The 57,671-nt window shown below is 37.8% G+C and carries 50 protein-coding genes and 1 pseudogene (2 of these 51 running past the window's edge); 25 read left to right on the forward strand and 26 right to left on the reverse strand.

Annotated elements, in window-relative coordinates:
- Positions 1–372, reverse strand: the beginning of a protein-coding gene (locus tag JGE69_RS00545) for an aldose epimerase family protein (protein WP_130625646.1). Its footprint begins 774 nt before the window's first position; 372 of the gene's 1,146 nt are visible here — the first part of the coding sequence; it begins with the start codon at positions 370–372; its stop codon lies beyond the left edge, outside the window.
- 192 nt (positions 373–564) lie between these two features.
- Between JGE69_RS00545 and JGE69_RS00550 the strand changes: the two genes are divergently transcribed.
- Positions 565–1,011, forward strand: coding sequence for a hypothetical protein (locus JGE69_RS00550; RefSeq protein WP_199111806.1), 447 nt, complete (start codon positions 565–567; stop codon positions 1,009–1,011).
- An 11-nt stretch (positions 1,012–1,022) separates the two neighbouring features.
- Here the strand turns inward: JGE69_RS00550 and JGE69_RS00555 are convergent, their stop codons facing one another.
- Positions 1,023–1,898 carry a LysR substrate-binding domain-containing protein gene (locus tag JGE69_RS00555; protein ID WP_199113193.1) on the reverse strand — a complete coding sequence of 292 codons (876 nt, stop codon included), beginning with the start codon at positions 1,896–1,898 and terminating at the stop codon, positions 1,023–1,025.
- A gap of 184 nt (positions 1,899–2,082) precedes the next feature.
- On the opposite strand from JGE69_RS00555, the gene JGE69_RS00560 reads away from it, so the two are divergent.
- The 5 genes and pseudogenes from JGE69_RS00560 to JGE69_RS17975 form a co-directional block, all read left to right on the forward strand.
- Positions 2,083–2,832 carry an SDR family NAD(P)-dependent oxidoreductase gene (locus JGE69_RS00560; protein ID WP_017399062.1) on the forward strand — a complete coding sequence of 250 codons (750 nt, stop codon included), beginning with the start codon at positions 2,083–2,085 and terminating at the stop codon, positions 2,830–2,832.
- A 78-nt stretch (positions 2,833–2,910) separates the two neighbouring features.
- Positions 2,911–4,212: an MFS transporter gene (locus tag JGE69_RS00565; RefSeq protein WP_057068489.1), complete on the forward strand. Its 1,302-nt coding sequence runs from the start codon at positions 2,911–2,913 to the stop codon at positions 4,210–4,212.
- A 19-nt stretch (positions 4,213–4,231) separates the two neighbouring features.
- Positions 4,232–5,077, forward strand: coding sequence for a transketolase (locus JGE69_RS00570; RefSeq protein WP_199113196.1), 846 nt, complete (start codon positions 4,232–4,234; stop codon positions 5,075–5,077).
- 10 nt (positions 5,078–5,087) lie between these two features.
- Positions 5,088–6,092, forward strand: a complete 1,005-nt coding sequence (locus JGE69_RS00575) for a transketolase family protein (protein WP_086400172.1) — start codon at positions 5,088–5,090, stop codon at positions 6,090–6,092.
- Between the two features lie 104 nt (positions 6,093–6,196).
- Positions 6,197–6,328, forward strand: a pseudogene (locus JGE69_RS17975) (hypothetical protein); the annotation flags it as partial.
- A gap of 314 nt (positions 6,329–6,642) precedes the next feature.
- Here JGE69_RS17975 and JGE69_RS00580 read toward each other — a convergent pair.
- The 3 genes from JGE69_RS00580 to metH form a co-directional block, all read right to left on the reverse strand.
- Positions 6,643–6,897 carry a hypothetical protein gene (locus JGE69_RS00580; protein WP_199111808.1) on the reverse strand — a complete coding sequence of 85 codons (255 nt, stop codon included), beginning with the start codon at positions 6,895–6,897 and terminating at the stop codon, positions 6,643–6,645.
- Positions 6,898–7,217: 320 nt separating this feature from the next.
- Complete coding sequence (locus tag JGE69_RS00585) at positions 7,218–9,188, reverse strand: hypothetical protein (RefSeq protein WP_199111810.1); 1,971 nt, start codon at positions 9,186–9,188, stop codon at positions 7,218–7,220.
- A 56-nt stretch (positions 9,189–9,244) separates the two neighbouring features.
- Entirely contained in the window at positions 9,245–12,931 is a 3,687-nt protein-coding gene (gene metH / locus JGE69_RS00590; RefSeq protein WP_199111812.1) for a methionine synthase, read from the reverse strand.
- A gap of 464 nt (positions 12,932–13,395) precedes the next feature.
- On the opposite strand from metH, the gene JGE69_RS00595 reads away from it, so the two are divergent.
- Together JGE69_RS00595 and JGE69_RS00600 are read left to right on the forward strand one after the other, a co-directional pair.
- Entirely contained in the window at positions 13,396–15,027 is a 1,632-nt protein-coding gene (locus JGE69_RS00595; RefSeq protein WP_005070664.1) for an inorganic phosphate transporter, read from the forward strand.
- Positions 15,028–15,192: 165 nt separating this feature from the next.
- Positions 15,193–16,527: a D-serine ammonia-lyase gene (locus JGE69_RS00600; protein ID WP_199111814.1), complete on the forward strand. Its 1,335-nt coding sequence runs from the start codon at positions 15,193–15,195 to the stop codon at positions 16,525–16,527.
- Positions 16,528–16,574: 47 nt separating this feature from the next.
- Here JGE69_RS00600 and JGE69_RS00605 read toward each other — a convergent pair whose 3' ends face one another.
- From JGE69_RS00605 to JGE69_RS00625, 5 genes are all read right to left on the reverse strand, one after another.
- Complete coding sequence (locus tag JGE69_RS00605) at positions 16,575–18,122, reverse strand: hypothetical protein (RefSeq protein WP_199111816.1); 1,548 nt, start codon at positions 18,120–18,122, stop codon at positions 16,575–16,577.
- A gap of 554 nt (positions 18,123–18,676) precedes the next feature.
- The gene (locus JGE69_RS00610) at positions 18,677–18,841 is read right to left on the reverse strand and encodes a hypothetical protein (RefSeq protein WP_000854552.1); all 165 of its coding nucleotides are present in this window, start codon (positions 18,839–18,841) and stop codon (positions 18,677–18,679) included.
- Positions 18,842–18,950: 109 nt separating this feature from the next.
- Complete coding sequence (locus tag JGE69_RS00615; RefSeq protein ID WP_005070657.1) at positions 18,951–19,955, reverse strand: formylglycine-generating enzyme family protein; 1,005 nt, start codon at positions 19,953–19,955, stop codon at positions 18,951–18,953.
- Positions 19,952–21,628 carry an arylsulfatase gene (locus JGE69_RS00620; RefSeq protein ID WP_199111818.1) on the reverse strand — a complete coding sequence of 559 codons (1,677 nt, stop codon included), beginning with the start codon at positions 21,626–21,628 and terminating at the stop codon, positions 19,952–19,954. The genes JGE69_RS00615 and JGE69_RS00620 overlap by 4 nt, the downstream gene beginning before the upstream one ends.
- A gap of 170 nt (positions 21,629–21,798) precedes the next feature.
- Positions 21,799–22,416 carry a rhomboid family intramembrane serine protease gene (locus tag JGE69_RS00625; protein WP_002117778.1) on the reverse strand — a complete coding sequence of 206 codons (618 nt, stop codon included), beginning with the start codon at positions 22,414–22,416 and terminating at the stop codon, positions 21,799–21,801.
- Between the two features lie 158 nt (positions 22,417–22,574).
- Here JGE69_RS00625 and nfuA point away from each other — a divergent pair, with 158 nt between their 5' ends.
- Positions 22,575–23,213, forward strand: a complete 639-nt coding sequence (nfuA, locus tag JGE69_RS00630) for a Fe-S biogenesis protein NfuA (protein WP_002117617.1) — start codon at positions 22,575–22,577, stop codon at positions 23,211–23,213.
- Between the two features lie 165 nt (positions 23,214–23,378).
- A complete protein-coding gene (locus tag JGE69_RS00635) occupies positions 23,379–25,418 on the forward strand; it encodes a ligand-gated channel protein (RefSeq protein WP_199111820.1) in 2,040 nt (679 codons plus the stop codon).
- Between the two features lie 22 nt (positions 25,419–25,440).
- Here the strand turns inward: JGE69_RS00635 and JGE69_RS00640 are convergent, their stop codons facing one another.
- Positions 25,441–26,448, reverse strand: coding sequence for a hypothetical protein (locus JGE69_RS00640; protein WP_199111822.1), 1,008 nt, complete (start codon positions 26,446–26,448; stop codon positions 25,441–25,443).
- 25 nt (positions 26,449–26,473) lie between these two features.
- Positions 26,474–27,499 carry an alpha/beta fold hydrolase gene (locus tag JGE69_RS00645; RefSeq protein WP_199111824.1) on the reverse strand — a complete coding sequence of 342 codons (1,026 nt, stop codon included), beginning with the start codon at positions 27,497–27,499 and terminating at the stop codon, positions 26,474–26,476.
- A gap of 284 nt (positions 27,500–27,783) precedes the next feature.
- On the opposite strand from JGE69_RS00645, the gene JGE69_RS00650 reads away from it, so the two are divergent.
- Positions 27,784–28,398 (forward strand): carbonic anhydrase, encoded by a 615-nt coding sequence (locus JGE69_RS00650; RefSeq protein WP_199111826.1) that lies wholly within the window; start codon positions 27,784–27,786, stop codon positions 28,396–28,398.
- Between the two features lie 35 nt (positions 28,399–28,433).
- Here JGE69_RS00650 and JGE69_RS00655 read toward each other — a convergent pair whose 3' ends face one another.
- Positions 28,434–29,057 (reverse strand): arylesterase, encoded by a 624-nt coding sequence (locus JGE69_RS00655; protein WP_005129345.1) that lies wholly within the window; start codon positions 29,055–29,057, stop codon positions 28,434–28,436.
- Positions 29,058–29,101: 44 nt separating this feature from the next.
- On the opposite strand from JGE69_RS00655, the gene JGE69_RS00660 reads away from it, so the two are divergent.
- Positions 29,102–29,794 (forward strand): ABC transporter ATP-binding protein, encoded by a 693-nt coding sequence (locus JGE69_RS00660; protein WP_005802976.1) that lies wholly within the window; start codon positions 29,102–29,104, stop codon positions 29,792–29,794.
- 3 nt (positions 29,795–29,797) lie between these two features.
- On the forward strand, positions 29,798–32,257 hold the full coding sequence (locus JGE69_RS00665) for an ABC transporter permease (protein WP_125518780.1): 2,460 nt from the start codon (positions 29,798–29,800) through the stop codon (positions 32,255–32,257).
- Between the two features lies 1 nt (position 32,258).
- Here the strand turns inward: JGE69_RS00665 and JGE69_RS00670 are convergent, their stop codons facing one another.
- A complete protein-coding gene (locus JGE69_RS00670) occupies positions 32,259–33,068 on the reverse strand; it encodes a rhomboid family intramembrane serine protease (protein WP_005802972.1) in 810 nt (269 codons plus the stop codon).
- A gap of 76 nt (positions 33,069–33,144) precedes the next feature.
- On the opposite strand from JGE69_RS00670, the gene mtgA reads away from it, so the two are divergent.
- Positions 33,145–33,822: a monofunctional biosynthetic peptidoglycan transglycosylase gene (mtgA, locus tag JGE69_RS00675; RefSeq protein WP_002117784.1), complete on the forward strand. Its 678-nt coding sequence runs from the start codon at positions 33,145–33,147 to the stop codon at positions 33,820–33,822.
- Positions 33,823–33,927: 105 nt separating this feature from the next.
- Positions 33,928–36,006, forward strand: coding sequence for a polyphosphate kinase 1 (gene ppk1 / locus JGE69_RS00680; RefSeq protein WP_005802970.1), 2,079 nt, complete (start codon positions 33,928–33,930; stop codon positions 36,004–36,006).
- Between the two features lie 60 nt (positions 36,007–36,066).
- On the opposite strand, the gene JGE69_RS00685 is transcribed toward ppk1, so the two are convergent.
- Positions 36,067–36,195, reverse strand: coding sequence for a hypothetical protein (locus JGE69_RS00685; RefSeq protein ID WP_078210343.1), 129 nt, complete (start codon positions 36,193–36,195; stop codon positions 36,067–36,069).
- A gap of 57 nt (positions 36,196–36,252) precedes the next feature.
- Between JGE69_RS00685 and JGE69_RS00690 the strand changes: the two genes are divergently transcribed.
- Positions 36,253–36,843 carry an SPOR domain-containing protein gene (locus JGE69_RS00690; protein WP_199113198.1) on the forward strand — a complete coding sequence of 197 codons (591 nt, stop codon included), beginning with the start codon at positions 36,253–36,255 and terminating at the stop codon, positions 36,841–36,843.
- A 30-nt stretch (positions 36,844–36,873) separates the two neighbouring features.
- Here the strand turns inward: JGE69_RS00690 and oxyR are convergent, their stop codons facing one another.
- The 4 genes from oxyR to rubA all read right to left on the reverse strand — a co-directional run bounded on the left by oxyR (position 36,874) and on the right by rubA (position 40,226).
- Positions 36,874–37,782 (reverse strand): LysR family transcriptional regulator OxyR, encoded by a 909-nt coding sequence (gene oxyR / locus JGE69_RS00695; RefSeq protein ID WP_068566306.1) that lies wholly within the window; start codon positions 37,780–37,782, stop codon positions 36,874–36,876.
- A gap of 6 nt (positions 37,783–37,788) precedes the next feature.
- On the reverse strand, positions 37,789–38,733 hold the full coding sequence (estB, locus tag JGE69_RS00700) for an esterase EstB (RefSeq protein WP_199111828.1): 945 nt from the start codon (positions 38,731–38,733) through the stop codon (positions 37,789–37,791).
- 52 nt (positions 38,734–38,785) lie between these two features.
- Positions 38,786–39,967, reverse strand: a complete 1,182-nt coding sequence (gene rubB / locus JGE69_RS00705) for a rubredoxin reductase RubB (RefSeq protein WP_005070610.1) — start codon at positions 39,965–39,967, stop codon at positions 38,786–38,788.
- 94 nt (positions 39,968–40,061) lie between these two features.
- On the reverse strand, positions 40,062–40,226 hold the full coding sequence (gene rubA, locus JGE69_RS00710; protein WP_000760495.1) for a rubredoxin RubA: 165 nt from the start codon (positions 40,224–40,226) through the stop codon (positions 40,062–40,064).
- Between the two features lie 446 nt (positions 40,227–40,672).
- Between rubA and JGE69_RS00715 the strand changes: the two genes are divergently transcribed.
- Positions 40,673–41,113: an SRPBCC family protein gene (locus JGE69_RS00715; protein ID WP_005070606.1), complete on the forward strand. Its 441-nt coding sequence runs from the start codon at positions 40,673–40,675 to the stop codon at positions 41,111–41,113.
- Positions 41,114–41,128: 15 nt separating this feature from the next.
- Here the strand turns inward: JGE69_RS00715 and JGE69_RS00720 are convergent, their stop codons facing one another.
- Positions 41,129–41,617 carry a YqiA/YcfP family alpha/beta fold hydrolase gene (locus JGE69_RS00720; RefSeq protein WP_199111830.1) on the reverse strand — a complete coding sequence of 163 codons (489 nt, stop codon included), beginning with the start codon at positions 41,615–41,617 and terminating at the stop codon, positions 41,129–41,131.
- A gap of 256 nt (positions 41,618–41,873) precedes the next feature.
- On the opposite strand from JGE69_RS00720, the gene lysS reads away from it, so the two are divergent.
- The 5 genes from lysS to cysN all read left to right on the forward strand — a co-directional run bounded on the left by lysS (position 41,874) and on the right by cysN (position 47,964).
- Positions 41,874–43,403 (forward strand): lysine--tRNA ligase, encoded by a 1,530-nt coding sequence (gene lysS, locus JGE69_RS00725; protein ID WP_199111832.1) that lies wholly within the window; start codon positions 41,874–41,876, stop codon positions 43,401–43,403.
- A gap of 185 nt (positions 43,404–43,588) precedes the next feature.
- A complete protein-coding gene (locus JGE69_RS00730) occupies positions 43,589–45,034 on the forward strand; it encodes a capsule assembly Wzi family protein (protein ID WP_199111834.1) in 1,446 nt (481 codons plus the stop codon).
- A 253-nt stretch (positions 45,035–45,287) separates the two neighbouring features.
- Entirely contained in the window at positions 45,288–45,419 is a 132-nt protein-coding gene (locus JGE69_RS00735; RefSeq protein ID WP_002117520.1) for a hypothetical protein, read from the forward strand.
- Positions 45,412–46,320, forward strand: coding sequence for a sulfate adenylyltransferase subunit CysD (gene cysD, locus JGE69_RS00740; RefSeq protein ID WP_000140408.1), 909 nt, complete (start codon positions 45,412–45,414; stop codon positions 46,318–46,320). Before JGE69_RS00735 ends, cysD begins: the two co-directional genes overlap by 8 nt.
- 30 nt (positions 46,321–46,350) lie before the next feature.
- Positions 46,351–47,964, forward strand: a complete 1,614-nt coding sequence (gene cysN, locus JGE69_RS00745; RefSeq protein ID WP_032056838.1) for a sulfate adenylyltransferase subunit CysN — start codon at positions 46,351–46,353, stop codon at positions 47,962–47,964.
- Between the two features lie 52 nt (positions 47,965–48,016).
- Here cysN and JGE69_RS00750 read toward each other — a convergent pair whose 3' ends face one another.
- The gene (locus tag JGE69_RS00750) at positions 48,017–48,574 is read right to left on the reverse strand and encodes a DUF2239 family protein (RefSeq protein WP_199111836.1); all 558 of its coding nucleotides are present in this window, start codon (positions 48,572–48,574) and stop codon (positions 48,017–48,019) included.
- 213 nt (positions 48,575–48,787) lie between these two features.
- Here JGE69_RS00750 and JGE69_RS00755 point away from each other — a divergent pair, with 213 nt between their 5' ends.
- Positions 48,788–49,300 carry a hypothetical protein gene (locus JGE69_RS00755; protein WP_002117749.1) on the forward strand — a complete coding sequence of 171 codons (513 nt, stop codon included), beginning with the start codon at positions 48,788–48,790 and terminating at the stop codon, positions 49,298–49,300.
- A gap of 41 nt (positions 49,301–49,341) precedes the next feature.
- Here JGE69_RS00755 and JGE69_RS00760 read toward each other — a convergent pair whose 3' ends face one another.
- The 3 genes from JGE69_RS00760 to JGE69_RS00770 form a co-directional block, all read right to left on the reverse strand.
- Positions 49,342–50,679 (reverse strand): CitMHS family transporter, encoded by a 1,338-nt coding sequence (locus tag JGE69_RS00760; protein WP_002117607.1) that lies wholly within the window; start codon positions 50,677–50,679, stop codon positions 49,342–49,344.
- Positions 50,680–51,247: 568 nt separating this feature from the next.
- Positions 51,248–52,573, reverse strand: a complete 1,326-nt coding sequence (locus JGE69_RS00765; protein ID WP_002117726.1) for a hemolysin family protein — start codon at positions 52,571–52,573, stop codon at positions 51,248–51,250.
- A gap of 123 nt (positions 52,574–52,696) precedes the next feature.
- Positions 52,697–53,686: a LysR family transcriptional regulator gene (locus tag JGE69_RS00770; protein ID WP_004703082.1), complete on the reverse strand. Its 990-nt coding sequence runs from the start codon at positions 53,684–53,686 to the stop codon at positions 52,697–52,699.
- A 588-nt stretch (positions 53,687–54,274) separates the two neighbouring features.
- Here JGE69_RS00770 and JGE69_RS00775 point away from each other — a divergent pair.
- Positions 54,275–55,879 carry an isocitrate lyase gene (locus JGE69_RS00775; protein ID WP_002117581.1) on the forward strand — a complete coding sequence of 535 codons (1,605 nt, stop codon included), beginning with the start codon at positions 54,275–54,277 and terminating at the stop codon, positions 55,877–55,879.
- A 57-nt stretch (positions 55,880–55,936) separates the two neighbouring features.
- Here JGE69_RS00775 and JGE69_RS00780 read toward each other — a convergent pair whose 3' ends face one another.
- Both JGE69_RS00780 and JGE69_RS00785 read right to left on the reverse strand, forming a co-directional pair.
- The gene (locus tag JGE69_RS00780) at positions 55,937–56,407 is read right to left on the reverse strand and encodes a copper resistance protein NlpE (protein WP_002117559.1); all 471 of its coding nucleotides are present in this window, start codon (positions 56,405–56,407) and stop codon (positions 55,937–55,939) included.
- Between the two features lie 186 nt (positions 56,408–56,593).
- Positions 56,594–56,917, reverse strand: coding sequence for a hypothetical protein (locus JGE69_RS00785; RefSeq protein WP_005070594.1), 324 nt, complete (start codon positions 56,915–56,917; stop codon positions 56,594–56,596).
- A 201-nt stretch (positions 56,918–57,118) separates the two neighbouring features.
- Between JGE69_RS00785 and JGE69_RS00790 the strand changes: the two genes are divergently transcribed.
- Positions 57,119–57,671 carry the 5' portion of an urease accessory protein UreD gene (locus JGE69_RS00790; RefSeq protein ID WP_199111838.1) on the forward strand. The gene runs 323 nt beyond the window's last position, so 553 of the gene's 876 nt are visible here — the first part of the coding sequence; its start codon is at positions 57,119–57,121; its stop codon lies beyond the right edge, outside the window.

Consider the following 57,671-nt stretch of genomic DNA (forward strand, 5'->3'; position numbering starts at 1 on the left):
ATTATTTTTTTCAAGGTTATACGTTTTTCCATCTAAGTTAAATTTAGCATTGCCAATACGGTTCGCATAACGACCAATTAATCCGCCAAAATGAATGCCTTCCTTGGTATCAGTGACTTCATAACCTTTTAGATCATCAAAGCCCAAAACAATATTATTTTGTTTGCCTTGTGCATCGGGAGTCAAAATCTGTGTAATTACACCACCGAAGCTAATAAAAGATATCGAGACTCCTTTGTTATTGCTCATGGTGTATAAATCAACTTTTTGCCCGTCTTGAGTCGTACCATATGGTTTTACATTTAATGTGGCTGCATTCGTAAGTTGTGCAAAGCTATAAATCGTAATACCTAAAATTACTAATTTTTTCATGTTTATACTCTATTTTTTAATCGTAGGATTGGATGAATATAAGATTGATTTTTCATCTTTTTAAAGAGGTTTTTATTATATGTAGTGTTAATAATAATCGAGTAGTTAATGTTAAATATTGGAAAAATTGGTTCAATTTAGGCTTATAAAGAAATTAATCTTATGAGCAAAATTCAACGGTAAGCTATTTTTATGAATCATCCCGACTCGGTTTTAAAATTTTCACTTGGTCTTAATAGCTTGTCATTTGACTTAGACAACCAACATATTCAACTTGAGCAGGGCTTAGGTTTTGTTGGTTCAAAAAGTATCGGCCATGGGGTTGTTAATGAACTCGCTATCGAAAAGATGATTTATTTTATTGAAGAAATCATCGAGTCAAGGCCCCTCAGAAACCTGAATATAAGTGGTGTAGCTGTTACATCTGATGCTGCTATGACCCACCTCAGTCAGTTATTTTTTAGTGCTAAAAAGCAAATCAGCCGTATTGAGCTTGAGCATGGTTTTAATAGTTTTATTGAGCGTTTGGGCTATTACACAAACCAAGTGTCTCCAGATCAGCTTTATATTTTTACCTATTTTGTATTTGTTCGAGAGATGATGCATCACTTAAGAGTTGAGCAAATTCAAATCATTTAACAATTACTTTCTCAATCCGCCAACTCATCATGAATCCAGTTTAAAAACAGCTCAATTTTAGGAATAAATTGGTGGGTTCGTGGATACACCAAATGATGAGCCGAGATAGGAATCGATAGTTCATCTGCAAAAACTCTAACTAATTTCCCAGATTCTAAATAATTTTGAGTAAGTAAATTACTTTCCAAAACAAAACCTAGCCCGTGTGTAGCTGCTTCAAGTGACATATAAGAGCGGTCAAAACTCAAAGTGTAGGGAAACTCAGGAATGCTTAAACCCTGATGGGCAAACCATTGGGGCCAAGTAACTAAGGTTGAGCGCGATAAAATCAGTTCTTTCTTTAATAAATCTTGAGGTTTATTTACTGGACTACGTTCAAGTAGATTAGGGGATGCAAGCACTTCAAGCTTTTCATTACGAATCGTTCTGATTTCTACCCCTGTCCAGTTGGGCAAACCGTGACGAATATCAATGTCGATCTTGTCGCGGGTAAAGTGTAAATTTTCATAAGAACATGACAAGTTGACTTGAATCATGGGGAACTTTTCTTTAAATGACTCGAGGCGAGGGAGCAACCAAAGCAAACCAAAACTTGGGGATGAATGAATATATAAACTGTCTTTAGGGCTTTTATCGGCAGCTTTTTCAGTCGCTAACATGAGGTTATGCAAAATGGTGGTGACATCTTGAAAATAGCGTTCGCCAGAAGGGGTCAGCGTCACACCACGCGCACCACGAATAAATAAACTCTGCCCAATCATTTCTTCAAGCTTAGCAATTTGATGACTCACTGCTGAAGGCGTGAGATTCAAATGCTCGGCTGCCTTGGCAACATTGCCGAAACGGGCGGTTTGTTCAAAAGCCTGTAATGTTTTAATTGAGGGTATTTGGTTGAAATTGTTTTCACTACTATCCATGAAATGATCCGTTTTTATCCCTAAAACTTATTTGAAAATAGCATAGGCATGAATTTTTTTCATGTCTTGTTGAATTCGAGATGATTGCTGGGCTTTGTGAAAAAAGAGATTCTAAGTCAGAACTCAGGAAATAAGGCGTAAAAGAGGATTGAATATGTTACTACAAGGAAAAGTGGCATTAATTACCGGTGCAGCATCAGAACGTGGAATTGGGCGAGCAACCGCAGAAATCTTTGCACAACAGGGTGCCAAAGTCATTATTGTTGATTTAGATCTTGCTCAAAGCCAAAACGCTGCAAAAGCGCTTGGTGAAGGACATTTAGGCCTTGCTGCAAACGTTGCAAACGAAGAACAGGTCAAAGTAGCTGTTGAACAAGCACTACAGCACTATGGCAAGATTGATATTTTAATTAACAATGCTGGTATTACTCAGCCAGTTAAAACCCTTGATATTCAACGTAATGACTATGACCGTATTTTAGATGTCAGCCTCCGCGGAACATTGATTATGTCGCAAGCGGTTATTCCATCTATGAAAGCAAACGGTGGTGGAAGTATTGTCTGTCTATCTTCAGTTTCAGCACAACGTGGTGGTGGTATTTTTGGCGGGCCACACTATAGCGCTGCCAAAGCAGGCGTGTTAGGTCTGGCAAAAGCGATGGCTCGTGAGTTTGGTGCTGATCAGATTCGTGTAAATTCTCTTACTCCAGGTCTAATCCAGACTGATATTACTGGCGGTTTAATGAATGATGACCGTCGTCACGACATTTTGGCAGGTATTCCACTCGGCCGCTTAGGTAAAGCGCAAGATGTTGCAAATGCAGCATTATTTTTGGCAAGTGATCTGTCAGCTTACTTAACTGGTGTCACACTCGATGTAAATGGTGGCATGCTGATTCATTAATCGCTCACTATTTCAAAACTAAAAATAGAATGATGGTCACAAGAGGATACTGTGGCCAAATGTAAAGGGATTCGCATGATGGATACAGTATTTTCATCTGAAGTAGATACGGCGGTTCGTAAATCTGCCTATCGAAAAATTGCATTTCGGCTCATGCCATTTTTAATGCTTTGTTATTTTTGTGCCTATTTAGATCGAGTAAACGTGGGTTTTGCCAAGCTCCAAATGATGAGCGATTTACAGTTTAGTGAAGCTGTATATGGTCTAGGCGCAGGGATTTTCTTTATTGGTTATTTCCTCTGTGAAGTACCAAGTAACATTGTACTTCACAAGGTAGGCGCAAGACGTTGGATTGCCCGAATCATGATTACATGGGGCATTTTGTCAGGTTGTTTTGCTTTTGTTCAAACCGAATGGCAATTTTACACCTTACGTTTTTTGCTTGGTGTTGCTGAAGCTGGACTAGCTCCGGGTTTGTTGCTCTACCTCACTTATTGGTTTCCATCTTACCGCCGTGCACGCATGACCGTACTTTGGTTTATCGCGATTCCAATTTCAGGAATGATTGGTGGACCACTTTCAGGCTTAATCATGGACCGAATGAGCGGCGTACATGGCTGGTTTGGATGGCAGTGGATGTTTGTAATTGAAGCCATTCCTACTGTACTTGTTGGCCTGCTTGTACTTGCTGTTTTAAAAGATTCAGTTCAAGACGCCAACTGGTTAACCCAAGATGAAAAGAACTTGGTGAAGCAAGAACTTGCTCAGGATAACCAGCACAAAGAAGGTCATGCTAGCGTCAAAGAATTCATTGCAGATAAACGCTTATGGCTACTGGCAGGTATTTACTTTTGTGTCGTGATGGGGCAATACGCCATTACATTTTGGCTACCAACTCTCATTCGTAACTCGGGCATTAGTGATAACTGGCATATCGGTTTGCTCACCAGTCTGCCTTATATGTGTGCCATTGTGGTCATGATTTTGGCAGGGCGTAGTGGTGACCATTTCCAAGAACGCCGCTGGCACTTAATTATTCCGATGTGTGCAGGCGCTATAGCACTCACATTTGCAACTTTATTCGCTTCAAATCTAACGCTCTCTTTAATTTGCCTTTGCATCGCAGCCTCAGGTGTGCTGACGGCATCCTCTTTATTCTGGATGTTACCAACCAACTTTTTGGGTGGTGTTTCCGCAGCGGCAGGTATTGCCGCAGTGAATAGCTTCGCCAATCTTGCAGGATTTTGCTCACCTTATTTAATCGGTTGGGTCACCACCAACACAGGTTCAAATGCAATCGGCATGTTCTTAATCACAGCAGTATTAATTTTCGGTGCCAGTCTGGTTCTGCGTGTTCCGGCAAAACTGGTCAATCGTTAATAAGGAATAGTAAATGACAATGTTAAATGTTGATAAAGCAGACCAAATTGCCGAGTTGCAACAACGTGCCTACCACATTCGCCAACATGCTTTACGCATGGGGCAAGTACAAGGCCAAGGCTATGTTGGACAAGCTTTAGGTGCAGCAGATTTGCTCGCCGTGTCTTATTTTCATGCGATGAAATATCAGCCAGAAAACCCTGAATGGGAAGGCCGTGACCGTTTTTATCTTTCTATTGGGCACTATGCAATTGCACTTTATGCGGCCTTAATTGAAGCAAAAATTATTCCGCTTGAAGAGCTTGAAACCTACGGAGCCGATGACAGTCGGTTACCAATGTCGGGCATGGCTTCCTATACACCCGGTATGGAAATTACAGGTGGTTCATTGGGTCACGGTCTTGGAATTGCAGTCGGCGCATGTTTAGGGCTGAAACAGAAAAAGTCGGATGCTTTTGTATATAACTTACTTTCTGATGGAGAGCTAAATGAGGGCTCAACATGGGAAGCCGTGATGTCTGCTTCGCATTGGAAACTAGATAACTTAATTGCCATTATTGATGTGAATAATCAGCAGGCAGATGGGCACTCCAGTGAAATTTTAGCATTTGAGCCAATTGTTGATCGTTGGCAGTCATTTGGTTGGTACACCCAACGTGTGGATGGCAACAACATGGAAGCTTTGCTTGAAGCATTCGAACAAGCGCGAAACCATGAGGGAAAATGCCCACGCGTCATTATTTGTGACACCAAAATGGGTAAAGGCGTATCGTTCTTGGAAAGCCGCGAAAAAACACACTTTATTCGTGTTGATGAACATGAATGGGATGATGCTTTAAATATTTTGACCCACTACGGACAGTAAGGAGTACACCATGAGCCAGTTAGCTAATCCTCCTAAGAAAAAACTAACCACTTCGGCAATGATTGCTTCTATTGCTGCCGAGGGCCAACCGACCAAACCAGCACCATTTGGACATGCACTGAATGCCTTGGCAAAAGAGCGTGACAATATCGTAGGTTTATCAGCAGATTTATCAAAATACACTGATCTACATATTTTTGCTAAAGAAAACCCAGACAAGTTTTTCCAAATGGGTATGGCAGAACAACTTTTGATGAGTGCAGCAGCAGGACTTGCTCGTGAAGGATTTGTTCCTTTTGCAACAACTTATGCCGTATTTGCATCACGCCGTGCCTACGATTTTATTTGTATGGCAATTGCGGAAGATAACCTGAATGTCAAAATTGTAGCAGCTCTTCCGGGATTAACCACAGGCTACGGCCCAAGTCATCAGGCAACGGATGATATTGCAATTTTCCGTGCTATGCCGAACTTGATGATTATCGATCCATGTGATGCCTTAGAAATAGAACAGGCAATTCCTCAGATTGCCGCTCATAATGGTCCGGTATATATGCGTTTATTGCGTGGTCAGGTTCCATTAGTGCTCGATAAATACAACTACCAGTTTAAATTGGGTAAGGCACAGGTGATTAAACCCGGTAAAGACTTACTCATTATTTCGACTGGTTTATTGACCATGCGTGCGCTTGAGGCAGCCGAAGAGCTTGAAAAAGAGGGCATTGAGGTTTCAGTGCTACATGTACCGACCATTAAGCCTCTAGATGAACAAACTATTTTAGATGAAGTCACAAAAGGTGGCCGACCTGTTTTAACTGCCGAAAATCATTCAGTCATTGGTGGGTTAGGAGAAGCTGTTGGCTCACTACTTCTAAGAAATGGTCAACATCCTCGTTTTGACATGATTGGTTTGCCAGATGCATTTTTAGATGCAGGCGCATTACCCACTTTGCATGATCGATATGGTATTTCAACTGAAGCAGTTAAAGAGAAGATTAAGGCACATTTGAAGTAAAAGTAATGTGTACTTGGTATAAATAGTATCGAAAAGAAATCTCTTAATCTTAAAGATTGGGGGATCTTTTTATTTACGGATTGTTTAATCTAATTGCTAGATTAAATGATTTTATTGAGCATTTAAGCTATTACACAAGCCAAGTGTCTCCAGATCAGCTTTATGTTTTTACCTACTTTGTGTTTATTCGAGAGATGATGCATCACTTAAGAATTGAGGAAATTCATGTAATGTGACCATATAAAAGCTTAAAAGTTCCTCAAATTGACAAATGGAACTTAGTAGGATTTAAGCAAGAGAATCTTATTCCAGCAGGTTTATTAACCATGCATGCGCTTGAAGTAGCCGAAGAGCTTGAAAAAGTGGGCATTGAGGTCGTAGCAGAGTTACATATGTCTACCATTAACTTTTTAACGCATAACTTATTAATGAATAAGGAGGAATTCAGTAGGATAAAATAAATGTATTTATTAAATATAAATACATTTATAGATTTGTGAGAAATTATATTTTGTAATTTAAATAAATTTTAATACTGATTGTAAATAATTTAATATGATTTTTTTAGGATAATCTCAATTGGTAAACTATTTTTTTCTAAATGTATTTCACAAGGAAAATCTACTTTGACTAAAGCTTTTTGATGGTTTTTAGGGTCTAAGTTAATATCTACTTTTGATAGGGAATTATTATTTGTTTTAGATAAGTAGATATTTTTTAAAATATTATTTGGGAGAATGTAAACTGAATTTTTAGGAAACTTAAATTCATACTTAAAAATTGTTTTTCCAATTTTATAACCCATATTATATTCTAGTTTTTTTATGATGTAAGTGAGAGGAGAGTTTTTAGTGGAATAGTGTGAGAGAAATTCTAATATTTCATTATTGTTATAAATTACAATGGGTAAAGAAAATATACAGCTCTTTAAGTAAATTTTCTGTAAAGTTTGAAATATGTTATCGCTTAAAAGGTATTCTATTCTTTTTATTTTTTGAATTTCTTCAAAAAATAAATTTTCTATTATTGATGCATAGTATTCAGGCTTGAATATATTGTCTAAATGTATGCTATATTCGGTTGTTAAATATTTTGAATCGTATGTTTCATAGTATGAGGATGAAACTATATTCTGATTGTAGTTAACTTGATTGAAAAAAATGAAAAAAAAGTTTCTTGCAACATGTTTATTAAGTCTTCTGTATGTAAAGTATTTTTTGAAACTAAATCTTCAACTTTATTTTGATCTAATTCTATAAATTCAAACTTAGATTGCAGGCATTTTGTGGTGTGAGAAATTAAATTTTCAATATAATCACTTAATCTTTTTTTGGTAATTTCAAGCTTTTTACTGTCCCATTCTAAGCTATCATAATTATTGAAATTAATAATTTCTTTCTGAATTTTTAATAGTAAGTTTAATATTTTATCATTTTTTGCTATTGAAGAATTTTCAAATGCTGATTCCCACAGATAACCTGACGTGGATTTGTTTTTCGTAGTGTTTAATAATAATAACTTAATTATATAATTGGTAATCCTATTTTCTAAAAATGGAATCCATCCTCCATGTATTAAGCCTGAAATTTCAATTATACGGTCTAACTCTTCAAGAAAATTGTTGAAATAATGTTCATATGGATGATTAGATAGAAGTCTAAAATAGCTAAATAAAATTTCATCGATGCTCTGGAATGAGTAAGAGTTAACCATTAAATCAGTTGTTTTAATTAACTTTTTTCCCTTAATTAAAACTTCATAATATTTATAGCAAACTTTATTGTCATCTAGATTTTTACTAATTAGATAAAAAGATAATATTTTTGTTTCTAAAACAAGATTAGCAAATGTATCTAAATTTTCAAAATCAAATATTGTTTGTAGTTTATTTTCATACTCTACATAATTTGGCATCTTAGCAGCTACATCCTCCCATCGACTTAAGCAATCGCAAATAAAATCAAGTCCCCTTATATTTTTGTCTTTGCTAAATGTATTAATTATTAAAGTTGTAAAATTAAGATGATTTTTAAAAATATAGAATGTTAAATTGTCATCTAATTTTATATATGAATTTAACCATTTGTACCAAGATGATATAAAATCGTTGATAATTTTAGGCTTCATCTCAACTGTTTCTTTAGTTATAAAGAAGGTATGTTGATAATGAGCTTGTAAAAGTAATAATATAGATTCATTTTCTAGTATTTTATAATTTCTACAAAAAATATAAAAATAGACACTATGAAGACTTTGATAATACTCAGGATTTGGACTATTTATTGCTAATTCTATATTTTTTTGAATTAAAAAAATAATTTTTGAAAATTTGGTGCTAAATAAATCATTTTTAAATGTTTTATTTAAGTTGGATGAAATTTTATTGTCCTTAATTTCTGTTGATATAATTATAACTTTGTCTAAGAAATAAAGAAGAAATTCTATATTTTTTTCAAAAGAATTTAGATCAGAATTTTGGATGTTTTCATTTATTCTGTTAGTAATAATGCTAATAATGTTAACAGACTCATCATTTTTTTCTGAGTTAATAAAATGTTTGGTTAATATTTTATTAACTCCATTTGTTGTAGTAAAGGAAATAGTTTGTTCAAGGAAAAAAAGAGTTACTATGATTGCATCTATAAACATGATTCCTAAGGTAACATTTAAAGATCTCCTAATTTGTTCTGAAAGGGAGGAGTCATATAAATAAAAAAAACTGATAACATAAAAAAGTAGTAGAATAAATGATCCACGATAAAGTGTTTTAGCATTTGTATTAGCAATATAAATTTTGAAGATCGAATCAAAATCATTATTTTTACTATATAAAATTCCAATTAAGGTTAAAATTATTGGAAAAATTAAGGCAATGATAGTAACTTGTGCTGCAAAAATATAGAGAGATTCATTTTCTAATTTAGGTAAAGTAAATTTATATGAAATTAAAAAAAAGAATAAAAATGTGAAAATAATGAGACTAATTCGTTTAAATGGAAAGTATTTTTGATTGGTACTAATTTCAAAATAATTCTTATACGCTTTTGAATAAGAATATTTTTTAAGTATTTTCTCTTTTTCGTCTTTTAAATTCATAAACTTATTTAAAATAAAAGGTAGTATATATTATATGTACTACCTTTAAATTTCAATTAAACAATCGAATCATCTAAATTCGGCGCTAACCAACGTTTCGCTTCATCCAGTGTCCAACCTTTACGTTTTGCATAATCTTCAAGTTGGTCTTGAGATATTTTACCTACGTTAAAGTATTCACTTTGTGGATGAGAATAATAGAAACCACTCACCGAAGATGGTGGCATCATTGCAAAGTGTTCAGTCAGTTTAGTACCAATTTTGTCGGTAGATCCTAACCAGTCAAATAACACTGCCTTTTCAGAGTGCTCAGGGCAAGCAGGGTAACCCGGTGCAGGGCGAATACCGACATATTTCTCTTTAATCAGCTCTTCATTGCTAAGCTGTTCATCCGCTTTATAGCCCCAGAACTCTTTACGAATGCGTTCATGTAAGTGTTCTGCAAAGGCCTCAGCAAAACGGTCAGCCAGTGATTGAACTAAAATTGCAGAGTAGTCATCACCTTTGGCTTTGTACTCATTTGCCAGTTCTTCTGCACCAAAAATCGATACAGTGAATCCGCCTAGGTAGTCCTGTTGTTCACGGTCATTACGAATGTAATCTGCCAAAGACAAGTTCGGTTTACCTGTCACTTTGTCAGATTGTTGACGTAAGTGCTCAAAAGTATGCGTAATATTTTGACCTGCTTCATCAAATACACTTACTGTGTCGGCGTCAGTGCGCTGTGCAGGGAACATACCGAATACGGCACGAGCATCAAAACGGTTGTTGTCGATAATATCTTTCAACATCGCTTGAGCTTGGTTATACAAATCTGTTGCAGCTTCGCCGACCACTTCATCTTCTAAAATTTTCGGGAATTTACCTGCCAAGCTCCAAGAAATGAAGAATGGTGTCCAGTCAAAATACTCTACAAGGGTTGCAAGAGGGTAGTTAGTGAGAACTTGTGTTCCTAAAAGATTTGGTTTTGGTGGTACATAGCTTTCGTCAATTTTAAAACCGTTTTCAACTGACTCAGCATAGGTCAATTTTGCAGCTTTTGGCTGTTTGTTGGCTAAGCGCTCGCGAATCTTGGCATATTCAGCACGGTGCTCTGCAATAAAGTTTCCACGCATTTCTTTCGAAAGCAGGGTGGTTGCAACACCCACAGCACGTGAAGCATCGGCAACATAAATCACTGCGTCATTTTGGTACTGAGGATCAATTTTTACTGCTGTGTGTGCTTTAGAAGTAGTCGCGCCACCAATTAATAAAGGAATGTTAAAGCCTTTGCGTTGCATTTCTTTCGCAACAAAGACCATCTCATCTAAAGATGGAGTAATTAGACCTGACAAGCCGATGATGTCACATTTTTCATCAATTGCGGTTTGTAAGATTTTCTCGCAAGGTACCATTACGCCAAGATCAACAATGTCATAACCATTACAGCCAAGTACAACACCTACAATATTTTTACCAATATCGTGTACGTCGCCTTTAACAGTTGCCATCAAGACTTTACCTTTAGATTGGCTACCTGTTTTTTCAGCTTCAATGTACGGGTTGAGCCAAGCCACAGCTTGCTTCATAACACGTGCAGATTTTACAACTTGCGGTAAGAACATTTTGCCCGAACCGAACAAGTCACCAACCACGTTCATACCGTCCATCAAAGCGCCTTCGATTACATCTAAAGGACGTTTGGCTTTGAGGCGAGCTTCTTCGGTATCTTCATCAATGTAAGTTGTAATACCTTTGACTAACGCATATTCAAGACGTTTTTCTACAGATTCATTACGCCATTCAAGGTTCTCGGCTTCTTTTGTAGCACCGCCTTGGCCACGGTATTTTTCAGCCACTTCAAGCAATTTTTCAGTCGCAGCTTGACCAGATTCACCTTGGTTTTGGTTTAAGATGACATCTTCAACAGCTTCTTTTAGCTCGGCTGGAATATCATCATAAATTGCCATTTGGCCAGCATTCACAATACCCATGGTCATGCCTTGTTTGATGGCATGGTACAAGAACACAGAGTGAATGGCTTCACGAACAGGCTCGTTACCACGGAACGAGAACGAAACATTCGACACACCACCAGAAATCATAGCGTGAGGTAAGTTCTGTTTAATCCAACCTGTGGCTTCAATAAAGTCGACGCCATAGTTATTGTGTTCTTCAATCCCTGTTGCAACTGCAAACACGTTCGGGTCAAAAATAATATCTTCAGCAGGGAAGCCAACATCATTAACCAAAATGTCATATGAGCGTTTACAGATTTCACGCTTACGTGCAGCAGTGTCGGCCTGACCTGTTTCGTCAAATGCCATAACAATAATTGCAGCACCATATTGACGGCACAGACGAGCTTTTTCTACAAACTCTTCATAACCTTCTTTTAAAGAAATCGAGTTAACAACGGGTTTACCTTGTACGCATTTTAAGCCAGCTTCAATGATTTCCCATTTTGATGAGTCAATCATGATTGGCACACGTGAAATATCTGGCTCAGAAGCTACAAGATTTAAGAAATGCACCATCGCATTTTGCGAATCAAGCATCCCTTCATCCATGTTAATGTCAATAATCTGCGCACCAGCTTCAACCTGTTGCTGTGCAACTTCTAAAGCTTCAGCAAAGTTTTCTTCACGAATTAAACGTAAGAATTTTTTCGAACCTGTAACGTTAGTACGTTCACCCACGTTCACAAAAAGTGAGTCATCATAAATATTAAATGGTTCTAAACCACTCAAACGACACGCAGGTACAGTTTCAGGAACTTGACGAGGCGCAATATCTTTTACCGCATTGGCAATCGCGCGGATATGGTCAGGTGTTGTACCACAGCAACCACCAGTAATATTAATTAAGCCGCTTTCTGCAAATTCTTTTAAGAATGCTGCCGTTTGTTCTGGCGTTTCGTCATATTCACCAAAAGCGTTTGGTAAGCCCGCATTTGGGTGCGCTGAAACAAACGTATCTGCGACATCGGAAATAGTTTTTACGTGAGGACGCATGGCATCTGCACCAAGCGCACAGTTAAAACCAATCGATAGCAAGTCGCCATGACGTACAGAGTTCCAGAACGCTTCGGCAGTTTGACCTGTTAATGTACGACCCGATGCATCGGTAATGGTCCCTGAAATCATGATTGGTAATTCACGACCAATTTGTTTAAAGACTTCTTTAACCGCAAAAATCGCAGCTTTACAGTTTAATGTGTCAAATACGGTTTCAATCAAAATGATATCTGCACCGCCTTCGATCAGCGCATGAGTCGCTTCAATATAGTTTTCTTTTAGCTCATCAAAGGTGATGTTACGAAAGGCAGGGTCATTTACATTCGGTGAAATTGAACAAGTACGCGATGTTGGCCCAAGCACACCTGCTACAAAACGCGGTTTCTCTGGAGTCGAATACTTCTCACAAGCTGCTTTGGCCAAACGTGCTGCTTCACGGTTAATCTCTGGAACAAGATCTTCCATGTGGTAATCAGACATAGAAACACGTGTGCCGTTAAAACTGTTGGTTTCAATAATATCTGCACCAGCATCAAGATAAGCTTCATGAATACCTTGAATGATTTGAGGCTGGGTCAGAACCAAAAGGTCATTGTTACCTTTTAAGTCATGTGCCCAATCGGCAAAACGCTCACCACGGTAGTCGGCTTCTTCTAATTTATGGCGCTGGATCATAGTTCCCATAGCACCATCAATAATCAGAATGCGTTTAGCAAGAAGCGCTTTTAGGGTGGCAAGCGTAGACATAGAAAACCCCGATCTTTTATATGAATTTAAAAATGCGGCGCTATTGTAACAGAATAGTTGCGCAATTGATGACCTATAACGACCCATCATTCACAGTAATAGATTCATTAAAAAACGGCTTTTATAACAAATGAAGACTGTTTTTTCATCAAATATTCATAAAATGATCATGATATTGAAATATTTCATCTCCAATATTCGGTTTTATGACAGTTGTTGTGTTTAAAAAGTAGACGTTTAGGTAATTTTTTAGATATTTTTGCTTCAAAAATAGTCATAAAATAGATGGGTGGGGATTTATGTAAATTATTGTATTTAAATAAAAAAATAAAAAGCGTAGAGGAAAGGTGCATCAAATGAGGTCAAAATGTGAAAAATTGACTTCATCAGGCGCCGCTTTGTCATATAATTGTCATAATTTAATTTAAGAATACAGAGGATTTTTTTATCCTCTTACCGTCTGCATGAATTCTAATCTACCCCCTGTTTCGGATTCAAAACTTGCGGCAAACCTGCAAGTCAAATCGACGAATGTACATGTCCCGACACCTAAATTTTTTATGCCGGTGTTTCTGACGATTATTGTTGCAACACTTATTTATATTGGATTTCAGGTGAGTGCTGATTTAGCACATGTACCACCTTTGAGTCTTTATTCAGTTATTCTTTTATCAACTGCCCTCTTGATTGCTTTAGGCTTTGAGTTTGTAAATGGCTTCCACGATACTGCAAATGCAGTGGCAACAGTGATTTACACCAATGCTTTACCAGCACCGGTAGCAGTCATGTGGGCTGGTTTTTGTAATTTTCTTGGGGTAATGGTTGCAAGCGGCGCAGTCGCTTACGGCATTATTGCATTGTTGCCTGTTGAACTGATTATGAATATGGGCAGTGGTGCAGGTTTCGCAATGGTTTTTGCGCTTCTTATTGCTGCGATTCTCTGGAACTTGGGTACTTGGTTCTTGGGTATTCCTGCTTCTAGCTCACATACCTTGATTGGTTCAATTTTGGGTGTGGGCATTATGAACCATCTATTGAGTGCATCGACTGGGGTAACGACCAGTGGTGTTGATATGGATCAGGTGATTAAAGTCGGTAAGGCATTATTATTTTCACCTTTAATTGGTTTCGCTTTTGCAGCGATTGTATTCTTGTTGGTTAAAACTATTTTTAAACGCCAATTAGAATTATTCCAGCCACCTGAAGGGAATAAACCACCACCAGCAATCATTCGTGCAATTTTGATCTTTACCTGTACAGGTGTGAGTTTTGCACATGGTTCTAATGACGGTCAAAAGGGTATGGGACTCATCATGCTGATTTTGGTTGGTTTGGTGCCGTTGGCTTATTCATTAAATAAAAATCTTGATACTCAGCAAGTTCAATCATTCCATCAGCTTTCTTCTCAAACTGCCGTATTTTTGAATCAAAATCAGCCAGAATTAACCGATGAAAAAGCACGTGTTATTTTGACTAAATATATTCAAACTAAACAGCAAACTCCGGAAGTTGTGCCTGCATTGGCAAGTATGACTGATCACTTGGGTGAACGAGTTTCTAGCTATAGCAACTTAAAAGATATTCCTGAAGCTGCAATTAGCGAAATTCGTAATGACATGTATTTGAGTACAACGACGTTTAAGCGTTTGGATAAAGCAGATGCTTTACCAAAAATGGATGACTCACAGAAAAAGCTTGTGAAAGAATACCGTAGTAGCTTAGATTCATTCTTACAATACATTCCGACTTGGGTAAAAGTGGCTGTTGCTTTAGCACTTGGTCTAGGCACAATGGTGGGTTGGAAACGTATTGTTGTGACTGTAGGTGAGCGTATTGGTAAGCACCACATGACTTATGGTCAAGGGATGTCTGCTGAGCTTGTTGCAATGAGTACAATTGCAGCTGCCGATGGTTTAGGTATGCCAGTTTCAACAACACACGTTTTAAACAGTGCTGTTGCGGGGACTATGGTCGCGAATAAATCAGGTTTAAACTTTAATACCGTGAAGACAATTCTCTCTGCATGGGTATTTACTCTTCCTGCAACAATCTGCTTGTCAGGTGGTTTGTACTGGTTATTCTTACAGTTTGTATAAAAGCATTTAAAAAATTAAAGCCACTGTTCACAGTGGCTTTTTTATTTATTTAGTTTTTAAAGTTGAGACTATTTTTCATGTACATTCATCTATAAATTAATAAGTTGTTATAGGTCATCAAACAGCTTTATAGGCTGGGCTTAAAATTTTATATCAGGATATATTATGAATGCGGTTCAAATACATCAGCTAAAACAAAAATTTCCACTTATTGAAACACTTCAAGCCTATCAAGAAACATTTTGGTTTACACCTCATCGTTATCCTTTAAAAGAAGCTTTAGAAAAAGTTGGACTAACCGCTAAGGATGTAAGTGAAGCAGAAGCAAGACTAGCGCGTTTCGCACCTTATTTGGCAAAAGTATTTCCTGAAACTCAAGCACAACATGGAAAAATTGAATCAGATATTGTTGAAATTGCTCATATGCAGCAAGTGCTTTCGTCAGCGAAACAAGTACAGCTTAATGGAACATTCTGGCTGAAAAAGGATAGTCATCTACCTATTTCAGGCTCCATCAAAGCACGTGGTGGCATTTATGAAGTGCTCACACATGCTGAAAAACTTGCCATGCAGGCAGGGTTACTTAAACCAGAAGATGATTATAGTAAATTAGATCAAGATTCATTTAGGGCATTCTTTTCTAAGTATCAAATTGCAGTAGGTTCTACAGGCAACCTTGGGCTTTCTATTGGCATCATGAGCGCCAAACTCGGCTTTAGAGTCACTGTTCATATGTCGGCTGATGCTAGACAGTGGAAAAAAGACAAACTACGTTCAATCGGCGTTAACGTTGTAGAATATGCCAGTGATTACGGCGTAGCTGTTGAAGAAGGACGAAAAGCCGCAGAGCAAGATCCACACTGCTTTTTCATTGATGATGAAAACTCAACAACATTATTTTTAGGTTATGCCGTTGCAGGAATACGCTTAAAACAGCAATTTGAGCAAAAACAAATTAAAGTCGATGCTGAACACCCATTATTTGTTTATTTGCCGTGTGGCGTCGGTGGTGGGCCTGGTGGGGTGAGTTTTGGACTAAAACTGGCTTTTGGTGAGCATGTACACTGTATCTTTGCAGAACCAACACATTCGCCGTGTATGTTACTTGGTGTCCACACAGGTTTGCATGATCAGATTTCAGTCAATGATATTGGTATTGATAACGTTACTGCGGCAGACGGACTTGCGGTAGGGCGTGCTTCAGGTTTTGTCGGGCGTGCTATGCAACAATTAATCGATGGCTACTACACCATTCATGATGAACGTTTATATGAGCTCATTGCGCTTTTAAATCAAACTGAGAATATTCAGCTTGAGCCTTCTGCAGTAGCAGGCATGATGGGGCCGTATTATGTTCAGACGAGTCCTGATTACTTGGCTTTACACCAGTTTACAGCTGAGCAGTTGCAACAGGCAAATCATGTAATATGGGCTACCGGGGGTGGCATGGTGCCGCCTGATGAAATGCAAAAATATCTATCGCACTTTCAAGGTAAATAAAGACACTTTAGAAAAAAGCCCAATTCTAAGATTGGGCTTTAATCAAATTATTTTTTAGATGATTTTCTAAAAGGAAGTTTTTCGGTAGCAAAACCATAAATTGCCGCAAAAGGCAGGGCAGTTCGTGCTAAATAAGCGACACGCCATAGACCACCATGATTGGCACCTTCCATCATAAGTTCAAGCGGATGGTCTAATACAGTTTCAGGATTCGCGACAGAAGACTCATTTCTTAAGTCATGAATCCAGAGCGCCGCCATAATGGCATTGGTGGTTTCAGGGCTAAATGCTTCTACATCGAAAAGTTCTGCGCCATTAAAAGCTGCTTTCAATAATGGATTTTTAGTCACTGAATGAGTTGTTGTCGATGGTGCAATATTAATGCTGACACGTTGTCCTTGATGGCGGGCCAAAATAGCACGCCATTGTTGAATACGCTTTGCCAAAGCATAGTTTGGACCTTGTTCAACCACTAAGCAGTCGGCAATACCATAAGTTTTTCCATTTTCACATGTAACCAAGTCTTGGTATGGCGCTTGAAAAAAACGATTGAGCGAAAGAGCAGAAACACCTTTTACTGCCAATTTTTGCATTTTTCTGCGGGATTTAAATTTCTCTTGAGCAGCCTCTGCAACTTCTTTTGGTACTGCATAAACATCGGTTGGAGTACACATAAACATAAGGCTTGTATCAGGCTTATGCTCGCTCACAAATTGCATAATACTATCCATTGCCATGGAAACGCGGACATGCTTTTCACCATCTAAATAGGCGATTGCTGCCAAATCTAACTTTTGTGGAAACTGCACCAGCCACTGCGCTATTTCTGGTAATTGAGTCAGTAAATTTGCACCCAGCTTATCTTTTAACTCCGAAGCTTTTGCTGACGAATCAACGGCTTCAACACATGGTGCAATGAGTGTTGCATTCCCTTGTTGAATTGTATTTAGGATTTTGCCCCAGACTCGTGAGTTTGGTAAATCTACAGCAACAATATTCGCTTTCCATTTGGCTAACCAAGGCAGTGGTCCTGCTTCTGAGGCTGCACCAAACAGCACCATCGTACGGTCAGACAAATCGAACCATTCTGGATGAGCAATAGCTTCACGAAGTGCTTTTGCATGACTTGGCTCAATAATACCAGTCTCTTCCCAGCGTTGAATTTGGTCCAGTAAGCTTTGTCCACTCAGCTTTTGTCCTTTATAAGGAACATACCACTCTGGTGCTGCCTCACTTTCACCTTTAAGTTTTACTGTATAAAGAGGAGTAGATGAAGCAATATGAACGGCATCTTTTAAAAGGTAGTGTTTACCATCACGATAATAATCAAAAATATGGTGAGCTTTATGCAACCCTTGCTTCGCAATAGTAATTGGGTTGTTGATATTAGAAATCCCTTGTTTAACAAGAGCTTTAAAATATAAAGGATAGTTTTTTCGCCAGTTTTTTTCATTCAACACTTGTTGTGCGGTTTTATTATCTACAATAGATAAAGCCTCTGACAAAATCTCTTGGCCTGTAAGAGATGTACTTTGTTTTTTTGTTGAGGCGTGTACCGGAAATTGTAGACCTTCGACTTGACTTGTGCTGGACATAAAATATCTCGTTTATACGACTGGGTTAATATACATGTGTATACATTATCTATGCCAATGAAAGGAAACGAGTGGCAATAACTGACAAAATAATATTGATTATTTATGTGATGAAACGTGAAAGAGAAAGTTATTATGATAAATTCATCTCATTTTTACCTTAATTTTTTTCACATTTTTAGAACATTTTTATAGACTTACGTTACATAAATGTTTATTTTGTATTAAGCAAATACATCAGTATTAACCTGAAGGTAAAATGTTCAAAATGTATCAATAATAGAGATACAGAAATGATTAAAAACTAGACTTTTTTCTTAAGCGGTAAGAAAAGTCAAACGGAATAAGAAAGAATTGGGGTGAAACTAGATAGAAGACAACGTAAGATTGTCTTTTAAAAATCTTGGGGATATGGTGATTTTTTTACACCATAATTTTCTAGTTTCATCCCATCTATTTTTGGGCTGGAACCCTCCATTTAGTATTCAATTCCTCACTTGATTGAAGCCTATTTCTTTAGAGTAACTTCAAAATTACTTTCAAAGAGGGTATTTCTAACAACGTCCTTTTTTAGCTTGTCCTGGTGGGCAAAAGCCTCCTGGATGTCCGTAATATGGTGAATCAGGGTCAATCACAATACTACCTTCAGGTGTATGGACTGCACAGGCTGATAGTGACATTGTGAAAATTGCTGCGGCACAAAGAAGTAAAGTTTTCATCTTGTTCTCACTTTTTTATCATTCTCACTTGTACTATAAAAACATTTTGATTATTTTTCGACCTGATTTTGGTTAAAAAATATCTTTAATAAGTCGAATTAAGTAGAAATTAAGGAGACCGTAAAATAGTCCGAAATCCAACATGTGTTGCAGCTAAATCAAAATCTTGTGGATAACGGCTACTGCTACGATAACGTGAACAATAATTTTGTGCACAAAGAAAAGATCCACCTTTAATTACATATTGAGTGCTGGTGATTTCTTGTTGACGTAAATCAGAATAATTTCCCATATGCTGGTCATGAGCACCTTGATAAGGAGAAGATGTCCATTCCCATACATTTCCAATCATATCAAATAGTTTGAATTTATTTGCCGCAAAACATCCAACGGGTGCAACACCTTTAAAGTGATCTTGATTTAGGTTTTGAAAAGGGAATTCGCCTTGCCAGTAATTGGCTTGCGGATGTTGATGTTCATCAGTAGGGGCCTGATGTAAAGGGGTATCAGTTTTTGAATTGGCTTTAGCTGCATATTCCCATTCTAGTTCTGTTGGTAAATCACGTCCTAGCCACACTGCATAATGTTCAGCATCATTTTTACTTACATACCTTACAGGCTCATTAGGATTTGCTATAGCTCCAGTACCGCCGTTTGGCGTTTTCCATGTATACCCTGATTTTAGCTGCCACCATTGCTGTGGGTGATGAGGGTCTGGTGAGAAAACAGCAGCCTGTTTTTGTTTTTCGGCATCGGTAATATAGCCAGTTGCTTTTACAAAACTTGCAAACTGAGCGACCGTAACTTCAGTTTGGTCAATCCAAAATCCTTTGACTTCGCGCTGCTTTTTTCCAAAATTAAGTTCATCGGGATAGGCCTTTTCAGAACCAAAGTTAAAATCTCCATCGGCAATTAAAACCATTCCTGCTGTAGGCTGTTTGAGCCAACCCTGAGGCAGACCACTATAGTTTTGACACTTTTCAATAGACCCTAAATCAGCTAAAGATGTTTGCTGTTGCGTCGAAGACCTAGATTCAGAAAATTTTGAAGATTCGCTACAGCCTGTCATAATAGACAGGCTGATTGTGGTAACTAAAAATGGCTTCAATTTCATTTGGCGTTATATTCCTGCACACCATTTTTTTCAGTATATTTTTGATAGACCGATAAGAGTTCTTGAACTTTTGCAGGATAAAGCTGAGCAACGTTTTGTCTTTCACCGCGATCTAATTTAATGTTGTATAGCTCCCAAGTCCCTGTGCCTAATTCAGGCCGCCCTTGAAGTGCGATTTTCCATTCACCTTGTTTTGCATATTTGCTGCCATGCAGCTCATCGGCAAAGCTAAAATTTGCAGGGCGAATAGTATCGGTTTTGTTTTCAAGCAAAGGTTTCCATGAAATTCCAGATGGCGTATTAATGGCCCGGCCATTGTATTGACCTTGTGGTACTGGAATATGAGCATATTCTAGTAAGGTAGGGAAAACATCGAGTACAGATGCAAAGCTATGATTTGTCTCTTCCGCTTTTTTCTGATTTGGTAATTTCACAATAGCAGGGGCAGTCGTTGCGCCTTCGCCCGCCGTATCTTTCCATAAGTGGAAAGGTGCCGCACTGACTTCGGCCCAACGTGGCCCAATATAGTGATATGAAGTAGGTGTACCAACATTGGCTACTGAGTTATCAAAACCAGATTCACTGCCATATCCGCCACGTACAAAACCTTCTGCGCCATTGTCTGAAACAAAGAAAATTAAAGTATTGTCATAAAGATTATTTTGTTTGAGATATTGAATAATGCGGCCGACATTGGCATCAAGATTTTCTACCATACCCGCATAGATTTCCATCTTACGAGCTTCTAGTGCCTTTTGCTCGGCTGTTAACTCATCCCATTTTCCATATTTTTGTGGAGCATTTTGAGTTGCAATTGGTTCTGCTGCATCAAAATTTGCAGGAATAATTCCGAGCTGTTTTTGTCTCGCAATGCGGGCATTACGAATTGCATCGTAACCTACATCATAAACTCCGCGATATTTTTCACGATATTCGGCTGGGGCTTGAATTGGCCAGTGAGGTGCCGTGTAAGCAGCATAAGCAAAGAATGGTTTACCACTATTTTTGCCTGAATCTAAGTAGCTTAGTAATTTATCGGTAAAATAGTTGGTAGAGAAAAAGTCATCAGGCAATGCCGAAATAGGAATAATTTGCCCATCTTCTGTATAAGTTGAATTTCGTTTAAAGGCACTTGGAGCTTGTTTAAAATGATGATCTAAACCTTGTAATAAGGTAAATGAATGATCAAAACCTTTAGCATGTGCATTGCTTTCAGGGGTTAAGCCTAAATGCCATTTACCACTAATATATGTGCGGTAACCATTGTCTTTAAGCACTTGGGCAATCGATAAAGAACGTTCGTTTAAATAGCCCTCATAACCTGGTTGTCCTTTCAAATGCTCTGGTGTGAGTTCCGCCATTGCCCCAATACCAGCTAAATGATGATCAGTACCGGAAATAAGTTGAGAGCGTGTTGGCGAACAGGTCGGGGCAGTATGATAATCCGTTAAAAGTCGACCTTCTTGAGCCAGACTATCAATATTAGGGGTATGAATTTCACTACCAAAAGCCCCTAAATCTGAATAGCCTAAGTCATCAGCCATAATAAATAAGATATTCGGTTGCTGAGGCGTGCTTACAACATTTTCTTGTTTATCGTTGTCATTACATCCAGCCAAAGATAAGCTAAATAAGGCAATAGAAAGACTAGATAAAATTGCTCTGTACTTCATTGTATCATCTGAATTATTAAAAGAATTGGCTTGAGTTTAATCAGATGGTTTTTGCAAACAAAACAACGAATTGATCAAAGAAAATCAGAAAAAAGACTGAGAATTTATGCAGATAAATAAATCAGAAAAAAAGAAAAGCCCATAACAGGCTTTTCTTTGAGTTATATCGTTTAGAAAGGAAGGCGAGTAAGCTGGTCTAAGAAATGTGGAATAACTTTAGGTTCAAGTAAAATGGTTACGATGATCCCGTAAGCTGCCCCCCATAAATGAGCACTATGATTGATATGGCTATTACCACGTTTACCAGCCCAAATACTGTACGCCACATATAAAATAGCGAAAATAATAGCGGGTACAGGAATGAAGAATACAAAAATCAGCTTCCATGGCTGAAACAGAATATAAGCAAATAAAACCGCTGAAACAGCACCTGAAGCGCCTAGACTGGCCCAGTTCGCATCATTTTTATGTTGTAAATAGCTTGGTAAAATCGCAAAGATTAAGCCACCTAAGTAAAACAACACAAAACCCATGTCGTAAAAATATTGGCGATAAAAGCTTTCAATAATACTGCCAAAGAAAAATAGGGTAATCATGTTGAAGAGTAGATGTGTTCCATCAGCATGAATAAAGCCATGAGTAATGAATCGATCAATTTGTCCACGTTGCATTGCAGGCGGCCAAAAAATCAATCGGTTCATTACATTTTGATTGCTAAAAGCAAGTAAAGAGATAATGACCGTAATAATAATAAGAGTAACTGTATGGTTAAACGGCAAATGCAACATAAGAAATATTTAAAAAATGATCAATACTGAGGTCAATAATGCCATTAAAAACTTAACTTGAAACCCTGTTGTGTATAAATCCGACAAATTTAGTTGATTTTTTTTAAATCTACCTCATCTTCGGTTAATATAAAGGCATCAGCTTGAGGAATATTGTTATGTCGACTGAGAACACCAACACTGCTGTTGCAGAAGAAATTCCAAACCTTTTGATTACACCATCTGCACAAGAGTATTTGCACGATTTACTAACGAAGCAAAATACTCCGGGAATTGGCGTTCGAATTTTTGTTGAGCATCCGGGTACGCCACGTGCGGAATGCTGTATGGCATATAGTGCGCCAGAAGAAGTGATCCCAACGGATTATAAGCAGGACTATCCTGATTTTCCTGCGTATATTGACGCGCCATCTATTCCTTATCTTTTAGATGCCGTAATTGATTACAACAAGGACCGTTTTGGTGGTCAGCTCACTTTCCGTGCTCCAAATTCTAAAGTTCCACGTGTTGGTCCAGATGCTTCGATTGAAGAACGTATTACTTACATTCTTCAGGCAGAAATTAACCCAGGTCTTGCAGGGCATGGCGGAAATTGTAGCTTGGTAGAAGTACAAGATGATCCAGAACACGGTTTAACTGCTGTATTGAAATTTGGTGGTGGTTGCCAAGGTTGTTCTGCAATTGATGTTACCTTGAAACAAGGTGTAGAAACTACTTTAAGAGAGAACATTCCTGAGCTTCAACGTGTGGTTGACCAAACAGACCACACACAAGCTGAAGGTGCTTACTTCAAATAATTAAATTATTTGAAAAGTGAAATAAAAAAGCCTCGCAATGAGGCTTTTTTATGGCCTTACAATTGAAAATAATTATCAATATTATTTATTTTTTTATTTAAATTTGTTACATTTGTTTAAGTAAAACTTAATATTTATTCATAATTTAATATGTTGGAGTAGGGTATGACGAAGAGTATTTTCCAATCTGTATTATCAATTTCGGTACTTACAGTAATGTTTCCTGCGGCTTATGCCGCTGAAAGTGAAAATATTTTAGTTGATTCTTCCATAAAAAATGAAAAAGAAAGCGAGGTTGCTCAACTTGAAAAAATTGTCGTGACAGCAAGTGGTTTTGAACAAAATATAAAAAAAGCAGCAGCTTCGATTTCGGTTTTAACTCAAGAAGAAATTAATAAAAAAGCATATCGTGATGTAACTGATGCACTTAAAGATGTTCCTGGTGTAGTTGTTACAGGTGGTGGAAGCTCATCTGATATCAGTATTCGTGGGATGGGAAGTGCATATACCGTTATTATGGTTGATGGTAAGAAAGTGAATACACGTTCTGTGCGACCAAATAGTGATAATTCAGGTATTGAGCAAGGTTGGTTACCGGGAATCGAAAGTATCGAACGTATTGAAGTTATTCGTGGTCCAATGTCGGGTCTATATGGTTCGGATGCGATGGGTGGTGTGATTAATATCATTACTAAAAAAGTTGCAGATGTTTGGAACAGTTCTGTTAAGTTAGATACAACAATTCAAGAAAATAATAAATCTGGAAATCTTTACCAAGCCAATACTTATGTGTCGGGACCTTTAATTAAGAATTTACTTGGTTTAAAAGCCAATGGCACATTTTCACAAAGAGATGAAGATGAAATTATTGGTGGTTATAACAAACAAAAAATTCGGGCGGGAGGGGCTACTTTAAGCTTAACTCCTAATGACCAACATACCATCGAGCTTGAATACCAGCGTTCTATCCAAAATCGTAATGCCACAATAGGTAAAACAGTTTCACCTATTCAAACTGGTCGCAATCCACCAGTAGATTCATTAACAGACTATTACCGTACAGAATATAGTTTAACGCACCGTGGTGACATTGGTCCTGTAAAGACTCATTCTTATATTCAACGCGAAGAAAATAAGAACCCGTCTAGAAATATGGAAGCTGTAAATACTACATTTAACACGCTTAACCAGATCACACTCGCAAATCATGCGCTTAGCGTGGGCGGAAGTTATCTAAAAGAAGAATTAGATGATTTAGGTAACCAATTAAAAGTGGGTGGCTCACAACCTGTTTCTAATTTAGATCGTTATAGCTGGGCATTATTTGCAGAAGATGCATGGAATATTATTGATCCTTTCACTTTAACAATGTCATTACGGATGGATCAGGACGAAAAATTTGGAGATCATTTCAGTCCTAAGCTATACGGGGTATGGACTTTAAATGATAACTGGATTATTAAAGGCGGCGTATCAACAGGTTATAAAACACCTGCATTAAGAGCGACCGTAGCAGAATGGGGGCAAGCTACAGGTGGCAGCAGTTCTGCTGGAGTGATTGTTGGTAATCCAAATTTAAAACCTGAAAAAAGTACCAACTATGAGCTATCATTCGCGTGGGATAATTTAGATAACTTGAATGCTGGATTAACGATTTTTAACAGTGAATTTAAAGATAAAATTACCGAAGTTAGAACGTGCTCAGGAGATGCAGGTGCTCGCGAGTGTAAGTGGTTAGGTCTAGATTATGATTTTGTGAGTCAACGCACAAATGTGGATAAAGCCAATATGAGAGGTGTTGAAGCGACATTTGGTTGGTTAATTTCACCAGATTTAAAAATGAATGCTAATTATACTTATACCGATACTGAGCAAAAAAGTGGTCAATTTAAAGGTCAGCCTTTAAATGAGATGCCGGAACATATGTTTAATACCACTTTAGATTGGCAAGTTAATGACTTAGTTAATATGTGGAGTCGTTTGAATTTCCGTAGCAAAACTTCTGAATATTTAAGCCGTACCTCAATGGCTGAAGGAAAGCCTGCTTATGGACTGGTTGATATTGGTATGAACTATAAACCGACTGACAAAATACAAGTTGCGGCAGGGATTTATAACTTATTTGATAAAGACATTGATGTGGCAACTTATAATTATGTCTTAGACGGACGTCGTTATAATTTAGGAATTATTTATAAATTTTAATTAGTTAAATAACAAAGGCGCTCTAAGCGCCTTTGTTATTTAAAATATCTAATGCTTTTTCAGAATAATAGAATTTTTCTAAGTAAACACGGGCACGACGTCTTAAATGTCCTGTTGTAATTAACTGCTGTAATACAGGCACAAGTAACGTGGTCAGCTCGTGTTGCACTAAGCTTTCATCAATACTGAGGTCAAGAAGTAACAAGTCAAAATTACGCTCTTGATTACGTACATACCAAGTATAGATACCATCATGTACTTGTTGTTTTAAATAATCAGTTTGACGAATGTGGTCCCAGATTTCATGCCCTAAACCAACCGTTTTTGATAAGTCTTGAGTTTCTACATAATTTTTTAAAACAGAAAGTGGCATAGTTTTAACTTTATGCCAAACATTTGCCTGAAAATGGTAGAGCTTATCATTGTCAAAATGTTGGTTTAAAACACGCTCACTCATTTGGCTGAGTTTTAAAATATTCTTTTGCAAATAATGATTAATCGTATCGTCCAGATTTGAATCGGTTACTGTTTCTAAAACAGATTTCCCCATTTTCATAAAACGACCTACACCGGGCACACGTTTTGACATCGATTCATCTAAATAATCATGCATTGTTTGCTGAATCAGTTGCGTGAGCAGGGCCGAAAAAGCAGGGTTATTCACAATCGTTTTAATCAGTTTTTTACGGTGCTGTTCCTTACTTGCAACGTATTGTGCAATTCGGTCAATCGTTAGAACAGGAATAACATCTTCAACAGTTGCGGTTTCATTTGCAGGATGAATCAATGCAAAGCGAATATGCTCAGCAATTTGTTCAATCAGGAAATCAGAAGCAGGCGTATCTAAAATCTGCTTTTGAATGAGCTGTTGAATTTGTTCAAAAGTCCACAGATGTTGTAATTGCCGACTCCCCAACCAATGATAAAATTGCTCAAACTCTTGCTGGATCACCTGAGTCTGAGCAAATTGCTCATCTAAAAAATCTAGATGAGCTTCAATAAGTTTTTCAATAAGTGGTTGGGTAGACATAAGGTCTCACAAGTCCGAAGTTTTATTAAGGTGTGGTCGTTTTTGACGACTGATTTGTTTCTACTTTAAGTAAAAACGGTAGATATTGTTGCATAACCAACTGTTCAGCTTCCAATATTGGCATATGACCTACATTTTCTAAAATAACTGGAGGCTGAGCATTCTTTAAAAGTCGTTTTAGTTCACTTGCTACTTCGACATTAATAATCTTATCTTGTTTGCCCCATAGAATGAGCGTCGGTGCATCGATCGTTTTGGTAAGTACAGCAAATGAATCTGGTGTATAGACTTTATTAAGTGCAATCAATTGATCAACCAGTTTTTGTGTTTGAGGTGCCTGATCAATCATCAACTTTTCTTGAGCTTGAAGAAACTCTTTAGGAATAAACGGAGGATTAAACATGGTTTGTTTTAATAAATAATTAAAGTCACCTTTTTTAGACACTAAAAGTTGTTTGAGGTAAGCAGGATCTTTTAAATAAATTGTATTGGCTGAGCGAAAAATACCGCCGCTATCTACTAAAAATAAACTTTTCGTTTCAAATGGATATTGTCCAGCATAGAGTAGGGCAATAGAGCCGCCGAGTGAGTGCCCAGCAATATGAATTGGACCTTTTAAATTTGCAGCCTCAACAAAGCGACGTAACTTTTCAGCAAGATTTGGTACAGAATAATCGAAGTCTTGTGGAACGATAGTTTCACCACTACCCGGTAAATCAGGAATAATGACATGGTAATTTGTGGTGAGATAACGAGCCACTCGGTTCCAGTTATCACGGCTACCCGCTAAACCATGAATAAGGAGTAAAGTCGGTTTTGTTGTAGAGCCGCCTTCGCTATATGACCAAGTCACATCACCGACTTTTAAGCTTTTACTTTGTAGACCTGCCCAGTTACGTTCTTGCTGTAATACATTCTGGAATGTCACATCAATATTATCGGCTGCCTGTGTTTGAGAAATACTCATCACTGACAATATGCTACAAGCCAAAGTCAGGGCGGTAGCAGTTTTTTTCATAGAGGCCTTAATTGATGTGGACAGCCTTGTCATAGATTTCATCCTTGAAGCTTAAGCGAGTTTGAAAAATTATTGAAAAACTTTGCCAATGAGTCATTTGCCAAATGTTTAGAATGAAGAAAATTATAGTCAATCCGAGAACCAAAGTATGTCTATTTTTTCACTAAACAGTAGCGAATGTGCAGTGAACTCTACATTAAAACAAGTTAAGTATTTTTAAATTTTTTCATAGAAAAGGATTTATTTTTTGTCAGTGACATTCAAATTTTGACACATTAAAATGATTTCCAACCTTGAAAAAACAATGGAAATATAAAATGCCTACTGCGCAAGAAGTTTTAGATCGTCTGAAAGCGGGTAATCAACGATTTGTAAATGGAAATAGTTCCCTTGCAAAAACCTTATCGCATCATGAACGCGCTGAAATGGCAAAGGATCAAAATCCGTTTGCGATTGTATTAGGTTGTTCAGATTCACGTGTTCCAGCAGAAATGGTATTTGATCAAGGTCTTGGTGACTTATTCGTAATCCGTGTTGCTGGTAATGTAGTTGCTCCTTCACAAGTCGGTAGTGTTGAGTTCGCGGCAGAACGCTATGACTGTCCAGTTGTTGTTGTATTGGGACATAGTCATTGTGGCGCTATTCAGGCGACAATTGATACGTTAATGAATCCTGATCAACCGCCATCATCTAACCTAATGTCGATTGTGAACCGCGTTCGTCCATCAGTTGAAATTTTAATGCAGACTGACTTAAAAAATGATTTGAAAAAATTATCATGTCATGCGGTACGTTCAAACGTTTTTGCTTCTGTAAATCAATTACGCCATGGTTCAGCGGTGTTAGAGAGCCTGATTGCAAAAGGTGAATTAATTGTTGTTGGTGCAGAATATTCACTCGAAACAGGTGAAGTTACTTTTTTTGATTTCTGATCATATTAAAAAGAATGCTTAAAGATAAAAGGTGCCTATAGGGCACCTTTTATATATGGGTAAGCTAAATTAAGTAGTTTTGACTGCGCTTGAGCATTGGGATGAATCAAATCATTTTGCATAAGCTGTTTTTGACCAGCAACACCATCTAGAAAAAACGGTAGTAGTTTCACCTGATATTTTTGACTTACAACTTTATAATTATTTTCAAAAGCTTTGCTATACGCAGCCCCATAATTTGGCGGAATCTTCATGCCAAAAAGAATAACTTTGGCTTTTTGTTTCTGGCTTAATTGAATGAGCTGATCCAGATTCTTTTGAATCATTTGAGGTGGTTGACCACGCAAGCCATCATTCCCGCCTAATTCAATCACGACAACATTGGGCTTATAAGTCTGTAATAACTTAGGTAATCGAGCTAAAGCACCGCTTGTTGTTTCTCCACTAACACTTGCATTGACCACTTTGTGTTGTTTGGGATACTGTTGGTCTAAACGTTTTTGCAGTAATTGTACCCAACCTTGTTTGGGATCAATTCCGTAACCGGCACTAATACTATCTCCTAAAATTAAAATAGTTTTCGCCGATACAAGCATGGGCAGCATACTTAATGAGATGAGCATGATGCTTTTAGAACCAATCAAAAAAGATTTAGACATTTGTACTTCGACCCTGATTCTGAATACATAGGACTTTTCACATCATGCCACAACCCATCATTGCTGCCCATCAAGTTACACAAACTATTCAGATTAACCAAAATCAGTTTACGATTTTAAAAGATATTGATTTAGAGATTTTTGAAGGGGAACAGGTAGCAATTACGGGACGTTCCGGCTCAGGTAAATCAACCTTACTAGGAATTTTGGCGACTTTAGATCAACCGTCTGAAGGAGAAGTCTGGTTGTGTGGTCAAGCTGTTCATCAGTTAACAGAGGAACAACGTGCCCAAATCAGAATGCAGCATATTGGTTTTGTATTTCAGTCTTTTCAACTTCTGCCTCAGTTGAGTGCGCTTGAAAATGTGATGTTACCTTTACGATTACGTAAAGACTTTGATTATAAAACAGCGGAGAAAAAAGCTTTAGATTGGTTGCATCGAGTAGGGCTGAGTCGTCAAGTTGAACAAACGCCTAAAGTCTTATCTGGTGGCGAGCAGCAGCGTGTAGCCATTGCACGCGCTCTCATTGCAGAACCACAAATTATTTTTGCGGATGAACCGACTGGAAACCTAGATGGTCAGACGGCACAAGAAATCGAAAGCTTGCTCTTTGATTTAAACCGAGAGTTAGGTACGACTCTGATTTTGGTGACCCATGATCGTAATTTAGCAACCCTTTGTCAGCGTCATGTTGAGTTAGATGATGGCCGACTAAAGACAGTACAGGGTGGTTAAGCTATGCGTAATCTTCTCAAACCACTTTTGCTACAGAGTTTTCGTACGGGTGGATTATATCTACTCATTATTGCTTTATCGCTTGCGATTAGCGCAACGACAGCCCTGAAATTTAGTAACGATCAAGTTAAAAATGCAGTAAGTCTGCAAGCTTCACAAATGCTGGGTGCTGATTTAGTTCTGTCGAATAACGAGCCTATCGAGCAGTCGTGGAAAAAAAGGGCAGAGCAGCTAGATCTAAAACAAACCAATGTCACTATATTTAGCTCGATGGCACATACCCAAGATCAGTTTGTCATGGTGAATGTAAAGGCAATTGAGCCTTTATTTCCACTCAGAGGACAGTTGGAAATTGAGCCAAGCGCTAAAGCAATTCAATCTGGTGAGGTTTGGCTAAGTCAAAGAGCAGCCGATTTACTTAAAGTAAAGCTAGGAGATACTGTTTCTATTGCTGATGGTACCTTCCGTTTTAGTGGCGTGATTGTGCGTGATTCAAATCAAGAACTCGGTTTTTCAGGCTTTTCTCCAACCGTTATTATTCATCAAGCCGATATTGCTAAGACTCATGCGATTCAGATAGGGAGCAGAATTGACTATCGTTTATTAATGGCAGGTAGCCCTGAACAGGTTCAGTCATTTTCAAAGCAATTTAAGCAACAGCATCAACCATCTAAAGAACCAGATGAAACGGCAGGTTTGCGTTTACGTGATGCGAGTGAATCAAATAGTCGGTTATTACGCCCGCTTGAAAACCTAGATACCTTTTTGCAATTAGCCAATATTTTAACGATTTTGTTGTGTGGGATTGCCATTGCTTTAACGAGTCAAAGATATGTTCAGCAAAACCAAGATCATATTGCACTTATTAGATGCTTAGGCGCCAGTAAGTTCCAAATCTTGTGGGCATATATTGGATTGCTTTGTATTGTCAGTGCGATTTCAATTGTGCTGGGAAGCCTATTAGGTTTAATCATGGGGTTTGGCCTGCTGCAACTTATGCTGCAATTGATTCCTCAATTAGAGTTAAGTTTTTCGGTTGTACCTCTTTTGGTCGGGCCTTTACCAATTGCGATTTTTACCAGCGTGATTGTGCTGCTTGGTTTTATTTTGCCAAGCATTTGGGAGCTTTTAAATACACCTCCAATTCGTGTTATTCGGGAGCAAGCCAAATCTCGCAAATCTTTATTTTTTATGTTTTTTGCAGGAATCACTAGCCTAGTCGTTTTTAGTTTGGTATTGAGTGAAAACTTAATGCTCAGCATTCTGGTTTTAGCAGCCATTATTGTTCTTTGTATTTTGCTTTACACTGTTGTTTGGCTATTGCTTCGCAGTTTAAAAAAGCTGAAAAATCGTTTGTCTTTTTATATTCGTTCGCCATCGCAAAGCGCCTTACAAATTACTGCATTGGCTTTAGGCTTAAGCCTCATTACAGTACTCAGTGTATTAAGAACAGATTTATTAGAGCGTTGGCAACAACAACTTCCGGAAGGAACACCGAATCAATTTGTTTATGGATTGCCTCCATTTGATTTAAAAGCCTTTGAGCAACAGTTAAAGCAACATGGTTGGCAAAGCACCCCGTTATACCCAAATATTCGTGGCCGATTACTGGCTAAAAATGATGTACCTTTTTCAGAAGAGGCTATAAAGCAAAATAATTCTTTGCGCCGTGAATTGAATTTAACACAATCAAATCAATTGCCGAATGACAATGTAATTACAAAAGGACAAGCTCAGTTTAATGGCGTAGGGCAAGTTTCAGTCGAAAGTAAAACTGCCGAAAGTTTGGGAATCCAAATTGGAGATAAGCTTACTTTTGGTTTGCCCGAAGGCAACTTACAGGCCAAAGTTGTGAATTTCCGGAGTGTCGAGTGGGAAAGTTTTAGCCCTAACTTTTTCTTTATTTTTTCACCTAAAACCTTAGACGAAAATGCTGGAAGTTATTTAGGTAGTTTCTATGTGCCTAAGCAAGATCAACCTAAAATGATCACTATTATTCAGCAGTTCTCAAATACAGTATTTATTGATGTTGACCGGATTTTAGATGAAGTAAAACGCTTAATGAATGTTTTGGTCAAAATAGTAACTGTACTGGCAGCGTTAGTCGGTTTTTCTGGAATATTGGTACTGATTGCATGTTTAAACCTGTTAATGGACGAGCGACGCCGTGAGGTTGCTTTACTGCGCTCATTTGGTTTATCTAAAAATAAAATGAAGCAAATGCTCAGTTTTGAGATTGGTTTCTTAGGTCTGCTAGCAGGCATAGTTGCCTGCTGTTTTGCAGAAGTGATTAGTGCGATCGCAAGCTATAAAATGAATATGGCAATACAGTGGCATATTGAAATATGGCTGATTTTACCAATTGGCATGATGCTGGTTTGTGCGCTGATTGGTCGTTATCGACTAGGCTATCTCTGTAATTTGCCACCTTTACAAAGTTTAAGAGAATTAAACCAAGTGTAGTTTAAGGAATAATGTCAGGGTTCTGGATGATGATTTCATGCCATAGGGGAAGCAACGGTGAGTTGAGCTGTACACAGTACATATAAAAACCACCTGTAATTACAACTGCTCCTAATAAGCCTAAGATTTTGAGCACATTTTTTAACTTGCTGACATAGCTTAAGTACCACATCAGTGCAAGAAATGCTCCAATAATCATGCCGCCAATATGCGCGGCATTATTAATACCTGTTGCGACAAAACCAAAAATAAGGTTGATGGCCATAACCATTAATAAAGCTTTTTTATCGAGTATGTAGGCTTGATGCGGAAGCGGGGGAAATAGAGAAAGTACTGTTAACGCAGCACCTAATCCCATTACGGCACCCGAAGCACCTGCACTGACATGAGGAAGTAAACTTTGATCGAAATGTTGCAGTAATTCATGCCCATTTTGAATAGTCATATAGCTACTGAGAAGGCTACCAAATAAGCCAGCAAGTAAATACATACCTATAAAATAGAAGCGACCAAATAGTGACTCAGCTACATTACCGAAAATATAGAGGGCCCACATGTTAAGCATGAGGTGAACAAGACCAAAATGAAAAAACATGCTGGTAAATAAGCGTTCGGGCTGCCCAGTAAAAGTAAGTGGTGTAAAATCAGCGCCCCAATGAATAGCATCTTTCATGACTGGGTCGCTAATATCGACACCAGTCGCAATTTGCCAGACAAACAAACTTACATTAATCAAGATCAGTAAGGCGGTCAGCCACCAAGTTTGTACATTGAGTTTACGATTAATGTGCGGAGGCTGATATTGAGTCATGCTATGCTTTTGTTATATATGAACATGCTTAACAGCTTAACATGAAAAAAGTTGAATACAGGAGATCAGGACGAACATGAAAGCTTTTATTGTTCGCGTGTTGTTAATTTTTATTGGGGCAATTCTCCTTATTCAGCTTTGGATTTTCTCAAGTTTAGTTTGGTGGCGTACACATGAAGTCGATACCACCATGTTTATGCGAATTGATTATTGGTCAGATACCTCAGAGCCGATCATTCATGAATGGCTTGACTATGATGATATTAGTGACAATTTTAAACATGCGATTTTAGCTGGGGAAGATGCAAAATTCATCCATCACCATGGTTTTGACTGGGATGGCATTCGTTTTGCACTAGAGCGGAATAATGAAGAAGGCGAAGTGGTTGCTGGTGGTTCTACAGTATCTCAACAACTGGCAAAGAATTTGTTTTTATACAATAAGCGTTCGTTTATTCGTAAAGGCCAAGAAACTATCGCAACTTGGATGATGGAGCGGATGTGGTCAAAACGCCGAATTCTTGAGGTATATATGAACTCTGTTGAATTTGGCAAAAACCGATATGGTGTAGAAGCAGCCGCGCAATATTATTATGGTAAAAGTGCGAGAAGCTTAACGCGTGAACAAGCTGCTTTTTTGGCCGCATTATTGCCTGATCCGAAATATTATCAAGATCACCGCAATGATCGTAAACTACAGTATAGAAAACGCGTTATTCTACGTTATATGAATAGCACCCAGATTCCCGAATAATGATGTTTTAAAGATGTGTAAATTTTTTAGTTTTTACCAAATTGTCATATTTTTGCAGCATACTGTTTTATAGAGATTTTGGCTGGATAGAGAATTGAGTTAGACATGAATACAGCGATTACACCAACGACCCCAACAGAATATAGTTATAATGACCGTTACATAAATCGTGAATTGTCTATTCTTGACTTCCATTTGCGTGTATTGGAGCAAGCGGTAGACCCTTTACATCCATTACTTGAGCGAATGAATTTCTTGCTCATTTTTTCACGTAATCTAGACGAGTTTTTCGAAATTCGTGTTGCAGGGGTGATGGAGCAATTTTCTCTGGGCAATGAGAGTCGTAGCCCTGATGGTTTGACGCCAAGACAAGTCTTACAAAAAATCTCTGAAACTGCTCACGCTGCGATTGAACGTCAATATCGTATTTTAAATGAAGAAATCTTACCTAAATTACGTGAAGAAGATATTTGCTTCCTCCGTCGTGGTGAACTAACGCCAGCACAGTCAGCTTGGATTAAGAAGTATTTTCAAGAACAAGTTGCACCTGTATTAACCCCAATTAGCTTAGATCCAGCGCATCCGTTCCCACGTCTCGTAAACAAGAGCTTAAACTTTATTATTACCTTAGAAGGTAAAGATGCTTTTGGCCGTCAAATTGATTTAGCCGTGGTTCCAGCCCCACGTTCATTACCTCGCGTTGTACGACTGCCAGATGAGTTAACAGGTGGTAAAGAACATCACGTCATGCTATCTGCAATTATCCATGAGCATGTGTCCGATTTGTTCCCTGGCATGACAGCAACAGGATGTTATCAATTCCGTGTTACACGTAATGCAGACTTGGCATTAAATGAAGATGTTGAAGATTTAGCAAAAGCTTTAAAAGGTGAATTAAGTTCTCGACGTTTTGGCCGTGCTGTTCGCTTAGAAGTAACTCATAACTGTCCGCAGCATATTTATGAGTACTTATTAGAAGAATTTGATTTAACCGATGAGCAGTTATACAAAGTTGATGGACCTGTAAACTTAGCTCGTCTGGTTTCAAATTTTAAACGCCCTCATTTGCGTTATGACTCGCATACGCCGATTGTGCCTAAAGTGTTTAAAAAGACCGAGAACATTTTCTCTGCAATGCAGAAGCAAGACATTTTACTTCATCATCCTTTTGAATCTTTCGCACCCGTGATTCAGCTACTTCGTGAAGCTGCTCGCGATCCACAAGTATTGGCAATTAAGCAGACGCTTTACCGTAGTGGTGCTGACTCTGAAATTGTACAGATTTTGGCGGAAGCAGCGCGTAATGGAAAAGAAGTGACCGCAGTTATTGAATTGCGTGCCCGCTTTGATGAAGAATCAAATATTGAAGTAGCTAACGTTTTACAAGAAGCGGGGGCTGTCGTTGTTTACGGTATTGTTGGTTATAAAACTCACGCCAAAATGATTATGGTGGTGCGCCGTGAAAATAACAAACTTGTGCGTTACGTTCATTTAGGCACTGGTAACTACCATGCAATGAATGCTCGAATTTATACCGATTATGGTCTCATGACGACCGATAAAGATCTCTGTGAAGACGTGCATCGTATCTTCCAAGAGTTGACTGGTATGGGCAAAATGGCGAAATTGAAAAAGCTATTACATGCACCATTTACCTTACATGCTCAGCTCATCAACTTTATTGATGAAGAAATTGCCAATGCTAAGGCAGGACGTAAAGCTCAAATTATTGTGAAAGTGAATGCCTTAACGGAAGTTCAATTGATCAATAAATTATATGAAGCATCTCAAGCAGGTGTTCAGATTGATTTGATTATTCGTTCTATTTGCTGTTTACGTCCAGGTTTGCCTAACTTATCAGAAAATATTCGTGTACGTTCAATTGTAGGGCGCTTCCTTGAACATACCCGTGTTTATTACTTCAGCAATAATGGTGATGCGCGTATTTACTGCTCAAGCGCAGACTGGATGGATCGTAATTTATTTAACCGTGTTGAAGCATGTTTTCCTGTGGAAGATCCTGCATTGAAAAAACGTATTTATCAACAAGGCCTAGTGAACTATTTGCAAGATAACCAGCAAGCTTGGTTGTTACAGTCAGATGGTACTTGGGTACGTGCTGAGCCAGCAGAGGGTGAAAAATTGCATAATGCTCAAAGAGCACTATTAGAAATGATTAAATAATAAGTTTTAAATTTAATTAAAAAAGCCGACAAAATGTCGGCTTTTTTAATTCACTGAAATTCAAAATAATTTAATTAGTTTTTCTAAATGGTTGTTGGGTATACGATAATAAGTTGAAGCACAGCAAGATGTTTTTAAAATATGTGATTTTTTCCATAAAACATTGAATTTTATAAATATACAAATCATGTGAAATCTACTTTAATACGCCGCATTAAATATACTTAACTTCGGTAAATGAATAAGATGCAATGCTTTATTAGAAATTTACTTATTAGAATACTTTTGGGGATAATGCCAGTGACCGCCTATGCAGATCAGAAGTGTTATGGGGATATCATCGTATTTCAAAGGTTTGATGATCAAGCGATATATCCTTATTTTGCACCCGTTTCCAGTGATAAAACTAAAAAGAGTGAGGTAAGGAATAAAACAATAATCATCCAAAAAAGAAAACAAAAGCAAGATGAGTTTTTAACGCAAAAGAAAAATGAGGAAGTTCACACAAAAAAAGTAGAAGAAAAGAAAAATTCTGAAAATAAAAAACAACTTGATGCTGCGATCGCTAAAGAAATTTTAGAAAATGGTGAAAAAAAGTGGATGGTTCAGGTTGCATTAGCAGCTAATCAAAATAAAGCAAATCGGGTTCAATCTCAGCTTGAAGCAAAGGGCTATAAGGTCGTAACCAGCTCAACCACTAAAGGAATACGAGTCATGATAGATCCAGCCAACGACTATGCTATAGCACAGATTATTAGAGAAAAAATTATTGCTGATAATAGTTTGAATATGCAATCTGCTTGGGTGTTTAAGTGGGCATCCCTTACACCTCAATAAAATAAAAAGGAGTCCGAAGACTCCTTTTTTTTATTCATGCAGGTTTGTTGTGATTTTCTGCATAATTTGCAGTAACACGTCAAATTCACTTTGTAGCGGCGTACTTTTACGAGTGACTAATGCTAAAGTGCGGCTTGGGGCATCTTCAATGGGTTTTGCAGTAATTTGATCATTAAACTTGATCATACTATTTTCAATTGCGATCTCTGGTAAAAGTGTAAAGCCTAAATCAGAAGAAACCATTTCAACTAAAGTTGGTAAAGAGCTTGCTTTTAAACGGTTGTCGTTTTTACGTTCACCGATAGGGCAGGCACTTAAAACGTGGTCACGTAAACAGTGGCCTTCTTCAAGCAAAATTAATCTTGATAAATCAAGATCATCTAGTGAGTTTGCTTGCAAAGCATTTGCATCTTGCTTACTACAGACAAGGTACAAATTTTCTTTCGAAATTTCAGCGACTTTTAGGCCTCTGGTATCAAATGGTAGAGCAAGAACAATCATGTCTAGATTACCGTGTTCTAGACGCTCTACAATTTTTTCACTTTGAGCTTCATGCAGATGCAATTGAATTTTAGGTAACTGCTGATGCACTTCATCAAGTAACCGTGTCAGGATAAAAGGTGCAATGGTTGGGATAACTCCCAAATGCAAATCACCTGTTAACGGTTCACTCATTTCACGGCTCAAACGCATTAAATCTTGAGCATCTGCTAGTAGTACACGGGCACGAGCAACGACTTGTTCACCTAAGGGTGTTAAACGCACATTCTGACGGTCACGCTCTACCAGAACGCCACCTAATAACCGTTCAAGCTCCATGATGCCGCCTGATAACGTCGATTGCGTGACAAAAGAGCGGCGTGCTGCTTCAGTAAAATGCAAAGTTTCCGACAACGTAACTAAATATGATAGCTGTCTTAGTGAGGGTAATGCAGCCATAGTGTCCTAGTATGATGATTTAAAATGATGCGCAAATAAACCGCTAAGCTGTGGAATAAAATGTGCAGGGATATCATGCCCCATTCCATCAATTAATTCAAACTTAGCACCGGAAATTGCTTTTGCTACAGCCTTACCATGACTAGGTGGAAGTAAGCGATCACGAGAGCCATGTAAGACTAACGCAGGTTGCTTAATTTCACGGTCCAGTTGAAGTAAGGAGCCTGTACATAATATTGCTAAAAACTGTTGAAGTACACCAGCAGGATAATAGCTACGTTGATAAAGTTTGCGTGCAGTTTGCATTGCTTCAATCTGGTTGACGTAACCAGGTGAACCAATCAATTGAAATAGTTTTAAACTGTGATTAACAATACCTTCTTCATCACGCGATTCAGGTTTGCCAATTAAACTCAAAAGCTGTTTCGGAAAAGGAGGGGGTAAAAAAGGCTGATTATTACTTGTAAACATGAGCCCCAATTTCTCAACCTTTTCAGGATATTTTGCTGCAAGAATTTGAGCAATCATCCCACCCATTGATGCGCCAATGACATGTGTTTTAGCCACGCCTAAACGGTCAATGAGCATTGATACATCATCTGCCATATCGTGCAGGGTATAAGGTGCCCCTTGATTACTTAGACCGAGTGCAAAGCGACCCATCAATTTAACAGTATTTAAACGCTTACCTTCATGACGTACTTTTGAAGAAAGGCCAATATCACGGTTATCAAAACGAATAACACGAAAACCTTGATCAATGAGTGATTTACAGAAGAAATCTGGCCAGAAAAGCATTTGAGCCCCAAGACCCATAATCAGCAAAATGGTTGGATGTTCCGGTTTTCCACCTACTTCTACATGTAGCTCAATACCATTGCCTAAGTTGACTTTGGTTTCTTGCATGAAAGATGTGTACGGCGAAACGTTAAACTGTAAGGCACTATTCATGTTATTCATTCCTTAAAGGAATACTCACAAAAGAGTATTCCTGATTCAAACCTTATGCTTGAGCTGGAATAAGATCTGGAACAAGCTTTGTTAAAGTTAAGCGTTGTTTACCTGCTGTTGCACCTAACAATACGAAACCACGCAATGTTCCTTCATTGTCAATTGCTTTAGCAAGCATACCATCGTCGAACTCTTCTGTTTCCCAGTTCACTTCTACATCTACTGGTGCCGGTAATACTGTAAGTGGAGCTGCAGGAGTTTTTACTGCAACGGGCATAGCAGGGTAGTGTACGGCAGTTTGTTGCCCACTGAGGGTTTTAGCAAGAGCACGAGCTTGCTGCATAATCGGCATTACATATGGAAGTAGCGTGCCATTTACTTCAGCGCAATCGCCAATTGCATAAATGTCGGCTTGATTCGTTTCAAGTAAACTATTGGTAATAATTCCTCGGCTTGTTTGAATATCTGCACTTTTAGCAAGTGAAATATTTGGCTGTAAACCAATGGCTGAAAGAACAATGTCTGCTACCAAAGTTTGGCCATTTGCGAGTGTAATCGCATAATCTTCGCCACCATTAATTTTGCTGACTTTTTCAACGGTTGTGCCTAATGCAAATTTAACACCAGCCTCTTCGAGATTTTGCTGGAATGCAGAAGCAATATGACCTGGCAATAAGCGACCTAATGGTTGAGGTGCCAAATCAATGACAGTAATGTCATATTCACTGTGAAGTAAGTCATTGGCAAATTCACAACCAATTAAACCGGCACCCAAAATAACAACACGTTTATCTTTACGTTGAGCTAGATTTTCACGGAAAGCACGGTAATCAATTAGCGAGTTCACGACATGAATGTCATCGCTACCATCGCCTGCAATTGCAAGACGAATTGGGTTAGCACCAACCGCTAAAATCAGTTTTGAATAGGGTTGATTCGAAGTTACCCCATCTTTCTCAAGAACAAGCTCATGACGTTCAGCTAAAATTTCTTTTACAAAAGTGAAAGGCTCAATACGCATATTGAGTTGGGTACCCATTTTAGCAGCATCACCTAAAGCAATCTGTTCAGGTGCTTTCTTACCTGCAAATGCATTTGATAATGTTGGCTTTGCATAATTCACTGCATCATCCGCACAAATCATCACAAGTTCTTGCTCTGGGCTAAGTTTACGAAACTCACGTGCTAAGGTATAACCCGCCATGCCTGATCCGATAATGACGATAGGATGCATTTTTCTCTCCAGAGTTAGAATTGTTTGTTTAATACGGTAATGGGTAATATTCGTAAAAAAGACCATGTCAATCATGGCCTTTTACTTTAAGTCATTAGATTTCGATCATTTCGAAGTCAGCTTTTGAAACGCCGCAATCAGGGCAAGTCCAGTCATCAGGGATATCTTCCCATTTTGTTCCAGCTGCAATGCCGTCTTGTGGCCAACCTTCTGCTTCATCGTAAATCCATCCACAAACGATACATTGATATTTTTTCATGAGACTCTCCGCACTGATAAGTTTGCTCAAAGCTGCCTTTCAGTAAAACTATTCCATCTATTAATAATGTAACCACGATCCGGTCAATAATAACCAATGTGCCTTTGATCGGATATCAAATTTTTACGCAGTTCTACATTTAATGTAAAGCAAATAACGGAGTTTAATCATTCGTAAGCAAAGATGAATGGCAGGTTAGGACAAATAAGTGGTTTTTTAGGCAAAACTTGAGCATAAACTAATAATAACTAATACATTCTTAACGTTAATTTTAAACTTAATGTTGTTTGTGAAATTATTGAGAAATAAAAAGTGTCTGCTCATTTAAAAGATTTATATAATAAGAAAGCTAAATAACAACAAATAAAGATTCAACAGATGTCATTATTAAACGCGAAAATTAAAATTCGACAGTATAAGAACGGAATAAATCAGGGAACTTAAGTATGGAAAATTTAGTATACGAAGTAGAAATTGAGGCGCCTATAGAAAAAGTATGGGAATTACTTTGGAATAACGAGACATATAATGCTTGGACAAAATTCTTTGCCCCAGACTCTTCAATGCGTACCGATTGGCAAATCGGTGGTAAAACTTATTTTCTAGATGGTGAAGGCAATGGCATGGTCTCCACCATTGAAGAATTGAAAAAGCCGGAAATATTGATTTTTAAACATTTAGGAATGATTAAGGACGGTAAGGAAGATTTAGAAAGTGAAGAAGTTAAAGGCTGGAGTGGTTCCCAAGAAAAATATTTTTTGAGCCAGCACGATAGTGTAACTACTTTAAAAGTCGAATTAGCCACCTTACCTGAATACATGGGCATGTTGAAAAGTGGCTTCGTTCAAGGATTTGATGTCATCAAGAAATTGGCAGAAGGAAAATAGGTAATTGGCATCAAGTTAAGCCAAATATTTTTTATAAATTTTCATAATCAAATCATTGATACGAGAAGGATAGGCCAAACGATGATGTCCGCCTTCAAAGGTTTCAATATTCATGTAGGGCGCAAGTTTTTCTTGAACCTGATACATATCAAGTTGCTCATCTCCTAATTCTAAATAAGCCATTTTAGGATTAGAGAGGGTAAGTTCCTTTTCGGAAAGCTGAGGATAATCAGGTCGAAAACTAGGCGTAAGACTTGGATTTGCCACAATCACAGCTAATTTATGTTGAGCGGCAGTTTTTAAGGCCCAATATCCTCCAAGGCTGTGACCAACCAGTAAATCTGGTTTGATCGTCTGAATAGCTTGGTGATAAAAGTACTCAACAGATGCATAACTTAGGTTGCGATAATCAACGTCAATACAAAACTTTTCAGGATGTAAAATGGCGTGGAACTTTGTTGATTCACGAGAAGAATCCAAGCCATGTAAAAATAGAATTTTCATTATTTACGACACAATCTCATTGATAAAATACAAGGCAAATAGGGCCTGTGAATATCGAGGTTATTTGGATTTTTTTATATTTTACTAAAAGCTTTAAAAAATGATCTTAGCGATTGGTCTAAGTCATTTTGCCTTTAAAAAGTACTGCTCTTTTCTATAAATTGTCTTTTTTCATTTTTGTTTGATTGAAATCATTCGAAAAACTCCTGCAATCTGTTAAGCTATGCCACTTCATTTTTACTTAATCGAGGCAGAGATGACGCAACAAAACGCTCAATCGACTTCTGAACCAACTATTTCCGAAAACGATTTAATTGCACAGCGTCATGCCAAATTAAAGCAAATCCAAGATGTTGCGAAGGAAACTGGAAAGAGTCCTTGGCCAAATACTTTTAAGCGTGAACATTACGCAGCTGATCTACAAGAACAATTTAAAGATCAGTCGAAAGAACAAATTGAAAGCGCTGAGCATGTCTATGTAAAAGTAGCTGGCCGTGTCATGTTAAACCGTGGTTCTTTCATGGTGATTCAAGACATGACAGGTCGTATTCAGTTATATGTTGACCGTAAAGGCTTACCAAAAGATATTCTTGAAACCATTAAAGGTTTAGATCTTGGTGACATTATTGCTGCCGAAGGTTATATCGGACGTTCAGGCAAAGGTGACTTATATGTTCATCTTGAAGGTTTTGAACTTCTTACAAAATCTCTTCGTCCGTTACCAGATAAATTTCATGGCTTAAATGACACAGAAGTTAAGTACCGTAAACGTTACCTTGACTTAATTGTGAATGAAGAAACACGTAAAACTTTTGAAATCCGTGCCAAAGTTGTTGCTGGTATCCGAGCGTTCTTAAATAACGAGCGTTTCATGGAAGTTGAAACGCCAATGATGCATGTGATTCCGGGTGGTGCTTCTGCACGTCCATTTGAAACACATCACAATGCTTTGGATATGCCTTTATTCTTACGTATTGCGCCTGAACTTTATTTGAAGCGTTTAGTGGTTGGTGGTTTTGAGCGTGTGTTCGAAATCAACCGTAACTTCCGTAATGAAGGGGTGTCAACACGCCACAACCCTGAATTCACGATGATCGAGTTTTATCAGGCATATGCTGATTATAAAGACTTAATGGCATTGACTGAAAATATGCTTGAAAAGTTGGCTTTGGATATTCTAGGTACAACTGATGTTCCTTACCAAGGTGAAGTATTTAGCTTCAAAGGACCATTCAAGAAAATCTCTATGTTCGATGCGATTTTAGAGAATAACCCGCAGTTCACACCTGAAAATGTAAGTGATCGCGAGTTTCTTGCAAAATTTATTCGTGAAGAGTTGAAAGAAGAAGTTAAGCCAGGTTTTGGTTTAGGTAAGCTTCAAACAATCGTATTTGAAGAAACAGTTGAGAATAAACTTCGTCAGCCAACATTTATTACTGATTACCCAGCGGAAACTTCTCCATTGGCGCGTCGTAATGATGACAATCCACACGTTACAGATCGTTTTGAATTCTTCATCGGTGGTCGTGAGTTAGCAAATGGCTTCAGCGAGTTAAATGACCCGATTGATCAGGCTGAACGTTTCCAAGCGCAAGTTGCTGAAAAAGACGCTGGTGATGATGAAGCAATGCATTACGATGCAGAGTTTGTTGAAGCACTTGAATATGGTTTACCTCCAACAGCAGGTGAAGGTATTGGTATTGACCGTTTGGTTATGTTATTTGCTGACGCACCAAGTATTCGTGATGTAATTTTATTCCCGCATATGCGCCGTAAAGAAGGTTAATCTTCTAAGATGCAAAAAGGCAGTATTTATACTGCCTTTTTTATTACCTTTTATATCTAGAAACTTACCTACTTATACTAATCTTAAGATAGCGTTAAAAAATGTAATTGCACAGTTTAACAATTGCAAAGTTGTGATAAAAAATTTAAGGTGTTGCTCATAAATAACTTTGAGAATTGGCTGGCATGTTTCTAAGAAAAACACTTTCGATTGCAATATTGGCAACTGCTTCATCCGCTATTTTTGCACAAGGTTTAGTGCTAAATAATGAAGACTTACGTACCGACTTAAACTGGTTAAATCAACAAGGTGTTATCAGTATTAGCACCTCAACTTGGCCGTTAAGTGGTGATGAAATTCAAAGAGCACTTTCTCAAGCAAAAGTGACGCATCCAGCTCAACAAAAAGTTATTAATTCAGTACTTAATGCATTAAAAGCAGATAACAATACAGTTAAAGTGGGTGCTTTTGCTGAAACTGATATCAAAAATATTCCTCAAGCATTCGGTGATAACCAAAAAGCTCAATATCAAGGTTCATTAGAGTTTAATGCTGGCGGTGAAAACTGGGATGCTAAAATCCGAGTAAATGCAGAAAAAGATCCTCAAATTGATAATGGACAAGACGTTAATGTTGAAGGTTCATATGTCGCTGGTAAACTTTGGAATCAATGGATAGTTGCAGGTCAAATTCCAACATGGTGGGGACCTGGACACGATGGTAGCTTAATTCGTGGTGATGCTAGTCGACCAGTTTATGGGGTAACTGCACAACGTGCTGTGCAAAATGCTTTTGAGACAAAATGGTTGTCTTGGATTGGACCTTGGCAATACCAAGCATTTGCTGGTCAATTAGATGATTATAAAGCAGTGCCTGATGCTAAATTAATTGGATTACGTTTAACTGCACAACCATTACCATATATCGAGTTAGGTGCATCGCGTGCTATTCAGTGGGGTGGAGATGGCCGTCCTGAAAGTCTTAGTTCGTTATGGGATGCATTTGTTGGTAATAAAGATAATGGCGGAACTGGCGAACCAGATCCATCAAACCAAATTGCTGGCTTTGATGGTCGTTTATTGCTGCAACCGCTATTCCAAGTTCCAGTCAGTTTATATGGACAATATGTAGGTGAAGATGAAGCAGGTGGTTTACCTTCTAAGAAAATGTACTTAGCTGGTGTGGACTATTCATCTAGCTACAATAACATGCCGTACCAACTTTATGCAGAGTGGGCAGATACGCGTACTAATGGTGATGTAAGAGGTATCTCTTATTCTCATTCAACATATAAAGATGGCTATTACCAACATGGTTTCTCGTTAGGCCATGCGATGGGCGGTGATGGGCAAATGTATTCGGTAGGTGGCGATATCCGCTTTGATGTCATGAACCGTTTAAGTGGGCGCGCTATGGTGGTTAAAGTTAACCAATCTAACTTGGCAATCAATAAAGCATTCCCTAAAGATGATGAAATTAAAGCACTTGATTTAACGTGGACGCATTTCATCAAACCTGATCTTCCATTAAAAATTAATGGATGGGTAAGTGATTCGGATCTTGAGGGTAATGATGCAGGTGCATCTATTGGTATTGAAATTCCATTAGAACGTAAAATGTTTGGTTTCTAAGATTAGATCATGTTTTAGAAAAGAGAAGCCATCAAAGCTTCTCTTTTTTATGGTTTTTAAAGAAATATAAAGACTAGAACATGATTTGCTTAAGTTGACTACACAAGCTAGGATTACCAAGTTATGCAAGTGAATCAGCATATTACATGTATATGATTAAATCGAATATCAATATGAAAAAACAAGCAAAAGGAATCGGTTTTAAATCACTATAATGCATAACTAATGCTATAAGCCATATAAAGGCTTGTGGTTGGATTATCTATCACGAAAAATTGGAGTTGTTATGGCACTCGTTCCTCCACATGGTCTTCTAGGTGGTGGTTTAATACTACTTCTAGATTTTATGGGCAAAATGGATAGAGAAGGACGTGTTCATGACTGAATCAAGACTCACACATCTCAAGCAACTTGAAGCTGAAAGCATTCATATTATCCGTGAAGTTGCTGCAGAATTCGAAAACCCAGTCATGCTTTACTCAATTGGTAAAGACTCGGCTGTTATGCTTCATCTTGCGTTAAAAGCATTTTATCCAGCTAAGCTTCCATTCCCATTATTACATGTAGATACGGGTTGGAAATTTAAAGACATGATCGCGTTTCGCGATAACATGGCAAAAACTCATGGTTTTGACTTAATTGTTCATCAGAACAAAGAAGGCCGTGAAGCTGGGATCAACCCATTTGATCATGGTAGTTCAAAATATACAGATATTATGAAAACCCAAGCTTTAAAACAGGCTTTGGATAAATATCAATTTGATGCTGCTTTTGGTGGTGCACGTCGTGATGAAGAAAAATCACGTGCGAAAGAGCGTGTATATTCATTCCGTGATAGTAAACACCGTTGGGACCCTAAAAACCAACGTCCTGAACTTTGGAACCTTTACAATGGTAAAGTGAACAAAGGCGAAAGTATTCGTGTATTCCCATTATCGAACTGGACAGAGTTGGATATCTGGCAATATATCTATTTAGAAAATATTCAAATTGTTCCTCTTTATTTCTCTGCTGTTCGTCCAGTGGTAGAGCGTAGTGGTACGTTAATCATGGTTGATGACGAACGTATGCGCTTAAAAGAGGGTGAAGTTCCACAGATGAAGTCTGTACGTTTCCGTACGCTTGGCTGTTACCCGTTAACTGGTGCAGTTGAGTCTGAAGCAGATACGTTACCTGAAATTATCCAAGAGATGCTTTTAGCCACGAGTTCTGAGCGTCAAGGTCGTATGATTGACCATGATGAAGCGGGCTCAATGGAAAAGAAAAAGCAAGAAGGCTATTTCTAAGACAATTTCTAAATTTGTGGAGTTTGAGCAATGTCTCATCAATCAGAATTAATCAGCCAAGATATCTTGGCCTATTTAAAGCAACATGAACAAAAAGACCTTCTACGCTTTTTGACTTGCGGTAACGTAGATGATGGTAAAAGTACGCTTATTGGGCGTTTACTTTACGATTCAAAATTGATTTATGAAGATCAATTGCAAGCAGTAACGCGTGACAGTAAAAAAGTAGGAACTACGGGTGATGCACCAGACTTGGCATTACTGGTAGATGGCCTTCAAGCTGAACGTGAACAAGGTATTACCATTGACGTAGCTTACCGTTATTTCTCAACAGAAAAGCGTAAGTTTATTATTGCGGATACCCCGGGACATGAGCAATATACACGTAACATGGCAACAGGTGCGTCAACTGCGGACTTGGCAATCATCTTGATTGATGCGCGTTATGGTGTGCAAACTCAAACTCGTCGCCATACGTTTATTGCAAGTTTGCTTGGTATTAAAAATATCGTTGTTGCAATCAATAAGATGGACTTGGTTGAATATTCACCTGAACGTTTCACTGAAATTCAGATTGAATATGATGCTTTCGTAAGCCAATTAGGTGATCGTCGTCCAGCCAATATTCAGTTTGTACCAATCTCTGCTTTAAATGGCGATAACGTTGTAAACCCGTCAGCTCATACGCCTTGGTACAAGGGTCAAACCTTGATGAGCATTCTTGAGTCGGTGGAAATCAGTCGTGAATCGAATAAACACGAATTCCGTTTCCCTGTTCAGTATGTAAACCGTCCAAATCTTGATTTCCGTGGTTTTGCGGGTACCGTTGCTTTAGGTGAAATCAATGTTGGTGATGAGATTGTTGCACTGCCATCAGGTAAGCGTTCAACAGTTAAAGAAATCGTTACTTTTGATGGAAACCTTGAGCAGGCTGTAGCGGGTCAAGCGGTTACATTGACCCTGAATGATGAAATTGATATTAGCCGTGGTAACGTTTTGGTACGTGCTGGCGAGCAACCGTTAATTTCACGTAGTGTTCGTGCTTCAGTGGTGTGGATGAATGAACATCCGCTCGTGAAAGGTAAGTTATACAACGTTAAGATTGGTACCCAGACTGTTCCTGCTAAAGTCACTAATATTCACTATCGAGTGAATGTGAATACACTTGAACATACTCATGTGGAAGAGCTTGAGTTAAATGCAATTGCAGATGTTGTAGTTGAGTTCGATGCGCCAGTTGTGTTTGATCAATATCAAGATTCTCGTTATACAGGTTCATTCATTTTCATTGACCGCTTAAGCAACGTAACTGTTGGTGCTGGTATGGTTGAAGCTGCTGTTGAATGGACTGCACATAGCAATCCTGTAACAGCTGAAGATCGTGCTGCACGTTTGGGCCAAAAGCCAGCGGTGATTGGGATTTCTGCACAGTTAATCGAGAAAGCTCAAGTTTTAGAAAGTTTATTGATCCAACAAGGTGTAGTTGCGATTGCAAAAGCCAACTTAACTGCTGATCAAATTACTTTATTGCGTGAGACAGGTGTTGTAGTTATTACTACGGCTGTGGATGGTACAGATACAGAAGTTACTGCTGAAACCGTTGAAGAGGCAGCTGAAAAAGTTGTGGAATTAGTTCGTCTTTAATAGACTGAATTGATTTTGAAAAAACCCGCGTAAGCGGGTTTTTTTATTGGGTTTAGAAAATACTTTGAGTTTTTAAAGTTAAATATTCTCTTAAATCTTTAGGATAGCTCTGAATCATTTTTAAAAATATATCTTGATCGCCTTGATATAAGGCACGTGTTGCTTCTTCGTAATTTGGCATATTGCCCAACATGGCAGACATAAAACGGTCGATGGCTTGTTTAGCGAGCATAATATTACCTTCAGAATTTGGGTTATTTAACTCTTTATCAATTAACTTACGAATTACTGCTGATGCACTCGCACTTTGTTGATCTAACCAATCCCAATGTTTTTTCTGTAAAGTGATTTCACGAGAAATTACTCCGAGTTTAGGTCGTCCAACTTTTTTAATTTCTTCCGGTTCAGCATAACGTTGATGAAATTCTTGTTCCGAACCAGAAAGATCAAGATCAATTTGTTGACCTGTTTGATCATTAAAAATCAGAATATTTTCCGTTGTTTTCGGAAGATCTTTGAGTTTTTTTGCAAGTTCAATGAGGGAGTCACTCGCAATAAGCGTGCTTCCAGTGAAGGCAGTATAGGTGATTTTAGTATTCATTTTAGCCATATATTTTTATCTGGGTAAAATAATATTATCAGGGTAAAATTAATTTGGCAAATAATTAAAATTATAACCAAAGAATTATTTGATTTTATGAGTGTAGTCTATGAAGTTAGGACTATAAAAATAGTCAAGATAATGGGCTATTTAAAATTTTACTCTGCTTTAGTATCGCTTTTATGAGAGAATACGCCTTTAGTTGTATGTATAGAGACTCCTATGTTTGAGCAATCTCCTGAATCTTTAAGCGATATCGAAATTTTAGACATTTTACAGTCGATGAAAAAAGATAAGCTAGATACGGAAGCAAATGAGATCATCCGTAACGGGGGAAAAGCAGGACGTCAGGAAGCACATAAACAGGCCTTAGTGGCACTGAATACAAATTTTGAAGAAAAGTTTGTAGAGGCAGTTACTCTTGCACTAGGTTTAAATGCAGCTCAAGCTAAAAAAATTCGCTATAAAAAAGATCGAATTCGTATTTTAAAAGCGCGTGGTATTGATTATTTAGCTATTGATGGTGCAGAAACAGCGCAAGTTTTGGCACAAATTTCACAAGCGATTGTTCGAGAAGATGCAATAGTTACTCATGACTTACATGACATCTTCCCATTTTGGAAAGAAGGTTGGCCAATGGTGCAATTTGATAATGCCTATAAAATTTTAGAAGAAGATATTAGCTTGCACTTTCATGCGTTCTTAGACGCCATGATTGAATATATAAATAAATAAAAATAAAAGCCCCGTTTGGGGCTTTTATTTATAGGGAATAATTAAAGTGTACTAAAGAGCGGGAAAACGCCAATCACTAATGCAGTGCCCATCAAAACCATACATGTTATAAATGCCCACTTAAATGTGAACTTTTGATGATCTGCAAAGTCAACTTTAGCAAGACCGCATAACAAGTAAGTTGATGGAACAAGAGGCGATAGCAAGTGCACTGGCTGGCCTACAATTGATGCACGAGCAATAGCTTCTGGGCTAATACCGTAATGTGAAGCCGCTTCAGCAAGAATTGGTAAAACACCATAGAAGAATGCATCATTTGACATAAAGAATGTCAAAGGCATACTGACTAAAGCGGTAATCGGTGCAAGATATGGACCCATGCTTGGAGGAATCATTGCGACGAATTCTTTAGACATCGCCTCAACCATACCTGTACCAGATAAAATCCCTGTGAAAATACCTGCAGCGAAAATTAAACCTACAACAGCTAAAATACTATCTGCATGCATTGCGATACGCTTTTTCTGCATATCAACATCAGGATAGTTAATCAGCATTGCAATACAGAACGCTAGCATGAATAACACTGACATTGGCAAAATGCCTTTGATTAATGCAATCATGAGAATAATAGTAAGTACCATATTTACTTTGCGTAAATGTGGACGCGTCGCTTCAGGGTCTTTCGACACGGTAATATTGTCACCATGATGACTTTCAAGCTCAATCACGCCTAAACGTTTTTGCTCATAACGGCCATATAAATATGCCAAGAAGAATAACCAACCAATACTAATGATCATTGGAAGGATCATCGGTACGAAAATATGGCTTGGATCAACTTGTAACGCACTTGCAGCACGAGCAGTAGGACCACCCCATGGCGTTAAGTTCATTACACCACTACATAACAGCATAAGTGCAGTCATGATGAGTGTGTTCATTCCTAGACGTTGATAAAGTGGCAACATTGCAGCCACACAGATCATATAGGTGGTTGAGCCATCACCATCTAAAGAAACAAGAGTGGTTAAAAAGACAGTTCCTAGAGTAATTTTTAAAGGATCGCCTTTAACTTTTTTCAAAATCCATTTAACCGGTGGGTCGAAAAGACCTGCATCGATCATTAAGGCAAAATATAAAATTGCGAATAAAAGCATTACGCCAGTTGGCGCTAATTTTTTGATGCCATCCAGCATCATCTCACTGAGACCTTTAAGTTCAATGTGACTTAAACTTTCAAAGTAATGACCTAGGCCCCAAGCAATGAGAGAAAAAATAAACGGGATGAGAATTAAAGCAATAATAGGGCTTAAACGTTTGGACATGATTAAGTACATGAAGCACAAAATCATGCCAACACCAAGTAATGTCAGCATACAATCAATCCTTTGCCTATAGTTTTACTGAACAAGTTTATTCAAAACTCTGACCTTGGTTATTCTTATTAATTTTTATTAAAAAGACAAATAATATATTTAGTTTATTTGGTTAATATATATTCGTTTGGATAGGTATATTTAGATGAAATACTGAACATATATATTAAGGTTATAATGGTTTTATAATAAATGAATGCTATTATAAAATAATATAAAGGTATTATAAAAATAAAAATTATATGGCATTTTTTTTAATTATATATATTTTGATGATTGAAATGAGAAGAAGAAGCATTTAGGGATTGACTTTGAGCTAAGTTACATAAGTTTGTTTACAATGTAAATGGGGCTTAATCACTTTATAGGCAGTTAAGAGATATAGATTATTTTATTAATTTTCAGTATTTAAGCTTTAATAGAGTTGTTAAATAAAATAATAATACTTTTAGATTAAAAGAGCAAATTGAATAAATGAATCTAAAATAATTATTACATATATTTAAAAAAGTTATTTAGTTTTAAAAAATACCCCAACTAAATTGTGGGGCATTTAAATTAATAACGATTAGTTTTCATCAATTGATGAGTGCGTTTCGGTTTGTTCTAAAATTCGAGTTACAAGAAGTTGGTCAATTTTAAAATGGTCGACATCGACAACTTCAAATTTATATCCACCAAATTCCACAAAATCTGCTGGACGTGGAATTTTGCGTAAACGGTACATCATGAAACCTGCGAGCGTCTCATAGTTTTCTTCATCAGGCATTTCATCAATTTCAAGAGCATGTCTTAGGTCATCAATTGGTGTGCTGCCATCAATTAACCAAGAGTTATTATCACGTTTAATGATTTGCTGTTCTTCTTCAATAGGAGTAACCCAATCACCCATAACTGTGATCATGATATCGCTTAGCGTAATCACTCCTACAACAAGTGCATATTCATTGATAACGACAGCAAATTTCTCTTTTGTAGAACGAAAACGGTCAAGTAGTTCAGAGAGTGTGAGAGTGTCGGGAATCATGAGTACAGTACGAATGGTAGACTCATTTAATTGAGTTGGTGATTGATTATTTAAAATGCGTACTAAGAAATCTTTAGCATCAACATAACCAATAACCTGATCAATATTTTCATTACACACTAAAAATTTTGAGTAAGGATATTCTGCTAATTTTTGACGAATACTATCTTCATGTTCGTTTAAGGTGAAATAAACGACGTTCTCGCGTGTCGTCATGCTTGAAGGTACGGTACGTTCTTCTAGTTCAAAAACATTCTCAATAAAGTGGTGTTCTTGTTTTTGAAGTACGCCGGCTTGAGCGCCCGCATCCATGACCGCTGAAATATCATCAAAAGTAATATTGTCTTCGCGTGTTGTATTGACTTTAAACAAGCGAAATAACAGATTCGCAATAGCATTAATTCCCCAAGCTAAGGGTTTACATACCTTAATAAAAACTTGAATCGGGTTAATAACGCTAATTGCAATTTTTTCAGGTGCAATCATTGCCAAGCGTTTTGGCATGAGATCAGCAAATAAAATAAATAGAGAAGTTACTAAAGTGAAGGAGAGGGCAAAACCGATAGTTTGTGTCCAAGGGCCTTCATAAAAGCGGTCAACTAAAGTGACAAAAAAGGGACGAAAAGCAGCTTCACCCAAAATACCGCCTAAAATTGCAACTGCATTTAGTCCAATTTGAGAAGCTGCAAAAAAATCGGCAGATTGTTCTTGTAGATCAAGTACTTGTTGGGCACGTTCTTCGCCAGCTTCGGCTAAAATTTTTAACTTTACTTTTCTGGCGCCAGCCAATGCAATTTCAGTTAAAGATAAAAAGCCTGCTGCGATGATGAGCAGTACGATGATAATGATATTTTGAAAGAGACTCACAAATCACCCGAGGTTCATCATTATTATGACTATGTTTTAACACAAAAAAGCGCTGAGGTAATCAGATTGATTGCTCAGCGCTTGAAGATAATGTCTAAAATCGACAATTAAATCAAAATTTACTTAATAGTGAGAAAATTGCGAATTGTTGGTTAGAAATTCACGATTTTCTTCTTCAATCATTTGACGAGCAACAAATAAAATAAGTTGGCGTAACCAGCGATGAGCTGGATGATGATGTAATAACGGGCACCAAGCCATTTTAAGTTCAAATTCTGGAATATAAAAAGGAGGATCTTTTATAACCAGTTTTGGATTTTGAGTTTGTAGGCGTGCCATTCGAGTTGGAAGGGTGGCAATCAAGTCAACATTTTGAGCAAGTAATGCTGGCATTTGGTAGTGACGAGTAAATACAGAAATTTTACGACGTTGACCAATACGTTCTAATGCCTGATCGATCCAGCCTAAACCGCCTTGTTTGTCTGGATTTACACCAAAACCTACGCCCATACCCGTTTTAGAAACCCAGATATGTTGCGCATCTAGATAACTTTTGAGATTCAAATGGGTTACAGCAGGGTGTTTGTCATTAAGAATACAGCTGAAACTATCACGCCAAACTAACACTTGGTGGAAACTTTGCGGTATTTCATTAAATCTATTAATCGCAAGATCAACTTTACCTTGTTCCATGTCTCTATAAGACACATCACTTGGTGTAAGAAAGTCGAGTACAACATTTGGAGCTTCAGAGCGTAGAGCTTTGACAAGACGAGGGACTAAAGTTGCCTCGGCATAGTCAGATGTCATAATGCGGAAAACGCGATTACTTGTATAAGGGCGGAATTCGGTACGGGGTTCCAAAATCATGGAAAGATCAGAAAGGGCATCACGAATACGGGGTTGTAATTCAAGAGCACGTTCTGTCGGGGTCATCCCTTCGGAAGAACGGATAAGAAGCGGATCATTAAATAAATTACGTAAGCGACGTAAAATATTACTCATTGCAGGCTGAGTCACCCCAAGCTGTTCGGCTGCGCGCGTAACATTTTTTTCACGAAGAAGTACATCAAGATATATTAATAGATTAAGATCTACTCGCTCCAGATTCATAAAAAAAATACCGAAAATAAAACCCTGAAATTGTTTCAAATTATGCCATATTTAATGATCATTGTGTGAAAAAATGATGAGAAAAGCGACATTTTTTGTAGGAATTAAGTAGGGTGGAAAGACGTTTCAAAGGCACGTTTTTACTGTCTTTGCTTAGTTTTGAATGAAAGAAATCTAAATAGAATATATTTATGAATAACTTCTCAATTTCTAGCATATCAATTGACTTGTTGCATTGGCAAAAATAGCCTAATTTACAATTGACTTTTAGATTTAAAAATGAGTGGAAAATCTCCAAAAATTGTATAAAAATAAGACTTAGTGAGTTTTTAGAATAAAACTTTATACTCCTTTAGGATAATTTTATTTTTATAAACAAAGTGTTAAAGTTTTTTGGTTTTATCTATAATATCGATTTATTGGTATATTTTTTAAATAAATACTGAAGATTAACAAAGGATATTGGATTAATTGATTGGCTAAGTCTAAGCTGTGTTCATGAGGAAGCAGCTGGTGTCATAAGAAATTTAAGTAACGTGACTCTAGGCTTCAATCGATGAAATCCTAAAATGAATACAGGACAATATCATGACTACATATCAAACAGCGATTGATGCAGTACGTCAATTAAAAGCAAAATTCGGCAATACTTGGGCAGACATTAGCCCAGAAGATGCTGCTCGTATGCAACTTCAAAACCGTTTCAAAACTGGTTTAGATATTGCTAAGTATACAGCTGCGATTATGCGTCGTGATATGGCTGAATACGATGCTGACTCAAGCAAATACACTCAATCATTAGGTTGCTGGCATGGTTTCATCGCACAACAAAAAATGATTGCGAACAAAAAATATTTCGGTACTACAAGCAAACGTTATATCTACCTTTCTGGTTGGATGGTTGCTGCTCTTCGTTCTGAATTTGGTCCACTTCCTGACCAATCTATGCACGAAAAAACTTCTGTTCCTGCATTGATCGAAGAAATCTATACTTTCTTACGTCAAGCTGACGCAAAAGAATTAAATGATTTATTCCGTGCGCTTAAAAAAGCACAAGAAGCTGGTGATACTGCTAAAGCAGCTGAAATCACAGCTCAAATCGACAACTTTGAAACTCACGTTGTGCCAATTATTGCGGACATCGATGCTGGTTTCGGTAACGAAGAAGCAACTTACTTACTTGCTAAGAAAATGATCGAAGCTGGTGCTTGTGCGCTTCAAATCGAAAACCAAGTATCTGATGCTAAACAATGTGGTCACCAAGCTGGTAAAGTAACTGTTCCACACGAAGACTTCATCGCTAAGATCCATGCATTACGTTATGCATTCTTAGAAATGGGTCTTGAAGAAGGTATCATTGTTGCGCGTACTGACTCTGAAGGCGCTGACTTGACTCAAAAAATCCCAGTGGTTAAAGAGCCAGGTGACATCGCTTCTCAATACATCAGCTACTTAGATACTCAAGAAATTGACATTGCTGATGCTCAAGAAGATGAAATCTTAATCAAGCGTGATGGTAAATTACACCGTCCTAAGCGTTTACCTTCTGGCTTATATCAGTTCCGTGCTGACACTCAAATTGACCGTGTTGTACTTGACTGTGTGTCTAGCTTACAAAATGGTGCTGACCTTCTTTGGATCGAAACTGCGACTCCAAACGTAGAAGAAATCGCACACATGGTTAACCGTGTTAAAGAAGTTGTTCCAAATGCTAAGCTTGTTTATAACAACAGCCCATCATTCAACTGGACTTTAAACTTCCGTCAACAAGCTTACGATCGTTGGGTTGCTGAAGGTAAAGACGTTTCTGCATATGACCGCGCTAAATTAATGAGTGCTGAATATGACAACACTGAATTAGCTGCTGATGCTGATGACAAGATCCGTACTTTCCAAGCAGATGCTTCTCGTGAAGCGGGTGTGTTCCATCACTTGATCACACTTCCAACTTACCACACTGCTGCTCTTTCTACTCATGAGCTTGCACAAGGTTACTTCGGTTCTGAAGGTATGTTGGCTTATGTTGCTGGCGTACAACGTAAAGAAATCCGCGGTGGTATCGCTTGTGTTAAACACCAAGCAATGGCGGGTTCTGACATCGGTGATGATCACAAAGAAATCTTCTCTGGTGACAACGCTCTTAAAGCACATGACGATGCTAAAAACACAATGAACCAATTCGCAGCTCACTAAAAATTGATTCATAAAAAAAAACCCGCTCAAATGAGCGGGTTTTTTAATTATTAAAAATTATTTTTTCAAAACATAGTGTTCAGCTAAAGAGCCTTCAACTTTTTTACCTTCCATATCTAAAGCAGTTGCAGTGTTTTCACCGATAAAGAATTTACGGTTTTGACCTTTATCATCTAACGTAATAATTGAAGTATTATCTTTGTCGAAAGTAAAGGTACCATGGGTTTCAAATGGGTTGGTGTCACCTTTACCAAGATAAGTTTCGGTTAGCTCGTAGGTTTTATCATCTTTAAGTTCTAATTCAGTTTTAATACCTTCACAGTCCGCACATGGGAGAGTGCCTTTATATGTGCCGTCCCAATCGAGTGAGTTTTCAGCTGTGTGTGCGGTATCTACAGCATTATTATTTGCTTCAGTAGTTTGCGCTGGAGCAGATGCTTGAGTTGTCGTGTCGGCTTTATTTTCATTTTTGCTACAAGCGGCAAGAAGGATACTTAAGAGTGCTACTGATAATAATGTTTTTTTCATGATGATCTAAACCTCGGAAAATAAATAAAAAACAAGTAAACAGGCTATGAAATATAAGAGCCTAATAAAAGTTTAAGTATGTAATTTAATTTTAACAAAAGGTAAAGTGAGTAAAAATTAATCAAAAAGAAAGATATAAAATTAAAAAAGGTATCCACTAAAAAATTAAGTGAATACCTTTATATATTAAGGTTGAGAAGAAACCCCACCTAAAGAATCACAAGCCGATTTATAAAGTTGATATTGTTGCTTTAAAACTTCATCGAGCGGCATGTCAAATAACTCTTCACCATTTTTATAACTCTCTACATATGAAGTCGCCTTTTCTTTGCTTACCGCTAAAGACTGTTGGTAGTAAGAATTAATTGAGCTTGTTGCAATCTGACTTGTCTCAACATTTTTACATTCAAAATTATGGAGAATTTTCTCTGCACGTTTGACCTCACTAGATTGGCCAAAAATACACCCAGTTAAAAAGACAAGTGGCGTTAACACGAAAAAAAGTTTCATGGAGAGCAAGTATGGAAGCAACGGTGGGCGCTATTGTATAAATAATTCCATGAGTTACTGTGGTTTTATGTTAGACATTGATTGTTTTTTAACTCATTAAAATCAAAAAATTGTATCTAATTTTATCATTTTGCTTATTTTTATATTTGGTGCGTATTTTGCTTATAACTTTAAGCACTTATTTTGAACATATGAACCAGAATGAATCAGGTACAAACGTTTTCAAAAAACTCTTTAGCACCATTTTGGTATGCGCGATTAGAGCTCGGATTTTGTTTTGAAAATTCACGCACCATAATGAGTCACAGAAAACACCATGGCCCTGTAAGGGTGCAAAAAATGCTCTGGCCTGAAAAAACAGGCGTATGTCATGCGATTATTGTACATCCTCCAGCAGGAATCGCAGGAGGAGATCATCTTACTTTTCAAATTGAAACCAAAGATCAAGCTCATGCGGTTGTAACGACTCCTGGTGCGGGAAAGTGGTATAAAACCAATGGGAAGCAGGCCTTTCAGCATATTCATCTTCATGTCCGAGATCGGTCTATTTTGGAGTGGGTTCCACAAGAAACGATGCTGTTTGACGGAGCTCTAGCACACTCAGAAACTCATATTCATCTTGATCTTGCTGCCAGTTTTATTGGCTGGGATATGTTTGTACTCGGGCGGCAGGCACGCGCTGAACGTTTTGTGCAGGGAAGTTATCACAACCAGTTTAAGTTGTGGCGAGAACAAAAATTATTGGTTGCAGATA

This window comes from Acinetobacter sp. C13, from assembly GCF_016809775.1.
Lineage (GTDB): Bacteria > Pseudomonadota > Gammaproteobacteria > Pseudomonadales > Moraxellaceae > Acinetobacter > Acinetobacter pittii.

Coding starts and splice junctions, on each gene's coding strand:
- JGE69_RS00550 (WP_199111806.1), top strand. CDS start 565: ATGAATCATCCCGACTCGGTTTTAAAATTTTCACTTGGTCTTAATAGC.
- JGE69_RS00560 (WP_017399062.1), top strand. CDS start 2,083: ATGTTACTACAAGGAAAAGTGGCATTAATTACCGGTGCAGCATCAGAA.
- JGE69_RS00565 (WP_057068489.1), top strand. CDS start 2,911: ATGGATACAGTATTTTCATCTGAAGTAGATACGGCGGTTCGTAAATCT.
- JGE69_RS00570 (WP_199113196.1), top strand. CDS start 4,232: ATGTTAAATGTTGATAAAGCAGACCAAATTGCCGAGTTGCAACAACGT.
- JGE69_RS00575 (WP_086400172.1), top strand. CDS start 5,088: ATGAGCCAGTTAGCTAATCCTCCTAAGAAAAAACTAACCACTTCGGCA.
- JGE69_RS00580 (WP_199111808.1), bottom strand. CDS start 6,897: ATGGGTTATAAAATTGGAAAAACAATTTTTAAGTATGAATTTAAGTTT.
- JGE69_RS00585 (WP_199111810.1), bottom strand. CDS start 9,188: ATGAATTTAAAAGACGAAAAAGAGAAAATACTTAAAAAATATTCTTAT.
- metH (WP_199111812.1), bottom strand. CDS start 12,931: ATGTCTACGCTTGCCACCCTAAAAGCGCTTCTTGCTAAACGCATTCTG.
- JGE69_RS00595 (WP_005070664.1), top strand. CDS start 13,396: ATGAATTCTAATCTACCCCCTGTTTCGGATTCAAAACTTGCGGCAAAC.
- JGE69_RS00600 (WP_199111814.1), top strand. CDS start 15,193: ATGAATGCGGTTCAAATACATCAGCTAAAACAAAAATTTCCACTTATT.
- JGE69_RS00605 (WP_199111816.1), bottom strand. CDS start 18,122: ATGTCCAGCACAAGTCAAGTCGAAGGTCTACAATTTCCGGTACACGCC.
- JGE69_RS00610 (WP_000854552.1), bottom strand. CDS start 18,841: ATGAAAACTTTACTTCTTTGTGCCGCAGCAATTTTCACAATGTCACTA.
- JGE69_RS00615 (WP_005070657.1), bottom strand. CDS start 19,955: ATGAAATTGAAGCCATTTTTAGTTACCACAATCAGCCTGTCTATTATG.
- JGE69_RS00620 (WP_199111818.1), bottom strand. CDS start 21,628: ATGAAGTACAGAGCAATTTTATCTAGTCTTTCTATTGCCTTATTTAGC.
- JGE69_RS00625 (WP_002117778.1), bottom strand. CDS start 22,416: ATGTTGCATTTGCCGTTTAACCATACAGTTACTCTTATTATTATTACG.
- nfuA (WP_002117617.1), top strand. CDS start 22,575: ATGTCGACTGAGAACACCAACACTGCTGTTGCAGAAGAAATTCCAAAC.
- JGE69_RS00635 (WP_199111820.1), top strand. CDS start 23,379: ATGACGAAGAGTATTTTCCAATCTGTATTATCAATTTCGGTACTTACA.
- JGE69_RS00640 (WP_199111822.1), bottom strand. CDS start 26,448: ATGTCTACCCAACCACTTATTGAAAAACTTATTGAAGCTCATCTAGAT.
- JGE69_RS00645 (WP_199111824.1), bottom strand. CDS start 27,499: ATGACAAGGCTGTCCACATCAATTAAGGCCTCTATGAAAAAAACTGCT.
- JGE69_RS00650 (WP_199111826.1), top strand. CDS start 27,784: ATGCCTACTGCGCAAGAAGTTTTAGATCGTCTGAAAGCGGGTAATCAA.
- JGE69_RS00655 (WP_005129345.1), bottom strand. CDS start 29,057: ATGTCTAAATCTTTTTTGATTGGTTCTAAAAGCATCATGCTCATCTCA.
- JGE69_RS00660 (WP_005802976.1), top strand. CDS start 29,102: ATGCCACAACCCATCATTGCTGCCCATCAAGTTACACAAACTATTCAG.
- JGE69_RS00665 (WP_125518780.1), top strand. CDS start 29,798: ATGCGTAATCTTCTCAAACCACTTTTGCTACAGAGTTTTCGTACGGGT.
- JGE69_RS00670 (WP_005802972.1), bottom strand. CDS start 33,068: ATGACTCAATATCAGCCTCCGCACATTAATCGTAAACTCAATGTACAA.
- mtgA (WP_002117784.1), top strand. CDS start 33,145: ATGAAAGCTTTTATTGTTCGCGTGTTGTTAATTTTTATTGGGGCAATT.
- ppk1 (WP_005802970.1), top strand. CDS start 33,928: ATGAATACAGCGATTACACCAACGACCCCAACAGAATATAGTTATAAT.
- JGE69_RS00685 (WP_078210343.1), bottom strand. CDS start 36,195: ATGATTTGTATATTTATAAAATTCAATGTTTTATGGAAAAAATCACAT.
- JGE69_RS00690 (WP_199113198.1), top strand. CDS start 36,253: ATGCAATGCTTTATTAGAAATTTACTTATTAGAATACTTTTGGGGATA.
- oxyR (WP_068566306.1), bottom strand. CDS start 37,782: ATGGCTGCATTACCCTCACTAAGACAGCTATCATATTTAGTTACGTTG.
- estB (WP_199111828.1), bottom strand. CDS start 38,733: ATGAATAGTGCCTTACAGTTTAACGTTTCGCCGTACACATCTTTCATG.
- rubB (WP_005070610.1), bottom strand. CDS start 39,967: ATGCATCCTATCGTCATTATCGGATCAGGCATGGCGGGTTATACCTTA.
- rubA (WP_000760495.1), bottom strand. CDS start 40,226: ATGAAAAAATATCAATGTATCGTTTGTGGATGGATTTACGATGAAGCA.
- JGE69_RS00715 (WP_005070606.1), top strand. CDS start 40,673: ATGGAAAATTTAGTATACGAAGTAGAAATTGAGGCGCCTATAGAAAAA.
- JGE69_RS00720 (WP_199111830.1), bottom strand. CDS start 41,617: ATGAAAATTCTATTTTTACATGGCTTGGATTCTTCTCGTGAATCAACA.
- lysS (WP_199111832.1), top strand. CDS start 41,874: ATGACGCAACAAAACGCTCAATCGACTTCTGAACCAACTATTTCCGAA.
- JGE69_RS00730 (WP_199111834.1), top strand. CDS start 43,589: ATGTTTCTAAGAAAAACACTTTCGATTGCAATATTGGCAACTGCTTCA.
- cysD (WP_000140408.1), top strand. CDS start 45,412: ATGACTGAATCAAGACTCACACATCTCAAGCAACTTGAAGCTGAAAGC.
- cysN (WP_032056838.1), top strand. CDS start 46,351: ATGTCTCATCAATCAGAATTAATCAGCCAAGATATCTTGGCCTATTTA.
- JGE69_RS00750 (WP_199111836.1), bottom strand. CDS start 48,574: ATGGCTAAAATGAATACTAAAATCACCTATACTGCCTTCACTGGAAGC.
- JGE69_RS00755 (WP_002117749.1), top strand. CDS start 48,788: ATGTTTGAGCAATCTCCTGAATCTTTAAGCGATATCGAAATTTTAGAC.
- JGE69_RS00760 (WP_002117607.1), bottom strand. CDS start 50,679: ATGCTGACATTACTTGGTGTTGGCATGATTTTGTGCTTCATGTACTTA.
- JGE69_RS00770 (WP_004703082.1), bottom strand. CDS start 53,686: ATGAATCTGGAGCGAGTAGATCTTAATCTATTAATATATCTTGATGTA.
- JGE69_RS00775 (WP_002117581.1), top strand. CDS start 54,275: ATGACTACATATCAAACAGCGATTGATGCAGTACGTCAATTAAAAGCA.
- JGE69_RS00780 (WP_002117559.1), bottom strand. CDS start 56,407: ATGAAAAAAACATTATTATCAGTAGCACTCTTAAGTATCCTTCTTGCC.
- JGE69_RS00785 (WP_005070594.1), bottom strand. CDS start 56,917: ATGAAACTTTTTTTCGTGTTAACGCCACTTGTCTTTTTAACTGGGTGT.